The sequence below is a fragment of the Chryseobacterium sp. CS3K3.1 genome (genome assembly GCF_059515165.1).
On record NZ_JCAKRV010000014.1, the window covers coordinates 57672 to 115342 of the forward strand.

The window sequence follows — 57671 nt, forward strand, 5'->3', positions numbered from 1 at the left end:
GATATCCCCTGCTTTTTTAATAACAGCTTCTAAAGCCTTTTGTTTTTGTAGGTTAAAAGAATAGCAGTGTTAAGAGTTTTTCTTTCTTTAACTGCATAATTCACTTTTACATCTTACTTCAAATATGCTTCATTTTTATTTTATGTAATTGTAATGAAGTGTTTTATGTTCGGTAGTGTCTTTGATGTGATACTTTCTTTATTTGAACGCTTTAAATTTGTAAAAGTCAATTCGAACAACGAAAATATCCAGAACGACCGTTTTTCGAGTTACGAGGAAGCTGCCCTGGAAGTTCTGTTACGGTTATTTCTCTGAATTAACAAATCAATACAATTTTCAATCCCTTATTTTTTATGGTAACCTGTATTTATTTAAAACTATTGGAACTAATTTTTAGTTTGATAGATATACTGAAGATTTTTGGTCAATATTTTTTGAAGTCTGGATTTAAAATTTTTTAAGAAAACAAAAATGAATATAAAAAATATACACATAGGAGAAATGATTGAGGAGAGATGGAAGGATATGAATATTTCTATGGAGAGAACTTGTAATTTCTTTGGAAGAGATAGTTTAATTGTTTTAGAAATGTTTACCCAGAGAAGTATAGATTGTGAAGTCCTTTTAAAATGGTGCAAATTGTTGGAGTATGATTTCTTCAGGTTGTACAGCCAGCATCTTATTCTTTATTCACCTCCTAGTTCTGTAAATAATAAAAAGGAAGATAAGAAGACTACTTTACCTCAGTTTCGAAAAAATCTTTACACTAGACAGATCATAGATTTTGTGTTAGAGTTAATATCTACAGGAAGTAAAACCAAATCTCAGATCATTGAAGAATATAGAATTCCTAAAAGTACACTCTATAAATGGATAAATAAATATGGAAAATAATAATCAATAAAATTATCCAACTTTTTAACTCAGTTTAATATTATGATGTATTTTGAATATTATTTAGTCAGCTTTCGCTTTGAGTATCTTCCGGAGATATAGGTGATGCATTTTATGGAAAAATTTTAGTGAAATCTTAGCCGGATTGTTAAAATTAAACTATTTCTACTCAACTTCAAATCTACACCATTTTAAATTCAGTGCGTTGAAAATTAGAGTGTTATATAATGGAGTGTGTTTGAAGTGATAAGTATTTCTTTTAACATCAATACATTTGTCGGGAAGTAATTCTTTTTTCACTTTTTCATCATTGGGAAATGTTTGTGTTTAAAGGCAGGGAGAGGGATATTCCCTGCCTTTTTTAGTGAAAAACTTCCAAATCCTTACCCTGGTAACAGGTGTTTTCTTATCAACAATATCATTCACTTTGGCTTTTTGCATAATCTCTCTGTTTTTATGAATGTTTCTATGCTGAGCAATTTTTTCTTGTGGATGTTAGATTGTAATAAGGAATATTGAAAACAGATAATATAAACAGATAAGCAATTCTGAAATGATTTTCAGTAATCATAAAAAACAATACAAAATGGAAAAATTGACACCGGATTATAAAAAGATTTACACAGATCTTATTATTAAAAAATATCCAGATAAGTTGGGACTTTGCACTTCATTATTACAGAAAAATAATTTGACAATCTTGGATATTTTCAAACTGAATCAGATCATTTTAGAAGATGAAGATCAAAATTTGTGGCAGTGTAATCAGAAACACAAATCCTATAATAAGGAAACTGTGCTGGAAATATTAGAGTATCAAATCAAAAATAAACTTAACGATACCGAATTATCTGTTCATTTCCAACTAAGCCGTACAACTATCTCAAGATGGAAGAAAGTATTTGTTTGTGTATAAGAATAAAAAATGCTGAAATCAATAAAAAAATACAGCCAATTCTAGTATTAAGTATACTGTTATGCTTGAGTAAGAAAATATTTGCTCAGGCAAATGGTTCTCATCCACCTTCTGTTTTATGGAAATATCTGGAAAATGAACGGTTAAAAGTAATTTTTTCTCAGTGGGGCGGAGAACTGATTTTTGATATGAAACTATCTAATAATTATACTGTGGGGCTAGGTACAAGAAACTCAATATTATTAAATGATAATAATACATATGTGCCAGAGTTTTTTATAGCTGTGGATTTGTAAATACTAAAATTTAAAATAAAATTATGAACAGTAAAACAACTATTTCAAAAAAAATTGTCATCAATTTTTTACTTACAGGAGCAATTTTCTTTTTTCAAATAAATGATGTATCTGCTCAAAACCGATCTGAAAAGGAGCAAACTGCTATGATCAATTTTCCTAAGTTTTTGCCATTGTCATCAATGGGAAATTTCCATATGGATGTTTCCGGGCTTCATTTGAAGAAGGAATACTTAATGGATAATTTAAGTGAATGGCTTGGGGTAAATAATGAGCATACCTTCAGACTAATAAAAGAAGAGATAGACCCATTAGGAATAAAACATTCTGTATATCAGCATTATTATAATAATGTAAAAGTAATGGATGAATTGCTTTTGCTTCATGAAAAAGAAGGTTATCTTACCTATGTTAATGGAGAATTAACTGCTGATATCAATTTATCAATTGGAAATTCTTTAGCTGAAGCTGATGTCAAATCTATTATTTCAAAGAATCTGACAGCAGGATCAGGACCTTCGGATTTAAAATTTTCTGATTTTGAAACAGTAATTGCAAAAGTTGATAACGGAAGGACTGTCGTTACTTATCTTACTTCCAAAATAGAAGTTTTGGCAGCCAGGTCATTAAAAGCATATACTTATTATATTAATACTGAAGATAAAAAAATTGTTAAGAAAATTTCGAAAACATATCATGTTGATACACCTTCTTCAAGCACAACTCTGAATAAAGGCAATCAGCAGATTACTGTAGACTCTTACAATGGTGTGTTTCGTTTGAAGGATAATAGCAGGAATATTCATACTCTTGATGCAACTGATGCTGATGGAGGATTTGATCCGTTCACAGGATTGCTGACCGGAACTTCTGATTATATAAATCCTACAGCAAATTTTACATCAGATGTTACAAAAGCAGCTGTAGAAGTGCACTGGGGACTGGAAAAAACATATGACTACTACTTGACAAAGCATAACAGGGATAGCTATGACGGAAACAGCTCTCCGGTTAACAATTATTATAACGTCGATTTTAGTTTAGTTGATTCTTCACTTCCCATCGGTGCAGGAGATAATGCCATGGCAATTGACTTTGGAGGTTATGTTTTTATGGCATTTGGTAATGGGAACTTTAGTAGTGGAATTCCATATATGAATCCTTTGGTAACACTGGATGTAGCAGGACATGAATTTTCACACCTTGTCATATCAAGAAATGGATTAGGAGGGTTGAACTATGAAAAAGAGTCAGGAGCCCTTAATGAATCTATTGCTGATATGATGGGAACGGCAATAGAATTTTACTCTGGAATTACTCCGAACTGGACAATTGGAGAAGGGCTGATGCCATCACATTCTCCAGATTATTTGAGGGATATGGGCAATCCTAATTATGTTAATTCTGATAATCCTCAACAACCGGATACTTATCAGGGAACTTACTGGATGGATACCAACGTAACTCCAGATGAAACCAATGATTATGGAGGGGTTCATATCAATAGTGGCGTTGGAAATTTCTGGTTTTACTTACTATCACAAGGTGGTTCCGGAACTAATGATATTGGGAATATGTATACCGTAAACGGTCTCGGGATCGAGAAGGCTGAAAAAATAATTTACAGGGCACTTGTAAATTATTTGACCCCGAACAGTACTTATATCGATGCTTATAACGCTACGAAACAAGCTGCAATAGATCTGTATGGTGCAACAAGTAATGAGGCTCAACAAAATGTAAATGCATGGTATGCCGTAGGTATTGGAAATGGACAATTGGGCATAAATGAAGCGAAAACTAATGAAAATGATATTACAATATATCCAAACCCGGTAAAAGAAGGCTATTTTATTATAAATTCAAAACAAAGTGCTATGTATGAATTGTATGATATTTCTGGCAGGGTAATAATTCCTTCTCAAAAGTTAAATGCCGGGGTTAATAAGATATTTACAAACGGAGTTGTTTCTGGAAATTATATACTTAAAATTTCAAAAAACGGAAATTTTATTACTAAAAAGATTATTGTAGAATAAGTTACGCTCGTACCATGAGTTTGATTTTTAAAGATAAAGGCATTCCGTTACCTAACTTAAAATGATATCGTTAAAATCATAGTTCCTGGTGGTTTTTCTGATAGTTATAAGATTATTAGGGTAAAATATGATGGAGTGTATTAGAAGTAATACGTTTTTTTCGCATTTTCATCTGTAAAAGATGTTGATGTCTAATGACGAAATGAGCTTTGACAATAACAAATAATTATTTACTCTTTACTTTAAATATACTTCATTTGGATTGCAATGAGTATGTAATCAGCTGGTTAATGATTGAAGTTTCTTTGACGTATGGCTACTCATCTGTAATGTCGGTATATTTCGGAATGAAATAACTATTTTTTTTCATCCTTTATAGTTGTGTTGATAGAGCAGGGGTATTCATTATCTCTGCTCTTATTAAAGCAGCTTAGGTTTATTTAGCCTCGGTTGACTATTGTGAACTCACGTAAAGAGATATCCCTTCCGATACATTTGCATGATAGCACAATGAGAGATCCAAAAATCAAAAGAAACTGAAAATATTGCCTTACAAATGCCCGAAAAAAGAAAAAGCTTTATGGTATCTTATTGATATACAAAAAACTATGAAATACTTTTATAAATATGCTTTTCTTCAACATGTCCCTCAATTTTAGAATCAAGATCCTATTCTTAGTTTCCATTTTGTTTTTCTCATTGGTTAATGCACAGGATTATTCTTTTCTACCCGAACCTATGAAAAGCACATCTGAATATAAAAAGAGGGGAGATTTTGAGGGAGCTTTGAAATTTAATATGCACGTCCTTACTGACTATGAAAACAATGGAGATTCGAAAGGAGTCATTATGGTATATACCAATATTGGAAGTATTCTTTGCAGCTTCAGTAGGCATAAAGAAAGCCTGGAGTATCTGGACAAAGCCAAAAAAGAGCTTAGTAAAATTAAATCTCCAATTCTGACAGCAAATTTATACAATGAGTATGGTAGAAACTATACGAGGTTAGGGTTATATAGTCAATCCAATGATGCTTTTAACAAGGCAGAACAGTATATCAGGAAGATTTCAAATGAAAAACAAAGAAAGTTTCTTTTATTCTATAATTATTCCTGGAAACATACAAACTTTATGAGAAATAAGGATTTTGATTCTTTACAGCATATTGAGAAGAAAATGCTGGATGTGATGCCTGGTACATTAGCCTATACAAGGATAGCAGATGGTTTTATCGACAAAAGGTCCCATTTGGATTCTGCAGCATATTATATGGATAAGGCAGTTAGCAATTTCAATACGGCAAATATTTCTGAAAAAGGGATTGCACTTTTTAGTTATGGGGATCTTTATAATGTGAAAGGAAATAAAAGAAAAGCTTTGGAATATTACGAGAAGACCATTGATATTTTTGAGCAAACACAAAATAAGCCTGCCTTACTTACAGTATTCGATACGATCTCCAATGTGTACAAATCACTTCATGAAATTGAAAAATCAAACATGTATTTAAGACAGTACACAATTTTAAATGACAGTCTGAATAAAAATGAAAAAGAAGCTGTCAATCTTGCTGTCAATAAACTGGTTGAATTGAATCAGGAAGAAAAGAGACAGGAAAGAAAAGTATTCTATCTGATCGTTGCAATAATGCTGATGGGGTTTGGAGGATTGATATACTTGATGAGGAAAATTTATGATAAAAATGAATTAAAAAAAGACAAACTGCTTGAGAAGAAAGCATTGGAAACTGAAGCTCTTAAATTAAAAGTGAATGATTCCTTTGATGAAATCATACAGCTTATGGAAAGTCGGAGTCCTTTATTTCTAAAACGGTTTAAAGAAATATATTCAGAATTTTATGAAAAAGTGACGCAGCATACTGCTGAACTTACAGAGCATGATATTAAGATTATTGCTTACCTGCGATTAAACCTGACCAATAAAGACATCTGCCGATATGAAAATATTGGTTTGAGAGGTATTGAGACAAAAAGATATAGATTGAAGAAAAAATTGAAATTACCACAACATATAGAACTTCAAAAATGGATATTAGAACTCTGAGAGAAAAAGTACTTGTATCAGAACTCAGTAAAGTTTAATAATATTAATTGCTTGCTTGTTACCTATTTGTTTAGCTTACAATAACAACTAATCAGATCAGTAATATTTTGTTATTGATTTTAAAAATATACTTTGAAAATATGAATAATTCAGATACTGAAAATATAAAGCTGTATCTCTCTGGTTTTTCAGGAAAGACTTATTATTTTGTAATTTACCAAGGTGAAAATTGTATTACGATTAGCCAGGGTTCTATTCCTGAAAATGGAAGGATTATGATAGATGTCTCCCGAAAATGTAGTAACTACCAAGGAATGGGGCGTTTGTTTGTTTATGATCAAGCCTGTGTAGTTGTTGGCTTAGATGTGTATATATCCGGGAACAATTGTTCAATACATTGTAAATCCTTACAACCATCTAAAAATGACATTATATATAGAGATGCTAAAGAAAATGAAAGGCTAAATGAACTGTCACAAATTCATAGCAGCATTGTAAACCGGTATCTTGCAATGCAAATGGCTGTTTCTGCATTTTCAAAAGATGATAAAAATTATAGTATATTCAACACAGAACGTATAAGACAACAAAAAAAATATCAATCTTTTCAAATTCAATTAGAAAAAAATAATGATTATGTTAGTAAATTTCTGCAAATTGATAATGTTTCAAGAGAGCAGGGTACTCAATTACTTGAATGTGAAAATGACAAAGCTCGTAACAATGTAGCTTGTATTACAGATAATCTGGATTGGAATGTATTGTACACTTCTGGTCGCTGGATGGCAGTTATTGATTTATGGATCAGGCTTCATACAACTATATTGAAAGATCAAAAGCGTTTCAATAGTGATTACAAAAAGATAAGTCTGAAATTAGAATCAAAGCTGTATAATAGCTTTAGAAAAAGAACTCTTTATAACTTGAAAAATTATCAACTGGGAAATGAAAAATGGTATAAGGCACTTCCTAAGAATAAACCGAATAAATAATTGCTTTTGTACCAATATCAATTAAGGAGGTAAACTGTAATAGTTACCTCTTTTTTTATTTGCCATAAGCATCACATTTCAATATTTCTACGGCAATAATTTTATTGATTGAGAAGAATAAACTCTTCTCTTTTTTTCTTTTTGAAAGAGAATTTGTAAATGAATTGCATACTTTATACTTTAAAACTACTTCATTGGATTTTCAATCAATTCATAATTAATGGATTATGTATTGAAGTTTTTTTGACGTACGAATCCTGGATTAGAATATCAGTAAATTTGAAATGAAAGTTTTTTTCATCCTTGTAACGTTGGTTTGACAGAGCAGAGGTATTTTTAGTATCTCTGCTTTTATCAAAACTTAAATACTTTTAAATATAAATAATTTGCTTACCGGAGATAATAACTACTGTAATGGCCTGGATTCTTATAGTTCCAATAGCGATACTGTTTTTTCAGGGTTATCTTGCCAAAAATCAACTTTTGTAAAACATAAAAAATAAAATGAATTTTCCACATTTACATGGATTTCGTACATATAAATTAGATAGCGGAGACTTATGTACTAAGGGGCGGAATCTTTTTTTAATACCTCGGACCCTATTTTTATTTCTGTTATGTGCAATTGCTATTGTTGTCGTAATCTCTACACCTGAGCGTGAAATTGCTGGAAATTACAATAGATTTTTAATTTTAATGTTTATTGTGGTTTTAATATCGGTAGGAGGAATCATTTATTTCTTTTTCTATGCTTTGCTTGAAAGAGAAATAATCTTTTATAAGAATGGCGAAATAGAAATCAAAGATATAACTCTTTGTAACATTGTAATACCCGTCATCCCAAAAACTACCAGTGATTCAGTGGAGAGGATAACTGTGGAAATCCCTCTACAAACTCTTAATTGGTCAGTTCGATGTACTGCATGGGTTATGATGAAGAAGGGTGGTTGTGTAAGGATTGCCGATTTAGACCTTGTAATGTATGGTGATCAGGGTAGAAAGTTTTATTCTACTTTGAAAGAGTTTTTAACTGAAAATGGAAAAAAAGATACTATTTCTGAGTTAAATGATTTTTATAAACCCTTTATTAAGTAAAATAATATTCATAGTATGTTTTTAAAAATAAAAAATAAATTTGTGAAATTTGACCTTTTAGGAAAAACCAAAGAGGAGGTTCGTGTTTCTATGAAAGAGAAGCTTGTGCAGATAAACAGTAATTTATGGAGTTACGAACTCGATGGATCTCGTTTACTAAAGAAAACCGTAATGTACATTGAATTTGAGAATGATAAAGCCTGTCATCTCTCTTTAAGGATAGTGTATAAAAATCCGTTGAAAAAATTGATGTCATGGCGTAGTTAAGGTATCTTACACTTTTCATGCAAGACAACCATCAATTATTCATCTTTTCTTTTAATTCCCGCTTCAAAGTAGAAATCCGCTCATCTTTATCATGATGATGCCAGCCCGGAGCATTGAATATATAGCCCAATTTCGCTTTCCATGTCGGTGCATTCCGGACATCCTTTATCATTTTTCCAAACTCATCAAAGACGATATGAAAAACATTATAAGTATGAATATTATGATAAATTCCGTAATCCGTCGTTTTCTTTTCTTCCGCTTTGTACGTGCCGAAAAGATGATCCCAAATCATCAAAATGCCCCCATAATTATTATCTAAATCCTCAATTTTTCGGGAATGATGCACCCGATGATTGGAAGGAGAATTGAATACTTTGTCGAACCACCCCAATTTTCCAATAGCATTGGTATGCGGCCAAAATTGAAAAATCAGGTTAAATTGATGCATCATAGCAATCATAATAGGATGAAAACCAATCATGATAAAAGGGATATACCAAATGTCCAGATATATGATTTCAAACCATCCCTGACGCAATGCAATAGCAAGACTCAAATGAGTAGCCGAATGATGATTGACATGACCTGTCCAGAATAATCTGATTTTATGGCTCAACCGATGATGCCAGTAAAAGCCAAAGTCCTGAACAATCATAACCAGCAACCAAAGCCACCAGTGATCTGCATGCCATTGTAAAGTGAAGAATTTATTGAAATCTTTGATCCCGAAAATATCGGTTAGTCTAAAATGATTGTAAATCCAAAAAAAGTAGGATAGTGAAATAGCTTTCATCCCAAAGTCTAACATTACTGCCCCTATCCCCAATCCGATACTCGATACATTATCTTTGATGAGTCTTTTGGTGAATATTTTTTGAGGAATCTGATACAAAAATATTTTCCCTACTATCAACAAGATAAACACAGGGATAAAATAAGTAACAGGATCAGTAAAATCCAATGGACAGAATAGGCCAATACTATGAAAAAAACGGTTATCTATTCTTTTCATAAGTCTTGATTTTATCGGATAATTCTGTTCTTTTTTTCAAGACCAACCACTCCCAGCACCAACATCAACTGGGCTAAAACATAAGTAATCATTACAACAAGTTCTTTCCCGACACTACGCTGTACAAACAGATTAATGGCCAATACAGAATCTGATATTACAAACAAAACAGCTCCCAGGATTAATAATAAAGAATAAGTTCTGATACTGAAATACAGCATCGTAGCAATGGTAATTCCGTAAATCACCACGGGGATCTTCATTTCGTTTAAATAAGGAAATATATAGTAAATAAATGAGCCTAAATAAAGCAAAACAAAGGGGAGCCAACTCCAGGCATTTTTCTTTTTAACCCTTAAAAAATAAACGATGTAACAGATATGAGCCAACAAAAAACTACCCAAACCGGGCATAAATCCCCATCCAAATAACAAAAACACATCACCCAAAAAGCTCAGAATTAATCCAGATAAAAACCATTGGTTGATCCGACATCTATTTTGTTGAGAATAAGTAAAATAAAACCAGATAATAACAGGTAACAACAGTGGCTTGGTAAAAAACCGCCAGGAACTATGATCCATAGCAATAAATACTAAATCAAATGCAAAAACAATCGCAAGAAGGACTAATAACAATTTGATATTGGCAGATTTTATCATGGTATTATTTTATTCAAATCTTTTATTATCTTTTTTCTTATTACAATAGGGATATCCCAGGTTTGCACCAAATTATTCTATATTCGACACTTAGCTCGGATTGTTAAATTACAAATAAAATGAAGATAGAAATACTTTTGAAATGTAAAATACAATGCATTACACTTTAGTTTATTTTATATTGTAGAAATAGACTATTATTAGAAATATTGTTTAAGTTTATGCGGTTTAATAACATCTTTTCCAAAGTAATTTTCGAATTTTTTGGGAAATTCTTCCTCCTTGAACTTTGGGATTGTATGACTACTATTAAAAGTATTGAATACCCTAAGGATCAGTGTTTTGTGTCATAAATTCTGAAAAAATGACAGAAAACCGGAAAAAATTTCATTCGTACTCAAATGGTATTTTTTTTGTAAAATTTTATGTACAGCTGGCCAGCTGACGTGTTTTTAAATGATTGTTAAACTTAATTAAAAATGATTACAATGAATAATCTAATAAGAAGAAACGGAAACAGCAATTTGGGCTTTTCAAATGTCTTTGATGATTTTTTTGGTCGTGAACTTTTTAACTGGGGCAATAACAATTACTCATCTACCAGTACAACCGTACCATCGGTCAATATAAAGGAAAACGGAGAGGCTTATGAAGTTCAGGTTGCAGCACCAGGTATGGATAAAAACGATTTTCAGATCAGGCTGGATGGTAACCTGCTTACCATTTCATCAGCCAAGGAAGATCGTAAAGAGACAAAAGATGAAAACTTCACACGAAGAGAATTCAGTTACCAATCTTTCAAGAGAAGTTTTGAGCTTCCAAAAGATGTTGTGGATCAGGATAATATTAATGCAAAATATGAAAATGGCCTTTTAATGTTAACGATCCCAAAAAAAGAAGATGCGAAGCAGAAACCACCAAGAATGATTGAAATATCATAGAAATAATTACAAAATTGGCTACCAAAAGAGTAGCCAATTTTTTTATAATTTTTGAAAAAATGCAGATCAACTTAAATTTTTGAATCAAATGATTCAAGGCTTTTATTATTAATATTGCAGTATTGTATTCTCTTCTCTTACTCTACCCAGAAATGTCCGACAGAATATGTTTGGGCTTTCCCTGCCACAATTACCCTTTCTTTTTTGTTCTCACAATAGAGTTGTCCGCCTCTTTCAGAGATCTGACGGGCAAAAAGCTGATCTTTTCCTAATCTTGATGACCAGAAGGGAATCAGTGAACAGTGTGCAGAACCGGTAACCGGATCTTCAAGAATGGAGGACTGCGGGGTAAAATACCTTGAAACAAAATCACTGTCTGTCCCTTCCGATGTTACAATAACACCGCCCGGATCAAGATTAATAAGATCAAAAACGGATCTTTCAATCCTGATATTTTTTACCTCTTCTTCAGAATCGTATACCAGAACATAATCTCTTGCTTTGAAGACTTCTTTAGGCTGGATATTAAGTGATCTGGATATTGTATCCGGAAGAGTAGAGGCTTCAGGCATTCTGGACGGAAAATCCATATAATACATCCCATCTTTAACATCTACTGTCAGTTCGCCACTTTTGGTTTCAAAAATGATTCTATTGCGCTCATAATTTAAGATGGAAACAAGACAATGGGCAGTAGCCAGGGTAGCGTGGCCGCATAAATCCATCTCTATTTCAGGGGTAAACCATCTCAGGTGAATGGAATCACCGTTATCAATGAAAAAGGCGGTTTCTGCCACTGCATTTTCACAGGCTATTTTTAAAAGGATTTCATCGGGTAACCAGTTTTCTAATGGCACAACACATGCCGGATTTCCATGGAAAACAGATTCTGTAAAAGCATCTATCTGATATAATTCTAACTTCATTATTAATAAAAATTTCGTTCCCTATAAAGATAATCTATTTTTGAGATAAAGTCCTTATTTGTCCATAATTCCATACAACATTTAATGGTATCTGATTTATTTTCTTAGATAAATATTTATTTCTTCGTTCCCCGATTTGTAATAATTTCCCGTGGTAAATAAAATTAAGGCAGTGGAAATTATAAATTGAGTAAGAAGTAATATCCATAAAAAAGCATCACTATTTCGGTGATGCTTCTTATTTTGTAATGAGATTAATGATACCATTTCTTTTTCATAAATAAACTGGCTTTTACGAGAAGTATTAATACCGGAACCTCTACCAATGGACCAATCACCCCTACAAATGCCTGAGGCGAATGAATACCAAAGACTGAGATGGCCACAGCAATAGCCAGTTCAAAATTATTTCCGGTAGCAGTAAAGGCTATGGATGCATTTTTATCATAAGGAATTTTTAATGTTTTATTGATGATAAAACTTACAAAAAACATCAGAACAAAATAGATCACCAAAGGGACTGCTACCTTAATGACATCCATTGGCAATTCCAGTATTTTAGAGCCTTTCAAACTAAACATCAGTACGATGGTAAATAACAGAGCATACAATGTCACAGGAGAGATCTTAGGCACGAATTTTCTGTTGTACCAGTCTGCTCCTTTTGATTGAATCAGAAAATATCGGGTGAGAAAACCTGCAAGAAAAGGAATTCCAAGGTAGATCAGTACACTTTCCGTAATATCCTGCATAGAAACACTCACCTTAAAGCTTGCAAGACCTAACTGATCGGGAAGGACATTGATAAACAGCCATACCAGGAAGCTATAGGTGAATACCTGAAAGATACTGTTTAAAGCAACCAGCAATGCCGCATATTCTCTGTTTCCTTTAGCGAGGTCATTCCAGACAATCACCATAGCAATACATCTGGCAAGTCCAATAAGGATTAGTCCGGACATATAATCAGGTTCATGTCTTAAAAAAAGAATAGCGAGAACAAACATCAGAACCGGACCAATAATCCAGTTGAGCAATAAAGAAATGCCGATTACTTTTTTATCCTTGAAAGCCAATGGCAGGAGAGTATAATCAACCTTTGCCAGGGGCGGATACATCATCAGAATGAGACCGATGGCCAGAGGAATATTAGTGGTTCCAAGAGACTGTGAATTGATGATATCAGGAATAGCCGGGAAAAAATGCCCCAAAGCAATCCCTGTCCCCATTGCCAGAAAGATCCATAAGGTAAGATAACGGTCTAAAAATTTTAATCTGGGCTGCATGATTATCTTTTGATTTTAGAAAAAACATACAACATTTCTTCTGCAATTTGTAAGCTTCTTTCAGTGTATATTGCTGACTGTTCCGGTGTGTTATCTGAAATCTTTGGATCTTCAAAGGTGATCGGAATTCTTTTTTCCGCACCAGGGATAAAAGGACATCCGTCGTCTGCCTGCGAACAGGTCATAATTGCTGCAAAATCAGATACAGGGTTGAACGGACTGTCATATTTTTTAGAAAAGCCAATGATCGGAAGGCTGTTATCATCATATTTTAGAGCATATACCGGGTTGGTGGTATCAGCAATGCCGAAAACTGAAAAGCCCTGTTCTGCTAAAACTTCTGCAATCTTAGGAAATAATGCCGTTGTTTCCGTTCCTCCGGAATAGCAATGAACTTCCGGAACGGCAAAGAAAGAAGCCGCTGTCTGTGCCCAAACCTGTGCCAGATGGCTCCGTCGCGAATTATGAGTACAGATAAAATTCAGATTAATTTCTTTGCGGTCATCCACCTTTTGCTGGATAAAATGAATCAATGGTGCCAGAATCTCTTTTCTATGACTCTCTATATTTTCCCATTTAAGAGATTGAATCGTGTTTAATAATTCCTGATACATAAGATTTTAATAAATTAACAGCAGCCGGATCCCGGAGTGCAGGCCGATGTTGGGTTTACAGATAGTTCGGACAGATTTTTCTTTTGTTTTTCAGCAGGAATTCCGCAGGCTTCCCTGGCAAGACAGGCTGTTGTTTTATTTTTCAGCACGAAATTTTTTCCGTTAAATTCAAGGTCATATTTACCAATGGTGTCTCCCTGGTATTCAACTTCAATTTCAGAGTCTTCAATTCCAAGTTTTTCTTCGGAAAGCTGAATGATATGAAGTAATTTTCCAGGTTTCAGACGATGTTCATAATCATCAGCATCCCATAGCTGGAAATTAACTACTTTTTCATTTCTGATAACCCCGCCGCAGTCGATGAAATTTTTTGTGATCTGACCCACTTCTGTTACATGGAAATGTTCAGGAACAAAATTTCCGTTTTCTAATTGAAATTCAACATTTTCCAATGCCGGTAGAATTTCTTTGATTTCTGATAGTCTCATAGTAGATTAAAATTGAGTGTTATAATTTTATAATGATATATTGCAATATTACGATGTTTGTGTTCAAAAAAATGCCTTAACAGCATTGTTTTATAGTAACATCCTGATTAAAAAACAGGTTGAATTCATTCTGAAACTGTTTCCATGTACTTTCATTAATGCAGTAACATACAGACTTTCCTTCAATGGAACCTTTGATGATTCCAATATTCTTAAGCTCTTTTAAATGCTGGGAAATGGTGGCCTGTGCCAATCCAAGTTCTTCAACGAGATCATTACAGATACATGCTTTTTGATTAATGATGTACTGTAAAATTGCGATTCTTGCCGGATGTCCCAAAACTTTAAGCAGAGAAGCCAGCTTATTTTGCTCGTCAGTATAAATTTCTGTTTTAGTAACTCCCATTGTTGTATTTTATATTGCAATATTACGATGATAAATTAATTAGGCAATGAAAAAATTTCATAATTTTCATTATTGAAATTTAAACTACTGATTGTCATTGTTTTAAATTCAATAAATCATGTCTGAAATAAAAAAGATGAAGCCTGTTTTTGCCTCATCTTTTAATTTATTGTTAAGGTAAACTCATCTTTATGCCTTGTTCGGGGAAAATGTAATTTACTTTTAAAGGATTGTTTTTCAATAATTCCATTTTGATCAATTCAGGATTATCGCCTGTCGGCTTTCTGTGAGTAACCACAATATTAAGGCCTTCAAGGCTGCTCTGTCCGGTCTTTTCTTTAAGTTTACTCAATTCCTCAGTCAGCAGATTAGGAGTAAGGTGCCCAAACAGAAGATGTTCCGGCTGACTGTTAGGGAAGGAAACTTCAATTAATATTGTATTGAGCTGTTTTTTCTTAACAAGTGGAGCTGCCACGTTCCAAAGTTGGTCAAGACGGTCAGATTTTTCTATACGGTCAGCACCTGTATCTCCCAGATAAAGCAGATAATGATTCTCTCTTCTTACCAAAGCAGCACTGCTTTTATAAGGATTTACATGGCTTAGTTCATAGCCGGTTATAAAAAAAGGAGTTTTAGGTGCGGGAATTTCAGTTCCTGTCTGCAACTCATTATAATGGTATTTTCCAAGGATAGGTTTTTGCCCCTGATCAGCAAAATTGATCCAGGTATCCGTGATAAAGTAGTGATTCTGGAGAATCTGAATCACAGGAGCTATCGCAAAAATATCTTTCTTCGAATCGGCCGGAGAATTGATGATCAGCCCTGATAAATGATCCAGGTGGCCGTGAGATACAAAATATCCTTTGATCTGATCTTTTAAAACTGTTTCTGTAGGTCCTTCAAGGCTTTTCATTTCGATTGCTTTCCGGATTCCGGCATTTACCGTACCGGCATCAAGGCAGAGAAATGCATTGTCTTTCGGGGCGCCTACCAGATACGCTGATAAATTGTCTTCCTGTTCACCACCATATATTCCTAAGGGAATTACATCAAAATTCTGTGCCTGGCAAACCATATTCAGAAGAACCAATAAAGAAAGTGCTGTTTTTTTCATAATACGTATAATAGAAAACCACCTTTTTCGGGATGGACAGGGCAAATTTACGCTATTTTTTGACGATGGGCATTCTCTATTAGTAAAGCCTGCTGAAAATCAGCAGACTTTATTTTTAATATCATTTTTACTGAGGTTGTTGCTGTGTTACACAATGTACCATTCCGCCATTGGCAAATAAATTCCGGCAGTCTATACCAACCACCTGTTTGCCAGGATAAAGCTGTTGGATAATATTGTTGGCAACTGCATCGTTAGGGTCGTTATAATTAGGAACCAATACACGGTTATTCGCAATATAATAATTGATATACGAAGCACGCCCTACATTCTTTCCGTACGTTGTAATTACATCATTTCTTGTTAAAGGTACTTTTACAAAGTGATAGGCAGCTCCGGTTTTTGTGGTTGCATCATACAGTTTATCAATATCTCCGTCCGGTACCTGCCAGTAGGCCAGATCATCAGGACTCATTGTAATAATGGTGGAAGAATTGGCAAACCGGGCAAAACCATCAATGTGCATATCGGTAATATCAAGGCCGGCTTTTCCATTCAGCCAGATAAATTTGGTTACTCCGAGGTTTTTAGTAAATATAGCCTCTGCCTGTTGTTGCGTCATTCCCGGATTCCGGTTGTTATTCAGGATAGAACTTTTACAAGCCATCAACACTCCGTTTCCGTCAATTTCCACACTTCCGCCTTCATTGATCATCACTGAGTTAAGATTGATTTTTGGTATATTGGTATCGGCTGCTATTTTAGAAGGTATTACGTTACATTTGCTGTAATCGGCTTTGTTTCCCCAGCCGTTAAATCCCCAGTCCTGAATGAATAACTGCCCGTTCTGGTCTTTTACATAGATAGGACCATTGTCTCTTACCCAGAAGTCATCGGTTTGATAAAGCTTAAAATTGATATTGGTCAGGGGAATACCGGCACTGTTTAATAGTCCTGTAATCCGATTTTTTTCTGTCCCGTCATAGGCAATGATATGAACCTTTTCACTTTGTACAAGTTCTTTGGTCATCGCTACCCAGGTGGCATCCAGTCTGTTGCGGTAAGTCACTCCATACTGATACTGATGCGGCCATTGCAGCCAGGTTCCTTCATGTGGAGCTGATTCTTCAGGCATTTTGTAAATAGCTGTTTCCGGATTTGCAGTGCCCGGAATTTCTGATAGCTCTGCAGCAGAACATGAAAATAAAAGAAGAGGTAATAAAGGGAACATAATTTTCTTTTTTTGCATAACTGATCTATTTTTAACAGGGCAAAATTAGATCAGCAAATGTTTTGAAAGTTGTCCTAAATTGACAACTTACTTCAATGGTAATAAAATATAGGTCAACTGTTTTTCCTGGCCGTCTTCATTTTCAGCATGATTTTCATACTTTTCAATGATAGGAGAATGTGAGAATTCAAGATCTGAATTCAAAATCCAGCGGGAATAGATTTTCGTATACGTGTCGTCTATTGTTTCGTAGCTTCCATGATGGATAAAGCGGGCGTATTTACCTCCAAATATCATTTTTGAAGGAAGCTTTTTATTTCCGGATTGAACGGATGAACATGCATCATAGCGGCAGTTGATTTCTGTTTTTATTAATGGTTCATCGGCTATAACTCCAAAATATTCTATCCCGGAGTCAGGGAAATCATTTTCCATGAACTTTTCCCACAGCACTTCAATCTCTTCATTGTTATAACAGGTATTAATGCTCTGATAATATACCTGGACAGGTTTCAGATAAACAATTTCGGGTTCCACCAAGACCTCTGAGGTAACAGGAATGATGGCACCTTCACAAAGGAGTTGTTCTTTACTTTGTCTTGCCGCTTTAGGGGAAATCCCGAAATGTTGTTTAAAAGCTTTGGAAAAGGAAGCGATATTGGCAAAACCAACTTCAATGGCAATGGAGGTAAGATTTTCCTGGGTATAAAGAATGCGTTTATAGCCATTTTCTACTTTTAATCTTTGCTGGAAAGCACCTATTGTCTCCCCACAGCTGTACTTGAAAATGCGCTGGATATTCCGGTAAGAATAATGAGAAATGTCTTCCAGTTCCTTTACAGAAACAGGCTGGTCGTAATTCTTCTCCATGAAATTGATAACTCTGTAAATACAATTCAGGTTGTCTTCCATAAGCATTGAAATTTTTCCGAAACTGGTGATATGAAATAAATTACAAATAAAAGAAATAAAAAAATATCTTGACAATATTGTAATTTAGCTTTCGGTAAAAATAGATTTAAAAAAAATGAATTTTACCGCTCTAAAACGAAAAACCAAGAAATACTATTAAATATGGAAAAAGATTTGTCAGAATTAACGGATCAGGAGCTGATAGAGAAAAAAAGAACTATTGAAGCCAGAAATGTTGTGAATGCTATCATCCTGGGGGTATTGGCTGGAATTGCTATTTATAGTACCATAACCAAAGGGATCAGTTTCACTACTTTTTTACCGATACTTCTTGCTTTTTTTGTGGCCAACAGCTGGAATAAAGGTAAGAAAGGCTTGAAAAGGGAAATGGACTCCAGAAATGTGAAGTAATGCAGGAATTTAACAGAAAAACAGAAACTGGTGCTGTAGCCTATTTTCCGTATTGCATCAGAAAAGGAGATGTAAAAGGAGCATTAAGCTGTTTTCATCCTGAAGCAGTCTACATAGACCGAGATGGAAGAGAGTGGAGAGGGCTTGAGCAGATAGAAAAGGCAATGAATGAGATTTGCCGCTTACAACTGGATATTCAAGGTGAAACTCCACATATCACTGTTGTAAATGATCTGGCTATGTGGCAGGATCAGTGGGAAATAACGGGAACTGCTCCGGATGGGCATTCTATTCATATGACAGGCAACACTTCCTGTATCATGAAAAGAAATGAAGAAGGAGAGTGGCTGTGGCTGGTTGACAATCCTTTCGGTTCTGCTGTGCTTAAAAATGACAATCTGGTATAAAGTCTTTCAGAAACAAATAAAAAACCTTCAGATGAACTGAAGGTTTTACTTTTATATTATTTTACTGATTTTAGTTGCGTAAGAATTGGCCGATTCCGGGAGAATCGAAAGTGAATGCATTCTGATTTTCAGATTTATCAATTTTATTGCTGATGGTTAATGCCCATAATACAAGCTCTTTGCAGAAATTCTGATCTTCTCTGCTCAATTCAGAGGCATTTTCATCCACCACAGTTGTCAAAGGTTCTATCTTGTCAAGTTTAGCATAAAATTCTTCATCCGTATCATTGTAGTTAAGTTCTAAATGATTTTTGTTAAACCATCTGATCAGGTCAGTGTATGGAGTTTTGATTCCTTCTTTTTCCAGTTTTGAAATACGTGGGAACAGGCTTTCAAATTGGGTCATTACCGCTTTGTCAATTAAGATTTTGGCCACGTAATCTGCTCCTTCCTGTTCTCCTTCATAGACCAGCTCAATTTTACCTGTGATGGATGGAATGATCGACATAAAATCTAGCAGACGTACAGTGGTTCTCTCTGCTCCGGATTCAATTAAACGTAATTTGGCCGCTGCCACTAAATTTTCCATGGCACTGATGGTCAAACGGGCACTGACACCGCTTTTGGCATCCACATATTCGCTGATACGGGCTGCAAAAGCCACCTCTTCCAAAAGATCTTTCGCCAGATCAGGAATCAGGATCTGTTCTTTATCTTCAGCAGAAATCAATGCTTCCTGTTCTGTAATTTGTCTGGCAAGAGCAATAGTTTTTGGATAATGGGTGAAGATCTGAGATCCTATTCTGTCTTTCAGCGGCGTTACAATACTTCCTCTGTTGGTATAATCTTCCGGATTGGCGGTAAAGACAAACTGAATATCAAGTGGCATTCTCAGCTGGAATCCACGGATCTGAATATCTCCTTCCTGTAAAATATTAAACAAAGAAACCTGGATTCTTGCCTGCAGATCCGGTAATTCATTTAAAACAAAAATAGAACGGTTGGCACGCGGAATCATTCCATAATGGAGTACCCGTTCGTCGGAATAGGGAAGTTTCAGGGTTGCAGCTTTAATAGGATCAATGTCACCGATTAAGTCAGCCACATTTACATCGGGAGTAGCCAGTTTTTCATAGAAACGGTGAGAACGGTGTACCCATGAAATCGGAGTTTCATCTCCCAGTTCAGCAATCAGATCTTTGGCAAATTTTGAAATGGGCTGAAACGGGCTGTCATTGATTTCAGAACCTTTTACAATAGGCATATATTCATCAAGCAAATTAACCATGCTTCTTGCAATCCTGGTTTTTGCCTGTCCGCGCAGTCCCAGTAAATTGATGTGGTGTCCTGCAAGAATTGCCTTTTTCAGTTGGGGAACAACAGTGTCTTCATAGCCCCAAAGCCCTTCAAATACAGGTCCTTTAGATTTGATTCTGGCAATTAAGTTGGCCTGGATTTCCTCATTAATCGTTTTGTGAGTATAACCGGATTTTTTTAATTCTTTGAATGTAATATCGTTTTTCATTGTCTTGTAATACTATTTATCTGATGAGATTTTTATTTTTAAATAATGTAAAATCTGATCTTTATATTCTTCTTATTCTGTTTTTTTCGTAATCTTCAAAAATCATCTGCCCTAATCCTGAAAGTCCGGTCAGGAACGCCTTTCCTTTATTCTGGGCTGTAAACTCCTCCACGAACTGACGCAGATAAGGATCCTGGGCAATCATGAAAGTCGTGATAGGAATCTTCAGTTTTCTCGCCTGTGCTGCTCTGTTGAAACACTGGTTGACAATCTTTTCATCCAGCCCAAAGCTGTTCATATAAAACTCACCGCTGGGCAGCTGAATACAGCTGGGTTTTCCGTCGGTGATCATAAAAATCTGTTTGTTGGTATTTCTTTTTCTGCGAAGGATGTCCATGGCGAGTTCCAGACCTGCAACGGTATTGGTATGATAAGGACCGACTTTTAAATAGGGAAGGTCTTTGATCTTAATCGGCCATGCCTCGTTTCCAAAAACAATGATATCAATGGAATCTTTCGGATATTTCCGTTTGATCAATTCCACAAGTGCCATGGCCACTTTTTTGGCCGGAGTAATCCGGTCTTCACCATATAAGATCATAGAATGGCTGATATCAATCATCAGAGCAGTACTCATCTGTGCCTTATGTTTGGTTTCCTCTACGATCAGATCTTCCTCTGTGAGACGAAGGTCTGAGATTCCGTTGTTGATCTGTGCATTCTTTAAACTTTCGGTCATGTTCACAGCAGCAAGATCGTCTCCATATTGGAAAGAACGGTTTTCGCCATCACGTTCATCTCCGATTCCTGTTTTATGGGTACGGTGATTTCCGGCTCCGTTTTTCTTGAGTTTCCCAAAGATCTGATCCAGTGCATATTCACGAAGGGCAGCTTCCAGTTTCGGGGTTAATATATTTTTACCTTTTCCACCTCCAGTATTGCCTTCTTCAGGATCTTCTTCCCTGATATAACCTCGTTTTTTCAAATCCTCTTCAAAATCCTGAAGGGTATACTCATCACTGAAAATATCATATTCCTGATCAAGCATGTCCAGCCAGTCGAAGGCTTCTTCAATATCTCCGGAGGTATGGGTAAGCAGATCTTTGAAAACATCAAAGACACGGTCAAAATGTGATAACTCCTCCGGCACATGTTTGCTGAATATAAAGCCTTTTCCCGGATTAAAATTTTTATCTCTCATAAGATGATAAAGCGGTTTTTGCAGTTAATTGCTTTTGAATATTCAGAGAATTCGGTGAATGGTCTGAAGTATTCTTTAATTCCTTTCAAACTGAAAAGTTAGGAAAATATCACCTCATGATTCCCTTAGAAAAATAGAAAATACTAATGATTATGATATGGAATCGAAATATAATTCTGGGCTTTTTTTGCTTCCTGTGAATTTTACATCCTGAACTTTATCAAAGTTTTGTGAGTTTGTAATGTGTTTATTTTCACATGTTTGAATTGTTTTTTTGAATGAAATAAACAGAAAAAGAACATTTTGCCGCAAGCCCGCTTTTTTGCTATTGATCTAAAAAAATAGATTTACATACATAAAACTGAGTGTTGACAAGCCATTTTAATTGTAAAAAGAATTAAATTCTGTCTGTTTTATCAAATATTCATTATTAGTAAGAAGACAAAAATTACTTTAACTTTGCCAGTTAGATAATATATGGCTATTATGAAATTGCTGAAAATAATGCTATATTGTTGAAGACTAATATCTAATGGGCTTATCTGGTCAGGAAATTAATTTAACTGATAAACAAATATGAAAAATAAATTCTTAAATTTTAAATTGAGAAAACTTGTTCATTACTCATTGATCCTTTGTATTTTACTGATACAGGTGATTATTGCCATATTTTTCTACAACGAATTTGTCAACGGGAAAAAGCTGAAGTTTATAAAAGATCAGCTTGAAGAAAGCCGTGCCCTGGGAGGATTAACTGATAATTCCAGAAAAGATTTTATGGATGCACAGGATCATCTTCAGAAATATATGGCTACTCAGAATAACGATGATCTGCAGCTCTATTTCCAGTCGCTGAGAAAACTTAAAACTAATTTTGATAAGATTGGTGAGTATGAAAGTACAAGTCCAAGATTGAAAAAAAATCTGGCTCTTCATAGTCAGGATACCTTAAAGAATGCAAAACTGAAGACATTAATAGACTCAGTGTACCAAACCTCCCTCAATCCACCGGCAAAAATTGAGGACAAACAGTATGAACCTGCCAAGTATAAAAACGATTTTGAAGATTTCAATATTCAGACCCGTACATATGCGGATACCATTAAAAAGAAAGGCTTTTTCGGGCGTTTAAAAGATGCGGTAACAGGGAAAGTAGATGTTCAGAAGGAGAGTACTGTAATCACAATGACCAATAACAAGACTCTGGATATTTCTCAGGTAAAATCCAAAATGGACAATACCCTAAAATCTATGGACAAGCATTACGCTGCCGAAGTAAAAAAGGTTCAGCTGCTTGCGGCCATTAGTCAGAAGAATAATTTACAGTTTTACAGCAATTTCAGTAAGCTGCTGGTATATAGTAATAACTTAATAGAGGTTTACGAAAATGCCATCAAGGATTTTCAATCTGAACTGGAAAAAGAATACAACGACCAAAGTTCTAATAATAACAAGATAAGAACCTATCTGGTATTGGGGCTGATGGTTTTGATGTTTATTGTTTCTATTCTGATTATGTACTTTACAAGAATGGCGTTTATCTATGAACAGAAACTGGATGCTGCCAATAAAGAGATTAAAAAGAATCTTAATTTCAAAAACAGGATTCTGGGAATGTTAAGTCATGACCTGAGGTCTCCTTTGAAAATCATCAATATTTTCATTGACAAAATCCACAGAACTACCGAAGATGAAACGATAAAGGATTATCTTAAATCCATCAAGTTTACCAACAGTACCTTGCTTCTGCAGTCTAATCAGATTCTGGAATATACCAAAAATGAAAATGCTGAAAAAGAGCTTATACAGTCGGTTTTCAATCTTAAAGATGAAATCAGTTCTATTGTAAAGGTCATTACTCCATATCTGGAAACGAGAAACAACAGGTTTGTGGTGACAGACAGAATCCCTGAAAATCTGGTGGTCTATTCGGATAATATCAGAATCAATCAGATTTTTATGAATATTCTTGGTAATGCCAACAAGTTTACGGAAAACGGACAGATTGATCTTGTATTGGCTACAGAATCTCTTGGAGAAAATAAAATTTGCCTGATCACAACAGTAGCAGATACGGGAGTAGGAATATCAGAATCTGATCTTGGTAAAATTTTTGATCCTTATTATCAGGGTATGGTTTCTGATGAAGTAGATAATCTGGGAGCAGGACTTGGACTTAACCTCGTAAAAGAAATTGTAGAGCTTTTTGACGGCAATATATCGGTTGAAAGCAAATTACATAAAGGAACTAAAGTGACATTCAGGATCAATTTAAACAGTAATAATAATGGAAACACCAATACAAAGTAAAGAGATTATATTCCTTCTGGCAGACGATCATAGCATTGTACGCCAGGGAATGGAGATTGTTATCAGCGATATTGTTCCTAACGCCAAAGTTTATCAAACTTCATCCTTACATCAGGTATTGGAACTCATAGAATCGAAAGGAATCGAGATGGCTGTTATTGATGCCCATTTCCCGGATGGAAACAGTCTTCATATTTTACCACAGATGAAAAGCGTAAATCCTGATATTAAAATTTTGATTTTTACAGGACTTGAAGAAGAGCTGCACGGCCTTAAATTCATTAAAGCCGGTGCTGACGGCTACCTGAGTAAACTGAGTGAGGAGGAAGACGTAAGAAAAGCAATTACAACCTTCATCGAAAAGGGAGAGTACTTCTCTGATCTTCTGAGAAACCTGCTGGTACAGTTTGTTTACAATCCGGATCTGATAAGCCCGCTCAACAGTTTAACCAAAAGAGAAATGCAGATTGCAGAACTTTATGCTGAAGGATATGGAAACCTGGAAATTTCAAACAGTCTGAATATCAAACAAAATACAGTAAGCACAATCAAAAAAAATATCTTTGAAAAACTTAAGATTGAAAATATGGTTGAGCTTGTGGACCTTGTCAAAACCCACCATAAACTATAGTGTTTTTTAAGGTGATCTCCACTTCTTATTGTCAGGGTATTATATTTCATCGATAAATATCTATAAGTCGATCGACAAGTATCGATGGGGTTTATAGAAGATTTTATTTGGAAATGTTGTTCCTTTGTAATGTAAAATTTAAGTAATGAAAAACAACTGAGAAATGTTTTTTTAACTTCTTAAGTTTCACACGCAAAAAACAACAAATGATGTAGCTATTTTACAAATAGTAAATGGTAGTTATAGAAACACAAATGATGAAAAATTAATAAACACTGATGAAATTAAAGAAGTGTATGAATAACCTTAAACGGACTTCTTAAAAAAGCCAAATGATCAGAAAAAAACACAAACACATATAGTGAGGTTCAGTTAATAGGTTACAGTACAAACACAAAAAGGAGGCGCGCAGCCTCCTTTTGTGTTTTTTATCAAATGATAAACAAATGTGGCTCTCCATCTCTTATTTTTGTATCAAAAAAGATGTCAGAAGAAAAAGATTTGGCCCTACTGATTCAGAATATGGAACCAGTATTGAATACCGGCGAATATGTATTTTGTACTGTTGAAACTCTAGCAGCAATACCAGACCTCGAAAAGGTTCTGTTTTTTTTCCGGGAAAATGAAGCCGTTACCATTGTGGTAGAAAAAACAGTAGCAGATGAATGGAATATGAATTACAGCTATATTTCTTCATGGATTACTCTTACAATTCACTCTTCTCTGGAAGCCGTAGGGCTTACTGCAGCTTTTGCCAATGCCCTGAAAAAGGAAAATATCAGCTGTAATGTAGTTGCCGCTTACTTCCATGATCATATTTTTGTAGCCCGGAAAGATGCTGAAAAAGCGATGGATGCCCTGTATGCATTGAGATCAGCTCAGAAGCTGTAAATTATTTTCGAAGAAATTGTATTTCACCTTTTAAAATGTCTATTTGAGCTGCTAAAATGTCCTCTTGATAACGAAATTGAGTGTTCTGCCTGTTTTTGTGTTTTATGTTTGCACCATAATCATACAAAAATAAACAACAATGAAAACAATCAGAAAAATCTCAGCCTTAAGCTTATTATGTTTAACGCTTTTCACTGTAGTAACAGTCTCCTGTACTGAAGAAAATGAGCCTCCCACGACGCAGGAGATACAAAACAGAAAACACCAGACTGCCAAAACCCAATTCATAACCGTTAAAGGAAATGCCATCGCATACCGTGTTTTAGGAAAAGAAGACGGAATTCCTTTGGTTCTCCTTCCGGGATTAGGCGGCTCAATGGATGACTGGGATCCTGCAGTGACGGATGGACTGGCTAAAAACTATAAAGTCATTATATTTGATAACAAAGGAGTCTCTTCCTCAAAAGGAACCACTCCCAACACAGTTCAGGCGATGGCCGACGATGCGGTAGACTTTATTAAGGCTTTGAACCTGACCAAAGTGAATATCATGGGATTTTCTATGGGAGGATTTGTCGCACAGCGAATAGTGCTTACCAATCCCTCACTGATTAATAAAGTGATTTTAACAGGTACAGGCCCTCAGGGAGCCATAGGATTGTCTAATCTGCCCAATATTATTGCCGGAACCGCTGGCTTAAGTCCTGAAGCTTCATTCCTGAAATTTGGTTTTACAGAATCTGCTCAGAGTATTGCGGAAGGAAAAGCTTCTTTTGCAAGAGTTCAGCTTCGTACGACGGACAGAGACCTTCCTTTAAATGATGCTGCCTCCGGTGCTCAGTTTACTGCAGTATTAAGCTGGGCCCAGCCTGATGCTGATGCGCTTACGGAAATAGAGAAGATTAAAAATCCGGTACTGATTGTACATGGTGAAAATGATCTTCCGGTATCTGTTCAGAATGCTAAAAATATGGCTCAGCATTTAGACCATGCAGAGCTGGTGATTTTCCCGGATTCAGGACATGCTTCTTTTTATCAGTATCACGATATATTTGTTGCGAAAGCTACAGAATTCCTAGGAAAATAAATCTGTTCTTAAAAAATTATAACAAGAAGACCCGCTGATGAACAGTGGGTCTTTTTTTACTGATATTAGGATTAGCTGAATTTCTTCACAGCTTCTTCGCTTACCGGAGTAAAAAAGTTAATCATATTGCCATCCGGATCACAGAACAGGAGAGATCTGTTTCCCCAGGGCATCGTGGTCGGCTCCTGAATAATTCGGGAAGTCATACTTTTAATCCTTTCGTATTCTTCGTCAACATTTTTAACCATAAATTCAATAATGGTTGATTTTGTCCCTGCGAAATCTGTAAGACCTTCCGAAAACATCTGCATGGTCCGGGTACTTCCGATAGCGATTGTGATAGAATCAGCAGAGAGTTCTGCAAAATCTTCCGTATACCAGGTGGCAGTTATGTCTGTAACCTGTTCATAAAATGCTACTGTTGCTTTGATGTCTTTACTGATGAGTCTTAATGAGGTAAGTTTCATAAATACTATTTGTTTAAACTAATTTTAAACAAAGGTAACAGGTGTTTATGACAACAGCTTGTCAGTAGAAATCAAGCTCTTTAATCTCAAATATGATTAATAAAAATTAGCGATATGAATTAATCGCTTAATATCAGTAATCTGGATTTTCCTTCCTTCAGATCTGATCAGTTTTTCCTGCTTGAAATCATTGATGATACGGGCTAAGGTTTCTCTTGCAGTTCCCACCACATTGGCAAGATCCACACGGGAAAGGGTAATGAATACTTCATGGTCAGGTGTGTCATTTGATGTATACTTATCATGAAGAATCAGTAAGCTGAGAGCTGCTCTTTCACGGACTGTACGGTGGGATAAAACTGCAATAAGGTTCGCCATTACGCTGAATTCATGGCTTAAAGATTTCAGCAGCAGCCTCGAAAGCACTGATGACTGGCTCAGAATATCCAGAAAACTGTCTTTTGAAATAAATGAGATCACAGAATTTTCAAGGGTTGAGGTCGTATCTCCGTAAGATTCATTGCTCAGAATGGCAGAATATCCGAAAAATTCACCGGAACTGTAAATGTAAATAATCTGCTCCCTTCCGTCATTATCTACCTTGTATTTCTTTATTTTACCTTCGTTCAGGTAGTAAACGCCATTGGGTTTCGTTCCGTCAGTAAATATGGGTTCATTTTTACGATAGTTCCTGGTTTTCATAGCTCCTGTAAGAAGATTTTTATCATACTCAGGGAGTTCATCAAAAAGATACTGATTGTTAAAAATAAATTTTGAGATCATAATTTTTCTATACAGGATATTGGATGTACGTTCAGTTTTTAACTTAAATCACATTTTAAACCGATCTAAATCACAAGATTTTTTTCCTGAACGAATTACTTTTACAAAAGTAATGAAATTGATTCTGAAATAAGAAACAGAAGATCTCATAGAGGTCTGGAAGCGTTTTCAGAATCATCATTTATTACTAAAAAATAGGATTTTACGTTAAAGGGGAAATAGTAGATCTATAAAGAACACTGGATAAATATTTAAGCGGACATGTTTTTCACAGTTTGACGCTGACATTTCTAATTATTTTTTTTACTTATTTATTTTATCCGGTTGTTCTTTTCCTGAAGGAGAAGCTCTAATAGAAATTTAAAATGTTCAGACACAGAGGGAAAAACAGAACCTATTTTCACAATCTTAAGCTTGCATCAGTACTTTCATTTGTTGCAGGAATAGTGAATATTGCAGGTGTTTTATCTGTGAAAGTGCTTACTACGAATATAACCGGACATTTTGCCTTCTTTTCTGAAGAAATTCTTCTCGATCATTACAGCAAGGCACTCACTTATTTTATCTTTATTGTATGTTTTCTGGGAGGAGCATTTTCATCCAGTTTTATGGTTGAATTTTCGTCCGGACACAAAATGTTCCGTCCGCATCTCATTCCTTTGATCACCGAAATTCTGATTTTAGGTTTTGTAGGAATAACAGGTGACCAAACATTGAAAATCTCAATATCTCCTTATGCAATTGCCGGGCTTTTGCTTTTTGCAATGGGCGTTCAGAACTCACTGGTAACAAGAGTATCACAATCTGTGGTAAGAACCACTCATCTTACGGGCTTATTTACTGATCTGGGAATAGAGCTTTCAAAACTTTTTTTTAAGGAAAGGGAAAACGAAAAGAGGCAGCTTAAAAAGAATATCGCCCTGAAACTGGTGATTATCGCCTGCTTTTTTGCAGGATGTATGATTGGTGGTTTTGTGTACAGCATGATTCAGCTTAAAACACTGCTTGTAACTGCGGGATTGCTCTTTGGCGTAATCAGGTATGATAAGTTCCTGTACCGGTATTACGCTTTAAAAAGGAAATTCAGATAGAATACAATAAAAAAGGATATTCCGGTGTTGGGAATATCCTTTTTTAATTTATGGTGTTACAGGCTGGATCTCAAAAGTTTCCGTATCTGTTGTGTGGGCTGAAAAATAGCCTAATGCTCCGTTGCTGATATTACTCGGAGGATTAGCTGGAGTAGCAGTTCCGCCGTTGCCGCCCGAAATCTGAAGCAATGCACTGTAATAAGTAAACACATTGGTGTCGATAGACTGCATTTCCACATGAATTTTGTCTCCCGGCACTACTTCATGGTCGCGGCCCTTGTTATCGTCATTGGGAAGAATCAGAGGCTGTTGGTTCGGTAAGCCGTTATTGACATTGTCTGAAAAAGTATTCATGTATTTTTTTGGCAGATCATTAATCGTAAAACTGAAAAGATAACGGTTTCCTAATGGCATAGGGTCTGTAAAGAGTGGCAAAAGAGTGTAGGTGGTCTTATCACCAAATTTAAAAGAACTCTGTTCCAGTCCGTCAAAATATACTACCTCAGGCATTGTACTCTGAGCAGTATATTGTTTTCCTTCTGCCTGTATTTTTAATGTATACGTTCTGCCGGGCGTACCTACAAAAGTAGTGGTCTGATACATTCCGTTTCCTGTATAGTGAAGTGTTTCAGTCTGGCCTGTATCATCGCTTAAAACCACCTGGGCTCCGGTTACTGCAGGATACTGATTAGGTTCTGAAAATCCAACGGACTTTGTGATTTTTACAGTATAAGGTCCTGACTGATTGGTTACATTGCCTTCAATGACAATATTCCCGCTCTGATCGTTCAGATCCAGGTCTATTTCCTTTTCACAGGAGGTTAAGGCAAAGAGGGAAACTATGATATAAAAAGTATTTTTCATGAGTTAGAATTTGAAATTATAAGTGATATTAGGGACCCATCGGAATAAAGAGGTCTGCATGGCACGTGTTGTTCCCGGGCGGTCAGGATTGTCTTCGAAATTGATTGTATAAGCATTTTCTCTGCCGTACAGGTTGTAAATACCAAATGTCCATGAACCGCGGAACCGCTTATTGGAACTTGGTTCGTAAGTAGCACTCAGATCCATTCTGTGGTATGCAGGCATTCTGTCAGCATTTCTGTTGCTGTACTGGAAGACTGTTTGTCCGTTCAGCTCATATTTTCCGGTAGGGAAGGTAACTGCATTTCCGGTACTGTATACGAATAGCCCTGAAAAACTCCATTTCGGATTAAGCTGATACGTTGCAACGACGGATAAATCGTGGGTTTTATCCATTCTGGCGTTATACCATTCATTATTATTGATTCCGTTGATCTTTCTTTCTGTTTTAGAAAGGGTATAGGAGATCCATCCTGTCAGTTTTCCGCTTTTCTTTTTGGCAATGAGTTCCAGACCGTAGGCTCTCCCTTTTCCGAATAACAGTTCACTTTCTACGTCGGCTCCCGTGTCAAAGCCAATCTGAGCCCCGTTTTTAAAGTCGATCTGATTTTTCATGTCTTTGTAATAAACCTCAGCGTTCAATTCATAATTATTGTTGTTGAAGTTTCTGCTGTATCCTAAACTGATCTGATCTGCGATTTCCGGTTTTACCGTATAGCTGCTTCCTATCCACTGATCGGTAGGATTTCCACTGTTGCTGTTGCTTAAGAGGTGAAGATTCTGGGTGTTTCTGGAATAACCTCCTTTTACACTGCTCACTTCGTTGATGCGGTAGTTGGCGCTGATACGCGGTTCAATATTCACATAGGTCTTCCCGAATTTTCCTTTCTCTAAAAATTTACTGTCGGTTAGTACGCCATTCTCATAAGTATTGAATGTATCACCTCCCAGTACACTGAACATGGAAAGCCTTGCTCCATAATTGATGGTCAGCTTTTCCGTTGCTTTATAATCATCATTGATGTAAACAGCATTTTCCCACGAGTATCTGGGATTTCTGGCAAAGCTGCTCACCGTGGTACCGGAGGCACTGCTCGGAGTTAAGGTATGATAAATAGACTGCAGACCGAAACGTACAGAATGCTTATTTCCGGCAAACCAGGTAAAATCCTGCTTAAGATTCCAGTCACGGATTTTTGAATTTAAATCAAATACCGTATCATCATTTTTCAGACTGATTTTATAATCATAATTACTGTAAATAAATGAAGTGTTGGAGAATAGCTTACTGCTGATAATGCTGTTCCATCTCAAAGTGGCCGTTGTATTTCCCCAGTCTGTATTGAAAGTGTCTCCCAATCCCAGAACATCCCTTCCAAAATACCCGGACAGGTAAATACGGTTGTTTTCGTTGATCTGATAATTGGCTTTCAGATTCAGATCGTAAAAATATAATTTGTTGTCTTTATAATCTTTATTGGCTTTAAGAAAAAGATCCGCATACGTTCTTCTTCCCGAAACAATGAATGATGATTTTTCCTTTTGAATAGGCCCTTCCACACTCAGCCTGCTGCTGATAAGCCCGATTCCTCCGTTGACGTTATAATCTTTGTTGTTTCCGTCCTTCATTTTAACATCCAATACAGAAGAAAGACGTCCTCCGTATTGTGCGGGGCTGTTTCCTTTGATAATGCTGGCATCTTTCAGGGCATCACTGTTGAATGTACTGAAAAAACCAAGAAGGTGAGAAGCATTATAAACAGGAGCTTCATCCAGCAGGATCAGGTTTTGGTCGGTAGCACCTCCTCTTACACTGAACCCGCTGCTTCCTTCACCGTTACTTTTGATCCCGGGTAAAAGCTGTATGGTTTTCATGACATCTTTTTCACCAAAAAGTACAGGAAGTTTCTCTATATTTTTAATACTTAACGTTTCTGCTCCCATTTGAGCTGAGGTCAGGTTTTTATCCTTTTTGATACCCGTTATCACCACCTCATCAATGGCTTTTTCTACAGATTCTGATGGAAGCAGCGGAAGATCAAGTTTTATATTTTGATCCACATTGATCTTCTGCTCAAAATCCTGATATCCCGGGTAGGAAATAATCAGGGTATAATTTCCTTCAGGTAATGAAAGAGAATAAAATCCATATTCGTTGGCAACAACATTGATGCTGGGATCTTCGCTTACTTTTACAGAGACTCCGATGAGCAATTCCCCATTTTTTTTGTCTTTCACGGTTCCACTTACGGAATACGTTTGTTGGGCCATTGCCAGTGTACTGAAGCAGAGCGCAGCGGTGGCAGCGGTAATTTTTAGAAAGGATGTTTGCATTAGTTTATTTTAAAGTAGTAGATCTCTTGTCTATGAGTTAATGTTTTGATACTGTTCAATGAGTTGGATGAATAGGGGATTTGTTACAGGTAACAAATTAATTATGAAATAAATCCATGGGAAAAGCAGACTTCCGGAAATGATAATGACAAGGATAAAAGAGGACTGTCAGATAAAAAGCAGTGTTATACATTGTATATTAATTTATTGTTGTTTTTTAGTAGATTTTATTGAAAAACAAATTATTAACGACCGTTATTTAATTTTTATTATTATCCGGTATTAAAAAAGACACAAATGGGCTTTTATAAGACTGCAGGATGCTATCTGCTTCTGATCTGGCTTGGCAGGATATTGAATTTTCGTTTAAATGCTGATGAAAAATGTCTGGGATTTTTATAGCCGATATGGTCAGAAATTTCACTGATATTCAGGTCGCTGTCGAGAAGCATTTTTTTGGCCTGCTCCATTTTGAGATCATTCCAGAATCCGAAAACGGTAGTCCCGAAGAGCTCTTTGAATCCTTTCTTTAAAGTAAATTCGTTGGTTCCTACCAGATGGGCAAGATCATTCAGGGAACTATCTGCATTCAGGTTCTTTACAATATAATCCCTCACAGCGTACATTTTCTCTATATCTTTTTTCTGGAGAGAAGAAGATGAGGATTCATTGTCAACAAACTGTTCAAGCTGCAACAGAAGGAGTTCATTTACTTTAGCTTCAAGATAAATTCGTTTGAAAGTCCCTTTTCTGTTGCAGAGAATGATGTCGTTCAGAATCTGATACATATCATGGGTAATGCGGTTATGCCCGGCCTGTATGAGCGATGAATTCTGCTTATCAATCGAATTTCTGAATATTTCAAACAGTCCAGAATACTCAGGCAGAAATTTTTTAAAGAACTCAGGAGCAAGATTGATTTCGAATACATACATTTCCGGACCTTCGAATTCCATCCTGCCTTCCATATGATGCGCATAAATAATATTGTGCTGGTAGCTGTCAAACACTATTGTTTTTTGGAAGTTACCCGAAATGGCTTTGCTTTTTCCTTTCAGGGTAAAATGCATTTCTACCGAATCAAAATCACTCTCAAGGTACAATTGAAGCGGTTTATTCAATACAATATTCCCAAAACTGATGTGGACATGGGTAAAGCTTATTTCGTGATAAAAACCATTTCCATAAGGAGGAGTCAGCTGGGTAATGGATTCCTGGATGCCTCCATCATCTAAGAAATAAGAGGAAGGATAATCCCGCTCCATAAGTATGTTTCCAAAGTTTTCATCATATAGCCGTACTGTCATTTCCTTTTGTTTGTTTGAATTTCCTTTTTACGGACTTTTTATTCCGTTTTACAGACCCTTTCTGTTGAATGTTTAGACTAAGTTTGCACAAAGGTAATAATTATTTAGAATCATTCTTAATAATTAAATTGCTTTTAAATAAAAGAAAGAAATAATGAAACGATGTACATCTTATATACAATTAATTATTAAAAATTATGAAATATTCAGGTAAAATAAACTGGTCTTTTGCTGCAGCAATAGCAGTGTCACTATGTTGGATTATTGGTGATATTTATGTTGCCGGATTTGATCCGGATCCATCAGATTATCCTTTGTTTTCAAAAACCTATGCAGATCAGGTAAATCTGGAATTTGCAACTTTAATGCTGGAAGGTTCCACTCCAAGGCTGATGTTTGGAGCTTTGATTGGTGCTCTTACCGGGCCTTTACTGCTTCCTGCCACGTGGCTGGTGTATCAGTTTTTCAAAGACACTCAAAAATGGTATGCAGTCTTTGTGTATTGGATCCTACTGGCAGGGGCGGTTTTATCACCTTTAGGACATGCCGGATTTTTCTATGTGGGGGAGATTTATAAAGCAGTTTATCATACAGACTCAGCCTCTCACCCTTATCTTCTGGAGATGGGAAGAGGTTTCATGAAAATGCTGAACATTGCCTGGGGAGCAGCCATTGGTGTACTGGCAGTGGGATGGATTTCCTTTGCTGTTTGTATTTCTTTTCAATAAAACCCTGTTGCCGGGGTGGATGGCTCTGCTGACACCATTTGCGCTTACTTTGTTTATCATTCCTATAAAAAATCTTTTACCGCTTCCTTTTTCAGGATGGGTAGGAGGTGCCATATTCAATATTGCCTATCTGACATTTTTCAGTTCACTGCTTTTCTTTTTCAGAAAGAAATTGCTGAACAGGATTTAGCTATAAAAAATATAACCATGATCTAAACTTGAAATAAATGGAGAGGAAAGCCTTTAAATCTTAGAATTTAAAGGCTTTTTTACATTAAAAACTATCTTTTTGGGAATATTGATCGGAATATTAACCTTATTTGGCTGGGAATTAAGCGGAAGAATATGGAAAATCTGAAAATTTGGTTAAGAAAAAATGCTTCTACGGCAGTACTTACCGTATTGTTTATTATCGTTTTGGTGAATAAAGATGCAAAGGCATGGCTGATGAGGCAGGTGGCTTCCACCGGAATTCTCAATTCCAGCATATCAGAACCACAAAAAAAACAGAATAATGCAGCCAAAGTTTCCTATGCCGGATGGATGCTGAAAAATGAAGAAGGAAAAATTGTAGATACTTCTGCTTTACAGAACAAAGTGGTCTTTATTAACTTTTGGGCATCGTGGTGCCCTCCGTGCCGTGCCGAGTTTCCGTCTGTTCAGAAACTGTATGACCGGTACAAAAGCAATCCCGATATGGTATTTCTTACAGTGAACCTTGATGATACTCCTGCTCCTGGGAAATCTTATTTAAAGGAAAAAGGCTTTACAGTTCCTTTTCTTACACCGGCTGGAAATATACCTGATGTATTGTATAGCGGCTCTCTGCCCACAACGGTGGTACTGGATAAAAAAGGAGAAATACGCCTGCATCATAAAGGAGTGGCGGATTATAGTAAAGATTCATTTTATAAACAGATTGACGAATTGTTGAAAGAAAAGCCATAATTTTTAATAATGATGATTCCCTTTATACTGCCTGCTGTTACCGCAATAGAAACTGAAATTCTTAAAGAAAAAAGCGCCGTGCAGAACTTTCCAAAAGTTATAGCTTTTCCTTTTTCTGAAAACTATAAAAGGCTGGTTACTCAAATAAAAACAACAGAAATATCTTCTGAAACCATTCTGTACAATTCAGTGGATGCAGTCAATGAAAATAAAGAATTTAACTTGCCGGAGTACTGGTGTTTTGCTGGCAACGGACAAGGTGACCGATGGTTTCTGGACAGGGATCAGAAGGTTTTTTTCTATGATCATGATGATGACGGGAAGCTGAAGCCGATGCATATTGATTTTGAAGAATGGCTGCAAATGGCATTCATTATCCGTCAGCTGGATGGCTGTTTTGATCAATATGACCATATCCCGGAGCCGGTTCGTCAGGAGTTTTATAAAGCCCTGAATACCATTCATCCTACATTAAGTGATTTGTATCCGTTTACATTGTAACGGTGGTTTCTACCCATAATAATCTGAAGGTTTTTTCTTACATTTATCTATACCAATTACAACATCCAAAGATCTTATGAATATTCAACTCTTTTCAAAAAATGCTTTAGTAGGAGGGGCAACCCAGGGAATTGGTGCCGGAATTGCCATTGAATTGGCAAAATGCGGAGCCAATGTTACCGTTATGGCTCGTAATGAAGCCAAACTTAAAGACTTTGTTTCATCTCTGCCGGTCATCAATACTGATCAGAAACATGGATATCTGGTAGCAGATTTTTCAGATTTTGAAAGTTATAAGAAAATTATAGCAGAATTTTTTACTAATCATTCTGTAGATATTCTGGTGAATAATACCAACGGTCCGGAACCCGGCCTGGCAGCTGATAAAAACCCGGATGATTATCAGAAAGCATTTGATCTTCTTTTTAAAACCGTTTGTGAAACAACATTGCTGGCTTTGCCTCATATGATCCAACAGAAAAAAGGGCGTATTATTAATGTTTCTTCCCTTTCAGTAAAAGAACCGATCGGAAATCTGGCCTTGTCCAATTCTATCCGTTCAGCAGTAATTGCGTGGGCCAAAACGCTTTCCAACGAAATAGCACAGCATAATATCACGGTAAATAATGTCTTAACAGGATACTTCGATACTGAAAGAATTCAGAAATTCGTTGCTCATGAAGCGCAGCAAAGTGGCAATTCTGAAGAAGAAATAAAAAAGGCGAGGGAAAATAAAATTCCAATGAAAAGATTCGGACAGCCTGAGGAATATGGTCATCTTGTGGCTTTTCTGGCTTCGGAATATTCAAATTATCTTACCGGAACAAGTATTCCTTTGGATGGAGGATTGAATAATACCTATTAAAAATTTACCATTTAAGAAATATAAATTCTTTTAAACCGCAAAAGTCACAAAAGTTTTTGAATTTGTTTCTAAGCTTTCTATCTTGAGTGTTAAAGTACACTTAAGTTATTTGAAATCTTTGCTTTACTCCTTCTTATATGAACTTTTTGCAGCAATGTTTTTAAACTTAATAAGACTACGCCAAGATTTTTATGACTTTTGTGGTTTGAGAATAAAACAAGGTAAATGTAATAAACCCTTTGTTTCAGTTGTCATATACATATTGGAAAATATGATATGAAAAACTGGTCTTTTAAAAAATGGAACACCGTACTGGGATGGTTCCTTTTCGCTATTGCGCTTATTACTTATCTTTCAACGATAGAACATTCTTTGAGTTTCTGGGACTGCGGAGAATATATCTCTTCAGCTGTAAAGCTGGAGGTAACGCATGCCCCGGGAGCCGCTTTATTCCAGATTGTGGGAGCGGCAGCGAGTATTTTTGCATTGGGAAATACTGAAAATTATGCTGTGGTGATCAATGCCATGTCGGCGTTATTCAGTGCATTTACCATTCTGTTGCTGTTCTGGACGATCACCCATTTTTTAAGACGGCTTTTGCATAAAGACTTTGAAGAGATTACAAAACATCAGGAAATCTCTATCCTTTTTGCCGGAGCTATCGGGACCTTATGCTTTACCTTTTCAGATACCTTTTGGTTTTCGGCTGTAGAAGGTGAGGTGTACGCAATGGCTTCACTGTTTATTGCGTTGCTGGTATGGCTCATCACGAAATGGGAAAACGAATATAAAGCTATTGACAGTGAGAGATGGATCATCCTTATTTTCTTTATCACAGGGCTTTCCGTAGGAGTACATATGATGTGTATGCTGGCTGTTCCGGCCATATGCCTGGTGTATTACGCCCGTAATTATACCTTTTCCTGGAAAAGTTTTATCATAGCGAATCTTGTTACTTTGGGAATTCTTGCCTTCGTGTTCAAGATTATTTTCCCTTTGATTATGACCCTCTTTGGACAGCTTGAAATTTTCTTTGTGAACGGTTTAGGACTTCCTTTTCATTCAGGGACAATTGCGGCGTTTGTTTTTATGTCCTTAATAAGTTATCTCCTGATTCAATATGCCAGAAAAACCAAAAAGAAGGTATATCAGACTGTGGTTTTATCCCTTGTCTATATGATCATTGGTTTTTCCTGCTGGCTGGTGATTCCCATCAGAGCCAATGCGAATCCACCGATGAATCTTAATGATCCGGATACGGCGATCGGAATGAGAGATTATTACAACAGAGTTCAATATGGTGACTGGCCTACGATTTACGGAGAAAATTATACCACATTCCTTGATAAAAACGGGTTGGAAAAGGATGAAGACGGAAGTTACAAAAGAGACATCACCGGAGATATTTTTGAAAAAGATGAAAAAACCGGAACTTACAGAAAAACCGGAGAAAGATTCAACTATGTTTTTAATAAATCTCACATCAGCTTTATGCCAAGGATGTTTAATAAAGATAAAGAGGTGGTGGCAAATTACATTTCCTTGTATGGAGCTCCGGATTTTACCTTTAATTATGATAATGAAGATGTGGCAGACAATCCCGAAGCTCATCGTATTTTTGAGGAACTGAGAGCAAAATATGAAGGAGATTCTATTACGGCAGAAGACTATCTGAAAGTAAAACCATATGATCTGATTAAGGTACAGCGCCCTTCATTTGCTCAGAATATGGATTATTTTATTTCTTTCCAGAACGGATACTACTTCGTGCGATACCTTATGTGGAATTTTGTTGGAAGACAAAACGATCTTCAGGGACATATGGAAAATACCAATGGGAACTGGATCTCAGGGTTTTCCTTTATTGATAATGCTCTGTTGGGTGATCAGGATCATATGCCTGCCCGGTTTAAAAACGAAAGTACCGTAAAGTTTTTCTTTTTACCATTGATTCTGGGGTTGATTGGTTTCTTTTTCCAGTTAAACAGAGACTTTGGAAGATTTTATGCCATTCTTTCACTGTTTATTCTGACCAGTGTGGGAATTGTTTTCTATACCGGAGTAAAACCTTTTGAAGTGCGGGAAAGAGATTACGCTATGGTAGGTTCATTCTATGCCTTTGCCGTGTGGATCGGTTTGGGTGCGGGGGCCATCCTTTGGCTGATCCAGTCTAAGATTAAATCCAATGCAGCCAACATAATGCTGGGAGCTGTATTGCTGGGAATTCCTTTTATGATGGGATTCCAGAATTATACTTCCCATGACAGAAGCAAAAAAACGGCAGCCCGCGATTATGCCTATTCATTATTACGTTCACTGCCTAAAGATGACATCATTTTTATTTATGGTGATAATGATACTTTTCCGGTATGGGCTATTCAGGAAACAGAAAGATTCAGGGATGATGTGAAAACCGTCAATTTTACCCTTTTATCCACTCCATGGAATATTGATCAGGTGAAAAGAAGAACCTATAATGCTATGGGAATTCCGGGTGAATTAACGCATGAGGAATATAGAGATGGCGTCAATGATCAGGTCTATCTGATGAAAAAAGAAGATTGGGAAGGTCTTTTCCAAATGCTGAAAGAACAGGGAACGCCGGACACGGCTTTCAAGGAATACAGAAAATACCTGACTCAGGATTCAATGACCCTGAAGGATGCTATGAAATTCCTGAAACACCAATCTTCCGAAAAAGATGAACTGCTGAAAATATACTTTGGCGAAAAGCAGTATGAAAAATACAATATTATTCCTGTCAGTAAATTTATCCTTCCCGTCAATAAAGAAAATGCTGTAAAAGCAGGCATTATTAATCGGTCCGATCTTCCGGATGCTGTGGATCACATTATGATCAATTATGAAGCGAATACCCTTTACAAAGGCAATCTGATGATGTTGGATATGCTGGCCAATTTTGACTGGAAGCGCCCGGTTAGTTTCTCTTCAGGCGGAATGTACGACAGTGAAAATATTTTTTATCTGGATGAATATCTTCAGTTTGACGGTTTCAGCTACAGACTGGTTCCCATTCATACGCCTCAGGGGCCTGATGGAGACAAAGGAAGGGTAGATGCCCAATCTCTTTATCAGGTGGTGAAAAATTTCAGATGGGGAAATTTTAAAGATCTGAGTATTTATTATGATGAAACAGCTACATCAAATATTTTAGGCTACAGAATGTCGGTGAGCAGGGCTGTATCTGCACTTGTGGCAGGCGGGCAGAAAACGAAAGCTCTGGAACTGCTGGAGCTTGGCGAAAAAGAAATCCCTGCTGAAAAATATAATGATCCGCGTTCACTGAGTGCCATGGTTACCGGATATATTATTGCCGGACAGGAGCAGAAGGGGCTTCAGCTGGCAGAAAATCTCAAAAAAGGAATATTTGAAGAATATGATTATTATCAAAGTCTAGCTCCTTCATTTAAAGCAATGGCAAAAAGACAGATGATGTCAAAACCGATGGAATATGCATTGGTGGTCTCAGCTGTTACGGAAGGCTATAAAAAGCTTGGGCAAAATGAAAAAGCACATGCGTATCTTTTAAAAGCAATGGAGCCTATCGACAAAAAATTCAATATCTTCATAAAAGGTCTGCAGCAGATGGGTAAAGAAAAAGCAATAAAAGAGTCTGAAAATGTACGCCAGATTGCTCCCTTTTATCAGTATCTGTTTAATGTTATGGAACCTTTTGATTCCACCTATTCCAGAAAAAAAGAAATTGAAATTACGAATGCGATGATGAAAGTGACACAGTAAAACTTAAATAAAAGCCTTTAAATATTGAATTTAAAGGCTTTTTTAATGTAAATCAGAATGAATAGAATCTCATTTTATCAACGCAAAGCTTTTTGCAATAAAAATTAAAGTGATTAAAAGATAATCAAACCTCATCAATTCAAAAGTTAATGAGGTTTAAATAATCCTACTATCTTTTTTCTTTCAACGACCAGCCAAATTTTAAACCGATAATGAAAATGACTAAAAGCAGTTCACCAGCAGCCAACAAAATATCTCCCGGCACACGCATCCATCTCAGAAAATGCATCATGTCCGTCTGCATAAATTCCGTAGAACGTGCATACCAGTAACCTTCTTTTATAGAGGCAACAGACTGCATAATGCCTATGGGAAGAAGACTGATGGTTACCATCACCAATAATCCGATATTAATCATCCAGAAAGCCCAGCCAATTAATTTATCATTCCATTGGCGGTCTGGGTAAAGCCCTCTCAACACAAACATCATTAATCCGATTCCCAGAATGCCATAAACTCCGAACAAAGCGGCATGACCATGTACTGCAGTGGTATTCAGTCCCTGAATATAGTACAACGCAATAGGAGGATTGATGGCAAATCCAAATATTCCGGCACCAAGAAAATTCCAGAAACACATGGCAATGAAACAGTAGATAGGCCATTTGTAAGCCTGAATCCATGGGGTTGATTTACTCAGTTGATAATTCTGGTAGGCTTCATACCCTATCAGAACAAGCGGTACTATTTCAAGCGCACTGAAAGTAGCTCCTAAAGCAAGTACTGCGGTTGGAGTAGCACTGAAATATAAATGATGGAATGTCCCCAGAATTCCTCCGCCAAGAAAGATAATAGTAGAAAATAAAACAGCATTGGTGGCAGATTTCAGCCTTAATAATCCCAGCCTTGTAAATAAAAAGGCAGCGACTACCGTTGCGAAAACTTCAAAAAAACCTTCTACCCAAAGGTGAACGACCCACCATCTCCAATATTCGGCAATCGCCATATGAGTTTGTCTTCCATACATTAATCCTGCTCCATAAAATAAGGCAATGGCTACGGATGAAAGGGTAAATAAGGTCAGCAGATGTCGGTCTCCATCTTTACGTTTCAAAGCAGGAAGCAATGCTCTGACCATTAAAACCAACCAGAGAATAAGCCCGATAAGCAGTAAGATCTGCCATATTCTTCCCAGTTCTACATATTCATATCCCTGATGTCCCCAAAGAAAATTATCTACCAGGCCAAGCTTTTGCATCACACCAAGCCATTGTCCGGTTAATGATCCGAGCACAACAATCAATAAAGCTCCGAATAATATATTCACTCCCAGTTTCTGGTATTTCGGCTCATGTCCTGAAACTGCGGGCGCTATGTAAAGTCCTGTGGCCAGCCATGAGGTGGCGATCCAGAATATCGCAAGTTGTACGTGCCAGCTTCTGGAAACCGACTGTGATAAAAACTGGTCAAGGGGAATCCCATAAAATCCGCTTCCTTCCACACCGTAATGGGCGGTAACTACACCGGCAAGCATTTGAACAAGGATCAGCAGTGCAACTACCCAAATATATTTCAACGTGGCTTTCATAGAAGGGGTAGGTTTCATATTTCGAAGTGGATCTTCCAGCGGCAGAGCCTCACTGATTTCTTCCTCTTTGTTTCTGGCATGATAAAATACCAAAAGGCCTACCGAACCTAATAAAAGTAATATACTGAACCCTGACCATAAATGCAGTGAAGGAGGGGGAACGTTTCCTACCGATTCATCATGTGGCCAGTTATTGGTATAGGTCACATCATCTCCCGGTCTTTCTGTGATGCATACCCAGGTGCTCCATGCAAAGAAGGTATTCATTTTAGCCATTCTTCCGGTGTCTTTGATGGTATTCTCAGGAATAGCGTATTGATCCCGGAGTTTTGCCATGGAAGCATCAATCATGAATAATTTTGAATAATACTGTGCAAGCTGTTTCTGCACTTCTGCCCGTTCCGGAGAAAATATAATTTCATTTTTACTTTCATTAAAAGTATTGGTACGAAGTTCTTTTTTCAGCAATACCTGATATTTGGCCTGTTCTTCATCCGGAAGTTCTTTGTAAACTTTACCATCCTTTTTCGCCAGTTCATCAAGCAGCAGAACAGATTCCCGGTGAAGGTAATCAGCCGTCCAGTCCGGAGCAATATACGCACCATGTCCCCAGATACTTCCTACGGTTTGTCCACCAATAGACTGCCAGACGTTCTGTCCGTCTTTAATATCCTGTGCCGTAGCAATCACCGTTCCGTCGGTACTGACTACTTTGCCTGGGATGGGCGGGATTTTTCTGTAAATTTCAGTTCCGTAGAAGATAAGAACAGCAAACGAAGCAATCATTACTACAGCAAGCCCTATCCAAAGTTTTTTAGGTGTCATTCTGTATTAATTTTTAAGATTCAACGGCAAATTCTTTCTCCATTCGGATCGCTTTGGGGAAAAGGATATTGTTCTCAAGGTGGATGTGTTGATGCAGGTCATTTTCAAAATCCTGAAGCATGGCAAAAGCTACTTTATAGGTATTGCAGGCATCAGCAGGCGGAAGATATTCGTTGGTAATTTCTGCAATCCTTCTGAAACGGTCACCTTCTATGGTGTGATCATGTTCCATCATATGAACCGGATTCTCTACCGTTCCAAAATGAGGCTTTGGAAGAGAACCTCCGGATATTTTAGCCTTCACCATATTTTTAACAAACGGAAACAGAATAAGTTCTTCTTTTTTCATATGGGCAGCCAGATCGTGTGCTGATTCATTAAATAAAGAATTGATTTCAAACAGTTCTGGATGTCTTCCTCCATGCACTTTGCACAGTTTATCAAGAAATGCCTGCAAAACAGATGTTTTTTCTTCCACATAGCGGTGATGGGTTTTCTCAATATAATCTGTCAGAAGATCCAGAGGCCAGCTGTTGAAATCGACTGAATTACCTTCATTTTTTGGTAGCGCTTCCAGTTCTTCATAAATTTTTTCAGGAGCAAGTTTCTTACTACTGCATGCCTCTTCAATGGTTCTTCCGCCTTTACAGCAGAAATCAATACCGTGTCTTTTAAAAATTGCGGCTGTTCTGAAATCTTCAGCCACCATATTTCCTATAAAGTCTGTCCTTGTATTCATAATATAATACTTTTTTGTCTTTTATTATTTTAAAATTTTTTAATTACTTTTTAAGAGATAAAATATATTTTACCATCTGTCGGGCATTCTCTTTACTCAATCCTGTATGAGGAGTCATGGGGATTTCGCCCCAATTGCCTTTGCCACCGTCAATGATTTTCTGTGCCAGTATATCGAGATCTGCAACCGAATATTTTGCGGCAACTTCCTGATAAGAAGGACCGATTAATTTTGAATCTATTTTGTGACAGGTAAGGCAATCTGTTCCTTCAATTAACTTCAATCCTTCGTGCTTAGGCCCATCATTGGAAGCTGAAACTTCTGGAGCTGTTTCTATTGGCTGTGGTTGGACAATCTGTTGTTCAGAATAGGGTTCAGCTTGAGGAATGGGAGTTGTTTCTGGTTTGGAACAGCAAAATAATAATGTAGTTAAAATCAATGCAATAATGGTATTTTGAACGAGTGTTTTCATAAAGAGTAGTGTTATTATTGAACTGTATTTCTTTTAAATTGTAAAATGATTGCTGTGGTGAGCATTAATGCTTTCGCGGTTTCAGCATAAATAAAATAGTCGTGTAATGGAGTAGGAGGTAATGCTTTTCCTGATGAAAGTAAATCGACCCGGGAATCAAGTATTGGCAGCACCCAGAATTGTTCTATAGCAAGTATGGAAAATAGAATAATCAGGATTATAAAATCAATTTTTGTATAATTTTTCCGACTCACGGACATCAATATCAGTATTACAATAAGAAATCCCCATTGCATTTTTGAAGAGAGTCCAAACATGATTTTTCCTAAACCTAACGCTGTCGGAAGGGTAATACCCGGAACCTGAAACTTCATTGGTGTCTCCAGAAAACTGATGGTGATAAACATTCCGGTCATCAGACAGAGCAACATCAATACGAAAGGATTTTTGAGTTCTAGTTTCATTCTGATTTATTTAATATTAAAAGATCTTTTTATCTTTTATTTGGTTAAATTTTTTTTATGCCTTCAAATGAGTAAGCTGTAAGTCCAGATTATCAACAAACATTTGAATTTTTGAGGTTTCAAGCATGATTCGGAGATCCTGTCTGATGCTTTTGAACTGGTCATGAAGTGGGCAAGGATGCGTTTCCGAACACTGATCAAGGCCAAGTCCGCAACCGGTAAAAAGCTTGTCTCCGTCTATTTCTCTGACAATATCTGCAATGGAAGTATTCAGATTTTTATGATCCATATAGAAACCGCCATTCGGACCTTTGGCAGATTGTACGAATCCCTTTCTGCTCAGATCCTGCAAAATTTTAGCAATAAAATGCTCCGGAGAATGGATGCTTTTTGAAATGTCCTTAATTCCGACCCTGCTGTCATTTTTAGACTGCTGGGCAATATAAATTAAGGCTCTTAAAGCATATTCGCACGTTTTTGAAAACATTTCACTGAGTTTTATGGGACAAATATAGAAAGATATTTTTAATAAAAGATAAATTAGTCTTTTATTTTTTTGAAATCTTATGAAGATCATCTGTGAGCGGTTTATCCCATCATGTTTTGAGTTGCTTTATTGCTCTTTCTCAAATCTGACGGCCTCGATTGGGTAAATTCATGAAAAGTATCGCTAAAGGCGCTGATAGAGCTGTAGCCTACATCATCAGCAATTTCATTGATGGGTTTGTCTGTATTTAAAAGCAGTTCAATGGCTTTGATGATTCTTAATGTTTTTAAATACTGGAGAAAAGAAATATCCATATCTGCTTTGAACAGGCGCGACAAAGAGCGTTCACTCAACCCAAATCTGCTGCTGACATTAGCCAGAGTCAATTTTTCCCCGATATTCCATTCCAGATAAGATACGATTTTCATCATCTGTTTATTATGAGTGGCAGGGAGAATAATGGGTAATGGCTGTTGATGGGTCTTGGGAAGAATTTTTTTTAATGCTACCAGAAATTCAAAATTTTCATCTTTTGCCGTTACATGCTTTTCATCCCAGATTTCAGAATATTTGATCATCTGGATCAGAAGTTCCGAAGCCGGATAAATTCCCAGTCTGCTGTAGAAGGGATCTGAGACATCATCATGAGCATAGAAATAAAGAGAACGGAGAACTGTGGCTGTGTGTCCGATCTCTAAAATATGTTCCATTCCCTGCGGAATCCAGAAGAAATGTCTTGCCGGAACCACATAGGTCCTGTTGTCGATCGTAATATAGGCGATACCACCTTCTACATAGCTCAGCTGTCCCTTTGTATGCTTGTGAAAAGGAATCAGTTTTTCAGATTTTTCGTGCATGACAAATACACTTTTATCATCTTTATCAATGTCCGGAAGCGCAGCAATTAATCCCATAAAAATTTAAAATCCCAATAAGAATGCAAATATAATCATTTGGCCGGAATCATGTAAAAGTTGACTATTTTAGATAAATAAAATTTCCGGATTGCCAATAAATTTGCAGTGCAATAATTCAAAAATTCAAATGAAAATTTATGTCGCCGGATTGCTGATGTTTGGAGTTTTCTCCATCGTATCAGCGCAGACCGGCAGTCCAGCAAAGGATACCATACGACTCTCCCTGAAGGAAGCATGGCAGAAAGCGGAGGAAAACAGCCGCCATATCAGAATCAATACCGTCAACGTAGACATTGCCGAAGCCGAAGTAAAAGACGCTAAAAGAGAGCGCCTCCCGGAAATAGAAGTTAAAGGTTCTGCAGAAAAAGCTTCCAACATTCCTATCTATGAAAACGGAATCTTTTCCAAACCAACCCAGCATGAAGTTATCCATACGCTTTACAGAGCCGGAGCTGATTTTTACCTGAATATTTATAACGGAAATAAACTGAATCTTAAGATTAAGGAAAATCAAACGCTTCAGAAAATTAAGGATATCCAAAAAGAACAGTCCGTTTCTGATATTCATTACAAAACTGCAGCGCTTTATCTGGAATTACAGAAAACCTTAATCTTCAGGGACCTTATCAAGCAGGATATTGCTGATCAGAAAACACAATTGAAAGAAATACAGACTCTTTATAAAAACGGAGTGGTTTTAAAAAGTGATGTTTTAAGGATTGAACTTGAACTTTCAAAACGAAAAATGGCGCTGGTGACCATAGAAAATGATATCCTCATCGCCATGCAGAAACTGAATATCATTCTTGGGATTCCTGATGAACAGATTGTTATTCCTGAAGCACCGTTTAATCAGTGGAATGAGAATACAACCTACAACGAATACCTGAAACTGGCACTGGATCATTCCTTTGATTACCACGTTTCTGAACAGCAGACAGTGCTGAGTATCATCAAACTGAAAAAGGTAAAAGCGAATGTAAGGCCTAAAATAGGGATGTATGGCGAATTTTATTATGCCAATCCACAGATTTTTCTTTATCCGTACAATCCGTATTGGTATTCATTGGGGATTGTGGGAATTAAAGCTTCATTTTCCATCTCTTCCCTTTACCACAATACCCATAAGGTAAAGGCAGCCCAGCTGGAGTTTGAAAAAGAAGAGGAGGTGCACAGGGATATTGAAGATAAAGTAAGACAGCAGGTGAAAGAAGCTTATCTGCGTTACCAGGAAGCTTTGGAACAGATAAAAGTGGCAGAAGCCAATGTCGCTCAGGCAAAGGAAAATGCACGTATTATCAAAAATACTTACTTCAGCCAGACTTCCCTTATTACAGAACTGCTGGATGCAGATATACAGCTGCTTCAGACAAAATTTGAACTGGAAGCGGCTAAAATTATGGCACAGAACAATTATTATTTATTACAAAATATTACAGGCGTTTTATAAAACAATGAAAAAAAAATATACACCCACCGATAGAATGATCACGAAGATCACAGGATGGATTTCAGTTGTAATCGTTGCTGCCCTTGCAGTGTGGGGCGGGTTTACCTTAAAAAATTATTATGCCTATGAGCAGACCAATGATGCGCAGGTTCAGGAATATGTAAATCCTATTATTTCAAGAGCCGGAGGATTTATTGTTGCCGTAAAATTTGAGGAAAATCAGGAAGTAAAAAAGGGCGATACTCTTTTAATCATTGATAACCGTGAATATGTCCTTCAGGAAAAGCAGACTCAGGCAGCCCTTCAGAAAGCCCGTGCCCAACTGAGAGTATTGGAAAGTACTACAGGAACTACAGAAAAGGAAGCTGCCGCAGCGATGGCTCAGGTGGATGCCAATAAAGCAAAAGTCTGGAAACAGCAGCTTGATTATAACAGGTATAAAAAGCTGTATGATGAAGAATCTGCTACCAGACAGCGCCTTGAAGATGTGAAAGCAACACTGGATGTCAACGAAAGTGATTATAAATCTTCACAGGATAATTATGCAGCTTCTGTATCCAAGATTAATGATATACGGGCAGAAAAAGCCGTGGTTTTGGCAGAAATTGCAAGACTGGAAGCATTGCTGGACCGTCACAAACTGGATGTAAGTTATACAGCTGTCACTGCTGCTTATGATGGAAGAATGGGACGACGAACCGTAGAAGTAGGCCAGATGATTGATGCCGGAGAAACGCTGGCATTCATTGTCAATAATGAAACTGATAAATGGGTAGTGGCTAATTATAAAGAAACCCAGATCAGGGATATGCATATCGGCGATCATGTGAAAATTGTTGCAGATTCTTATCCGGACAAAGAATTCCAGGGAACAATTATTTCCCTTTCTCCTGCAACAGGTTCAAGTTTTTCATTGCTTCCACCGGATAACTCTACCGGAAATTACGTGAAAATTGTACAGCGTATTCCTGTAAGAATCAGAGTAGATGGACAAAGAAGTCAGATTGATGTTTTGAAAGTAGGAATGAACGTGAATGTATACGCTGATAAAAAGCATTCCAATGGCTAAAAGACAAATGCCTTATTTCAAAAAATGGGCTCCGGAATGGTTGGTGAAGATTATTCTTTTTTCAATGACACTTCCGGGAATCATTATCTTTTTTCTGCCATTGTCTAATGTGAATGCTGCAGCCGGATATTATGGATGTGAACCAGCGGATATCCAGTTTTCAGTAGCCTTGTTTTATGCAGGGTATGTAGGTTTTTATAGCCTGGAAAGACGGTTTTTCAGTTTTCTGGCTGCAAAAGAATATTTTCTTCTTTTTACCACACTGCAAATTCTGGCCTGCCTGGTATGCTATTCTACCCGTGAAATTTATATTCTGTTTCCGGTGCGTTTTATGCAGGGAATGTTGTTTGCCGGGAATGTAAACCTTTCACTAACCCTTATTTTCACCCGGCTGAGTAGTGAAAGAGCAAGGGAGATCAGCTTTTCAGTGTTTTTCGGGATCTTAATTTGTGCTTTACCATTTAATAACCTGATTACCGCCGACCTCATAGATTCGTATAATTTTAATATCGTCTATAAAACTGCCATCTTCTCCTATCTTCCGGGACTTATTTTCCTCACCTTGGCAATGAGTAACTACAGAACCCATGCAAGATTTCATCTCTATAAACTCGATTGGCAGAGTTTTGGACTGTTCAGTACGATGCTGGTGCTCATAGGATATATAAGCATTTTCGGGCAGGAATATTATTGGCTGGAAGACAGCCGTATTTTAGGAAGCGTCATTGGAATTATTGTCCTGGGTGGAATATCTGTATTCCGTCAGCAAGCCATTAAAAGGCCTTATATTGATCTGCGTGTTTTCAGATACCGGAATTTTAAAGTAGGTCTGCTGATTCTTTTTGTCATGTATATATGCAGGTTTGCTTCAGGAATTGTCAATAATTATTTTGCATCGGAGCTGAAGCTGGACCCATTCCATATATCCTATATTAATATTTTCAATCTTGCAGGATTGGTTATTGGAGTCATTATTGCCTGCTGTATGGTTTTGCAGAAGAAAAACATACGGTATATCTGGGGACCGGGGTTTTTAATGCTGCTCATTTTTCATGCGGTCATGTATTATTCTTTTGATGTTCAGGCTGATGAGTTTAATTACTATATCCCGTTATTTATTCAGGGATTGGGTGTGGGATTGATTATGGTTCCGACGATTATCTTTATTATTTCGTCAGTTCCTGCAGCCATTGGCCCTTCCGCTGCGGCAACAGCCTTAGCAATACGGTATCTCGGATTTTGTATCAGTATTGCCCTGATCAATTTTTTTGAACTGTTTGAGAAAAGCCGCCATTATAATGCTTTTCAGGATCATTTAAGTGCTGTAGATCCGGAAGTTAAAAGCTTTCTCCATCAGCAGACTGCTAAGCTTATTGCTCGAGGAATGCCGGAAGATAAGGCTGTTAAAGCTGCCAATAAGCTATTGATTGGCAGAATGAATGTTCAGGATCATGTCCGTTTTGCGATGGATTATTATGAAATGATGGTGTGGCTTCTTGCCGCCTCACTGTTATTGATTTTCCTTTTCCCATATCTTAACCGTACTGCTCTTTATTTAAAATCACGCAGATTATCTCCTGCGTAAAGAGAATTTTAATGTTAATCATCGAAAAAGTATAGCTTGTCAGCTAATTTTATAGTAGAGTGCTGAGACTGTCTGATAAGGCAGTCTCTTTTATTTTAATAAAGGATAATAATTACTTCTGGCTGGAATTGTATGTTTTTTGTCATTGCAGACAAAATCCTTTCTCTCTACATTTGTACTCATACAGAACGAGATATGAAGAAAGAAGGGCGAAAAACAGGAATTAAAAATATAGTGCTTTTAGCATTGCCAGAGGTACAGCTGCTTGATATTGCCGGACCATGGGATGTTTTTACATCAGCAAACCGTTTTTTAAATGATAAACAGGATTCCGGTTATCATGTGTATCTGGTATCAGGAACTTCGGAAAAAATAATATATTCAGGTTCAGGAATGTCTTTATCATGCAGCCATACTATTTATGATATTGATTTTCCTGTAGACACTTTACTGGTGGCAGGTACCACGTTGAGTGTGCTGGATGAGGTCAATCCGGACATTTATCACTACCTTCAAAATATAGCTCCCGACGTGAGACGAATGGGATCTGTCTGTGTAGGAGCGTTCATCCTTGCCAAAGCGGGTCTGCTGGATGGCAAACAGGTAACGACTCACTGGAAATTTGCAGATACTTTACAGAAATCTTACCCAAAATTGAATGTGAATATTAATCCTTTCTTTATCCGTGACAGGCCAATTTATACTTCAGGAGGTGTTTCTTCAGGGATGGATCTTGCATTGGCTCTATTGGAAGAAGACTTTGGAAAACCTTTGGCGGCCGAAGTTGCCGGTCATCTCGTCCTCTATCTAAAAAGATCCGGAGCACAGTCTCAGTTTGGAAATGCATTGCCGGAATATGAAATAATGTCTCCTTTTACAAAACAAATCCGCGATTTATTGAAAGATAAACTTGGAGAAGCTATTACGGTGGAGTATATGGCAGAGTTCCTGAACATGAGTGTCCGTAACTTTTCCAGGGTATTTGTAAAAGAGTCAGGAATGACTCCCGGCAGATTTCTCGAAAAAATGAGGCTGGATCAGGCTAAAAATATGCTTGAATATACTGATATGAGTATCGACATGATAGCGGATAAATGCGGATTTAGTAATGCTGTTTCTCTCAGCCGTTTATTTCTTAAAAACATTTCCCTCTCTCCGGCACAGTACAGGAAGGCATTCAAGACTACAGAATAATAGCTTTTTCTTATTGATTTTACATAAAACTGGCAATCATCAATTGTCAGCAGAGAAGACTTGTGCCATGATCTGAAAATAATAATCTTAAATAATAAAATTATGAATCACGTACAAAACAACAAGACAATGAATGTAGCATTTTTAATCTATGATCAGGTTGAAGCCCTTGATTTAAATGGTCCTTTAGATGTTTTTGTTAAAGCGAATGTCCTGCAGCCCGGAAGCTACAATTGCTTTACAGTTGGGAAAACAAAAGATCCGGTATATATGGAGGCGAACACAATGGCTCTTATTCCTATCTACGATATCCATACATGTCCTCAGCCGGATATGATTGTCGTTCCGGGAGCAAATCCTGAATACATTATGAAATATATTCAGGACAGGGATTTTCGGGAAACTGTCCTGAAATGGGTTGAAAATCATTATGATGCAGGAACAGTTGTATTTACGGTATGTACCGGAAGTATGCTTCTGTCAGGGACAGAAATGCTTGCTGATTATAATGTTACTACCCATCATATGCTGTTGGATGCCCTTGAACAGCATAATCCGGAAACTAATGTAATCAGGAATGTACGGTATATTGACCAGGGCAGCCTGATAACTACGGCAGGTATCACAGCCGGGATAGATGCCGCTCTTTATCTGGTTGGAAAACACATCGGACAGAAAACGGTGAACACTATTATAGAGATTTTTGAATATCAGAATGCAAAATCTGGAAACTTAGCGTAAAAGAGAATCTGTTGATTTGCAAATTTCGCCGATCGCAGATCGGCGAAATTTATATTTTAGATTGAAGGTCTACTGACGAAAACTGAGTACTTTAATACAAAGAGGAATGAAACCAATTGAAACCGCAATATAAACAGCAACCCGAATATAGTTAAGGGTTTTCCAAAGTGAAATTCTGGTTATGATTTCCTGTGAAACGGAAGGGGCGGATGCCAAGTTCTGAAACTGTATAATGTTTGGAGCAAAAAAAGCCAATGTCCAGGCTCTTACAGCTACGTGAATAATGAGTAAAATCAAAAGCCAGTTCCTTACCGGATCTATTTTCCAGCAAAAAGCAATCGCAAGGATAAAGGTTATTTCATGCAAAGAGTGAAGGATGATCCAGAAAAACTTCAGGCTTACTCCATTTCCGTCCTGAAGCAGCTTCAATGTATCGGGTGGGGAAGAAGCCCATTTGGGTACAAAGAGGAGCGTTTCGAAAATCTGTGCCCCGTTCATAAGAAAATAAAGTAATGTTGTAATGCAAAGCCAGATTTCTGCGCGGGTTATATAAGTAGCAGTTAAACTTTCCATGGTCTTGTATTGATTTATGGGGTATTTAAATGATCTGTTGTTTCTTTCATAAGAAGGGTAGCTTCCCTGAAATAACGTTCAATAGTTTCTATTTCCTTTTTAGAAAAAGTGGAAACGAGTTTCATGGTTTTTTGCTGCAGCTCTTCAAAAATAGGACCGAGTAATTTCATGCTCTTTTCTGTATTCGGGATGATCATTACTTTTCTGCGGTCTTCTTTGATGAACTGTCTTTTAAGAAGTTCTTTTTTTTCCAGACGGTCAATTAAACCTGTAACAGCGCCGGTTGTAAGACCTGTCAGCTTAGATATTTCACCCGCTGTTATGGATTCGTATTGCAGAATAAGTCCCAGATATTTATGATCAGTGCTGGAAAGCCCTGCTTTTCTGGCAATGGCCTCATGCATAAAGATTGAAGCGTCAGAATAGGCTCTGCTGGCTTCACGGAATTTTTGTATATTATTTTTAGTCATGAATTAAATTATTTTGTAATTATCTTAGTTGCTAAGATATTATTGTTTTTTGATTTATCAAAACAAATTTTTTACTCAAAAAATGATATTATCCGCCAGCTACTATTATTGCTGGGAATTTGAATTAAAAAAAATAACAACGTAATTAATTTATAAACAGGTGTTTGACTTTTTTGATGCAAATTTTATAATAAAAAAGCTTTGAAAAATTTGGATTTAAAGAGGGTTTTCCTATCTTTGCAGTCCCTTAAACAAAGGGATTTACTTAAAAAAGTAAGTGGCCGACTCGGTAGCTCAGCTGGTAGAGCAATACACTTTTAATGTATGGGTCCTGGGTTCGAATCCCAGCCGGGTCACAATCTTAAAGATGCAAAAATAAAGCATCAGAAAAATACAAAAAAAACCTGCAAATTATTTTTGCAGGTTTTTTTATTTATAGTGTTTGCTATAATGTTTCAAATGGCCGGTTATTATAAATTTGAATTAACTGATCCGTTTGATTGTTCTCGTTCTATTGCCATTGAAGTCAGCAATATCTTTACTCTTCATTTTTGGGTTTAAAGTTTCTCCCTACTCCCTGACGGAGAAATGTAATTTTTCCTTGTACTTTTTTTGCTTTTTCAAGGACCTCCAATGCTTTTGTTCTTTCGTTAACTTTGCCAGCGTGTGTTATATTGTCCTGACGTTCATTTTTTTTCATGTATCAATATAGTGAATTTATTTGACAAAAACAAATTATTGATAATAAGGATGTTTCAAATTTTAAAAAAATAAAATTGATTTACTGATCGGACCACGGGTAACAAAGGATTTACTGCAATTCTCAATTTTTTATTGAAGCTTTTGATTCGTTTTTGAGATTTATAGTAAGAACCTGCTCAGATAGGTGAAATTTTTGTGTCTGATATTGTAAAAGTTAGCGAAAGCACAGGCATAAAATGTCCGGGAAGTATTGTAAATAAAGAAAAAGTTTCTATCTTTGCAGTCCCTTACAGAAAGGGATTTACTTGAAAAAGTAAGTGGCCGACTCGGTAGCTCAGCTGGTAGAGCAATACACTTTTAATGTATGGGTCCTGGGTTCGAATCCCAGCCGGGTCACTTATGAGGACAAATCATTTTATTAATGGTTTGTCCTTTTTATTTTTCGTTATTTGTTGTCTGTCAAATGTATGTTGCAACCCGAAGCTATTCAATGATATTTTAATAAAAAAAGCATCCATAACGAACAGTATACAACCGATATAAATAGCAATTTTTGTTTTTATATCGGTTGTATATTGTAATGCTATTGTGGTCCAATATCTACTTTTTTACGTTGCCGGATCTTCCCTGCGTATTGTGCGCACTGTCTGAAACTGCTGCATTGATATTGCCTGTGCCGTTACCCGTATTATTATTGCTCGTTTTTCTTCCCCCAACGTGATTTTTTGTATTAATACTATCATTACCCGTTGTAATGTCTTGAGTATCCCTGACCGCAGATGCTGTTGTATCAGAATAATTTCTTTGCGTGTTGACTGAATCGGCAACGGGGGTGCTACTTGTTGTGTCCTTCTTTTTACAGGCCAGAATCATAAAACCGGCTGCTGCTATTGATAAAACTAATGTTTTCATAGGATTTTGTTTTGTGTATAGAGTGAAGCCAAATTTCGGTATTTAACCCTGACAGTGATATGAGCAGAATCATAATGGAGATTTAAAGGTGTATTAGTGAACTAATGTCGTTTTTTATTGCCGTTAAATGCTGGTCAAAATGTAAAAAGTTGAAATAAAAACAAAAAATAGTTTATTTATAAACTTATATAAGTATATTTGTGTACTAATTTGTTTGATATGAATTTTGAACTTATAAAATCAGTGGTGGAACTCGTTCAGCAATTTATGGAACAAAATGAAGGTAAGGCTCTATATAGCAATGATCTTCATGGTTTTACAGAATGGATCAATGCTGCTCATCAGCAGGATCTTGGAAATCCTGACTGGATAGGGAAGGAATCAGGAAGAAGTTCAGATAGTATTATTAATACTTTGCTGATCAGAATGAACAGATATGCAAAGTCATATTCAAGATCAGCAGTCGGAAGTTCAGTTTTTTCCAGTCAGGATGACTTCATCTATCTTATCAGTTTGAAGAGCATGGGAGCGATGTCAAAAATGGAACTGATAAAACATAATGTACATGAGAAATCTTCAGGTATACTTGTTATTAACCGGTTGCTCCATAATGGCTGGATTGAACAGGCAGTTTCTCCAAAAGATAAAAGAACAAAAAATATACAGATAACAGAGAAAGGGCTTGCAATACTGGATGAACATATGGAGGAAATCCGCAGGGCTTCCAGGGCTGTCGTAGGAAATCTTACACATGCTGAACAAATGCTTCTTATCGCAGTACTTTCCAAATTAGATGAATTTCATGATTCTTTTTACCGTATGAATCTGGAAACAAGGGATCTGCTGAACACCGTATATAAAAAGTTAAACTGATTGCGTAGTGAAAATGTCTTTAAACAACTGTTAAAAAAATGACGATGAGTAGTGAAAAATCAAGAAAAAGAATAGCGGTAATAGGTTCAGGGTTCTCCGGGCTCTCTGCGGCTGCTTATGCGGCAAAGGCCGGAAATGAAGTGCATGTTTTTGAAAAACATAATCAGCCGGGAGGACGTGCAAGGCAATTTAAAACGGAAGAAGGCTATGTGTTTGATATGGGGCCGAGCTGGTATTGGATGCCTGATATTATCGAAGGTTTTTTCAGCGATTTCAACTGTAAAGCAGCTGATTATTTTAAACTGGTATCCTTAGACCCTCAGTTTGAAATGGTTTTTTCAGAAGAAAAGATTTCAGTTCCTGAAAAAAATGAAGACATCCGTGAGTTATTTGAAAATACGGAGGCCGGATCGGGTAAAAAGTATGATCAATTTATGCAGTCTGCCCGGTTTAAATACGAGGTCGGGATGAAAGACTTTGTGACAAAGCCCTGTTACAGCTGGCTGGAATTTGCTTCATTAAAAATAGCGGGCAGTGCATTGAAGCTTGATCTTTTAAGTAATTTCAGGAAATACGTTTCAGGGTATTTTTCTGACCCGAAACTCAGATCTCTGATGGAATTTCCGGTTATATTTCTGGGTGCTTCGCCCCGTGATATTCCGGCACTTTACAGCCTTATGAATTATGGAGGATATGTGTTGGGAACAAAATACCCTATGGGAGGTTTTTATCAGCTTGTTATGGCCATGAAGGACGTAGCGGAAAAACAGGGAGTGACTTTTCATTTTAATCAGGATGTTCAGAAGCTGAATACAGAAAACGGGAAAGTAGTGTCAGTAACGGCTGGGGATAAAGACTATGAATTTGATGCAGTTATTGCCTCATCAGATTACCACCATACCGAAACACTAATTCCTAAATCTCTGAGGAACTATAATGATGCCTACTGGAAGACTAAAACCTTTGCTCCTTCATGCCTGATCTATTACCTCGGAATCAAAGGGAAAATCTCTGATTTAAAACATCATACCCTGTTCTTTGAAAATGAGCTTGATAATCATATAGACTGTATTTATGTCAATAAAAAATGGCCTTCGAAACCCCTTTTTTATGCGTGCTGTCCTTCAAAAACAGATCCCGGTGTAGCTCCGGAAGGCTGTGAAAATCTCTTTTTACTATTGCCTCTGTCACCAGGAATACACGATGAGGAAGCTGTAAGAGAAAAATACCTGAAGGAAATGCTTGAAAGAATCGAAAAGCATACAGGAGAAAATGATCTTATTTCCAGAATTGAATACAAAAGAAGCTATTGTGTAAGTGACTTTATTTCGGATTATAATGCTTATGAGGGGAATGCCTACGGACTGTCCAATACTTTATCGCAGACTGCTGTCCTGAAACCTAAAATAAGAAACAAAAAGATCAGTAATCTTTTTTATACCGGGCAGTTAACGGTTCCCGGGCCCGGAGTTCCTCCATCTGTTATCTCCGGGAAAATTGTTGCGCAAGAGGTTAATAAACTAAAATAAAATAATATGAAAAAGTTGTTTGATGAATTGTCTTACGAGGTCAGTAAGTGCACCACTCAAAAATACAGTACCAGTTTTTCATTAGGGATATTGGCTCTGAAGCCTTCTATAAGACCTGCTATTTATGCTGTTTATGGGTATGTACGCCTTGCGGATGAAATTGTTGATAGCTTTCATGGATATGATAAAGAAAAGCTGTTGAAAAGATTAAAAGCAGAAACGTACGATGCATTACAGCAGGGAATATCACTCAATCCTATCTTGCATTCGTTTCAGGAAACCGTGCGTCAGTATGATATCAATATTCAATTGATCGACCAGTTCCTGCACAGCATGGAGATGGATCTGCAAAAAATAGATTATAATTCAGATCTCTATAATGAATATATCTACGGCTCTGCTGAAGTAGTAGGACTTATGTGCCTGCAGATATTTACAGGAGGTGATAAACAGCAATTTGAAAAACTTAAACCATTTGCTATGAAACTGGGTTCCGCTTTTCAAAAGGTTAATTTTTTACGTGATCTGAAAGATGATTACCAGATTTTGGGCAGAACTTATTTTCCCTCATTGAATATGTCTGTCTTTGATAATACCGTTAAAGCTCAGATTGAAAAAGAAATTGAAGAAGAATTCAGAGAAGCATTGCAGGGAATCAAGAAGCTGCCAGGTTCTTCTCTTTTTGGAGTATATCTCGCATACAGGTACTATCTGTCATTATTTGAAAAAATAAAGAAAACAAGTTCCCAGCATATTTTGCAGCAAAGAATCAGGATTGCCAATTCGCAGAAATTATTGGTTGCATTTAAA

The 57671-nt window shown here is 36.7% G+C and carries 56 protein-coding genes and 2 tRNA genes (1 of these 58 only partly in view); 31 read left to right on the plus strand and 27 right to left on the minus strand.

The window, feature by feature from the left end:
- The first annotated feature begins 471 nt into the window (after positions 1 to 471).
- From AC5YGI_RS14310 to AC5YGI_RS14340, 7 genes are all read left to right on the plus strand, one after another.
- Positions 472 to 894, plus strand: a complete 423-nt coding sequence (locus AC5YGI_RS14310) for a transposase (protein ID WP_446106244.1) — start codon at positions 472 to 474, stop codon at positions 892 to 894.
- Between the two features lie 586 nt (positions 895 to 1480).
- Entirely contained in the window at positions 1481 to 1810 is a 330-nt protein-coding gene (locus AC5YGI_RS14315) for a helix-turn-helix domain-containing protein (RefSeq protein ID WP_454509810.1), read from the plus strand.
- Complete coding sequence (locus tag AC5YGI_RS14320; RefSeq protein ID WP_446106242.1) at positions 1783 to 2106, plus strand: hypothetical protein; 324 nt, start codon at positions 1783 to 1785, stop codon at positions 2104 to 2106. The genes AC5YGI_RS14315 and AC5YGI_RS14320 overlap by 28 nt, the downstream gene beginning before the upstream one ends.
- A gap of 23 nt (positions 2107 to 2129) precedes the next feature.
- Positions 2130 to 4145, plus strand: coding sequence for a M4 family metallopeptidase (locus AC5YGI_RS14325; RefSeq protein WP_496168726.1), 2016 nt, complete (start codon positions 2130 to 2132; stop codon positions 4143 to 4145).
- 738 nt (positions 4146 to 4883) lie between these two features.
- On the plus strand, positions 4884 to 6209 hold the full coding sequence (locus tag AC5YGI_RS14330) for a tetratricopeptide repeat protein (RefSeq protein WP_496168728.1): 1326 nt from the start codon (positions 4884 to 4886) through the stop codon (positions 6207 to 6209).
- Positions 6210 to 6349: 140 nt separating this feature from the next.
- Positions 6350 to 7201, plus strand: a complete 852-nt coding sequence (locus AC5YGI_RS14335) for an alkyl hydroperoxide reductase (RefSeq protein WP_496168730.1) — start codon at positions 6350 to 6352, stop codon at positions 7199 to 7201.
- 504 nt (positions 7202 to 7705) lie between these two features.
- Positions 7706 to 8296 (plus strand): hypothetical protein, encoded by a 591-nt coding sequence (locus tag AC5YGI_RS14340; RefSeq protein WP_496168731.1) that lies wholly within the window; start codon positions 7706 to 7708, stop codon positions 8294 to 8296.
- A gap of 298 nt (positions 8297 to 8594) precedes the next feature.
- Here the strand turns inward: AC5YGI_RS14340 and AC5YGI_RS14345 are convergent, their stop codons facing one another.
- On the minus strand, positions 8595 to 9578 hold the full coding sequence (locus AC5YGI_RS14345) for a sterol desaturase family protein (RefSeq protein ID WP_496168733.1): 984 nt from the start codon (positions 9576 to 9578) through the stop codon (positions 8595 to 8597).
- A gap of 11 nt (positions 9579 to 9589) precedes the next feature.
- Positions 9590 to 10240 (minus strand): lysoplasmalogenase, encoded by a 651-nt coding sequence (locus AC5YGI_RS14350; protein WP_496168735.1) that lies wholly within the window; start codon positions 10238 to 10240, stop codon positions 9590 to 9592.
- A gap of 488 nt (positions 10241 to 10728) precedes the next feature.
- On the opposite strand from AC5YGI_RS14350, the gene AC5YGI_RS14355 reads away from it, so the two are divergent.
- A complete protein-coding gene (locus AC5YGI_RS14355) occupies positions 10729 to 11181 on the plus strand; it encodes an Hsp20/alpha crystallin family protein (protein ID WP_110009804.1) in 453 nt (150 codons plus the stop codon).
- A 137-nt stretch (positions 11182 to 11318) separates the two neighbouring features.
- Here AC5YGI_RS14355 and AC5YGI_RS14360 read toward each other — a convergent pair whose 3' ends face one another.
- From AC5YGI_RS14360 to AC5YGI_RS14395, 8 genes are all read right to left on the minus strand, one after another.
- Entirely contained in the window at positions 11319 to 12107 is a 789-nt protein-coding gene (locus AC5YGI_RS14360; protein ID WP_496168738.1) for a PhzF family phenazine biosynthesis protein, read from the minus strand.
- 254 nt (positions 12108 to 12361) lie between these two features.
- A complete protein-coding gene (arsB, locus tag AC5YGI_RS14365; RefSeq protein WP_496168740.1) occupies positions 12362 to 13393 on the minus strand; it encodes an ACR3 family arsenite efflux transporter in 1032 nt (343 codons plus the stop codon).
- A gap of 2 nt (positions 13394 to 13395) precedes the next feature.
- Positions 13396 to 14007: an arsenate-mycothiol transferase ArsC gene (locus tag AC5YGI_RS14370; protein WP_496168742.1), complete on the minus strand. Its 612-nt coding sequence runs from the start codon at positions 14005 to 14007 to the stop codon at positions 13396 to 13398.
- 14 nt (positions 14008 to 14021) lie between these two features.
- Complete coding sequence (locus AC5YGI_RS14375) at positions 14022 to 14495, minus strand: DUF6428 family protein (RefSeq protein WP_227941639.1); 474 nt, start codon at positions 14493 to 14495, stop codon at positions 14022 to 14024.
- A 76-nt stretch (positions 14496 to 14571) separates the two neighbouring features.
- Positions 14572 to 14901: an ArsR/SmtB family transcription factor gene (locus AC5YGI_RS14380; RefSeq protein WP_137904257.1), complete on the minus strand. Its 330-nt coding sequence runs from the start codon at positions 14899 to 14901 to the stop codon at positions 14572 to 14574.
- A gap of 172 nt (positions 14902 to 15073) precedes the next feature.
- On the minus strand, positions 15074 to 16015 hold the full coding sequence (locus AC5YGI_RS14385; RefSeq protein WP_496168745.1) for a 3',5'-cyclic-nucleotide phosphodiesterase: 942 nt from the start codon (positions 16013 to 16015) through the stop codon (positions 15074 to 15076).
- Positions 16016 to 16142: 127 nt separating this feature from the next.
- Positions 16143 to 17246: an agmatine deiminase family protein gene (locus AC5YGI_RS14390; RefSeq protein WP_496168747.1), complete on the minus strand. Its 1104-nt coding sequence runs from the start codon at positions 17244 to 17246 to the stop codon at positions 16143 to 16145.
- 87 nt (positions 17247 to 17333) lie between these two features.
- Positions 17334 to 18158, minus strand: coding sequence for an AraC family transcriptional regulator (locus AC5YGI_RS14395; protein WP_496168749.1), 825 nt, complete (start codon positions 18156 to 18158; stop codon positions 17334 to 17336).
- A gap of 162 nt (positions 18159 to 18320) precedes the next feature.
- Between AC5YGI_RS14395 and AC5YGI_RS14400 the strand changes: the two genes are divergently transcribed.
- Both AC5YGI_RS14400 and AC5YGI_RS14405 read left to right on the plus strand, forming a co-directional pair.
- Complete coding sequence (locus AC5YGI_RS14400; RefSeq protein ID WP_110009680.1) at positions 18321 to 18569, plus strand: FUSC family protein; 249 nt, start codon at positions 18321 to 18323, stop codon at positions 18567 to 18569.
- Positions 18569 to 18976, plus strand: a complete 408-nt coding sequence (locus AC5YGI_RS14405; RefSeq protein WP_496168751.1) for a YybH family protein — start codon at positions 18569 to 18571, stop codon at positions 18974 to 18976. The genes AC5YGI_RS14400 and AC5YGI_RS14405 overlap by 1 nt, the downstream gene beginning before the upstream one ends.
- A 70-nt stretch (positions 18977 to 19046) precedes the next feature.
- Here the strand turns inward: AC5YGI_RS14405 and AC5YGI_RS14410 are convergent, their stop codons facing one another.
- Both AC5YGI_RS14410 and AC5YGI_RS14415 read right to left on the minus strand, forming a co-directional pair.
- Entirely contained in the window at positions 19047 to 20501 is a 1455-nt protein-coding gene (locus AC5YGI_RS14410) for a sigma 54-interacting transcriptional regulator (protein WP_496168753.1), read from the minus strand.
- Between the two features lie 61 nt (positions 20502 to 20562).
- Positions 20563 to 21702, minus strand: coding sequence for a vWA domain-containing protein (locus AC5YGI_RS14415; RefSeq protein WP_330745936.1), 1140 nt, complete (start codon positions 21700 to 21702; stop codon positions 20563 to 20565).
- Positions 21703 to 22278: 576 nt separating this feature from the next.
- Here AC5YGI_RS14415 and AC5YGI_RS14420 point away from each other — a divergent pair.
- The 4 genes from AC5YGI_RS14420 to AC5YGI_RS14435 all read left to right on the plus strand — a co-directional run bounded on the left by AC5YGI_RS14420 (position 22279) and on the right by AC5YGI_RS14435 (position 26621).
- Complete coding sequence (locus tag AC5YGI_RS14420; protein WP_330745937.1) at positions 22279 to 24012, plus strand: sensor histidine kinase; 1734 nt, start codon at positions 22279 to 22281, stop codon at positions 24010 to 24012.
- Positions 23990 to 24643, plus strand: coding sequence for a LuxR C-terminal-related transcriptional regulator (locus AC5YGI_RS14425; RefSeq protein WP_330745938.1), 654 nt, complete (start codon positions 23990 to 23992; stop codon positions 24641 to 24643). Before AC5YGI_RS14420 ends, AC5YGI_RS14425 begins: the two co-directional genes overlap by 23 nt.
- A gap of 483 nt (positions 24644 to 25126) precedes the next feature.
- Positions 25127 to 25534 (plus strand): ACT domain-containing protein, encoded by a 408-nt coding sequence (locus tag AC5YGI_RS14430; protein ID WP_496168756.1) that lies wholly within the window; start codon positions 25127 to 25129, stop codon positions 25532 to 25534.
- A 139-nt stretch (positions 25535 to 25673) separates the two neighbouring features.
- The gene (locus AC5YGI_RS14435) at positions 25674 to 26621 is read left to right on the plus strand and encodes an alpha/beta fold hydrolase (protein ID WP_496168758.1); all 948 of its coding nucleotides are present in this window, start codon (positions 25674 to 25676) and stop codon (positions 26619 to 26621) included.
- A gap of 71 nt (positions 26622 to 26692) precedes the next feature.
- Here AC5YGI_RS14435 and AC5YGI_RS14440 read toward each other — a convergent pair whose 3' ends face one another.
- Together AC5YGI_RS14440 and AC5YGI_RS14445 are read right to left on the minus strand one after the other, a co-directional pair.
- Positions 26693 to 27088 (minus strand): VOC family protein, encoded by a 396-nt coding sequence (locus AC5YGI_RS14440; RefSeq protein WP_330745941.1) that lies wholly within the window; start codon positions 27086 to 27088, stop codon positions 26693 to 26695.
- A 96-nt stretch (positions 27089 to 27184) separates the two neighbouring features.
- A complete protein-coding gene (locus tag AC5YGI_RS14445; protein WP_496168760.1) occupies positions 27185 to 27871 on the minus strand; it encodes a Crp/Fnr family transcriptional regulator in 687 nt (228 codons plus the stop codon).
- 365 nt (positions 27872 to 28236) lie between these two features.
- On the opposite strand from AC5YGI_RS14445, the gene AC5YGI_RS14450 reads away from it, so the two are divergent.
- Positions 28237 to 28962 carry a YoaK family protein gene (locus tag AC5YGI_RS14450; protein WP_496168762.1) on the plus strand — a complete coding sequence of 242 codons (726 nt, stop codon included), beginning with the start codon at positions 28237 to 28239 and terminating at the stop codon, positions 28960 to 28962.
- Positions 28963 to 29010: 48 nt separating this feature from the next.
- Here AC5YGI_RS14450 and AC5YGI_RS14455 read toward each other — a convergent pair whose 3' ends face one another.
- The 3 genes from AC5YGI_RS14455 to AC5YGI_RS14465 form a co-directional block, all read right to left on the minus strand.
- A complete protein-coding gene (locus AC5YGI_RS14455; protein WP_330745942.1) occupies positions 29011 to 29826 on the minus strand; it encodes a DUF4249 domain-containing protein in 816 nt (271 codons plus the stop codon).
- Between the two features lie 3 nt (positions 29827 to 29829).
- Complete coding sequence (locus AC5YGI_RS14460; RefSeq protein ID WP_496168764.1) at positions 29830 to 32160, minus strand: TonB-dependent receptor; 2331 nt, start codon at positions 32158 to 32160, stop codon at positions 29830 to 29832.
- A gap of 323 nt (positions 32161 to 32483) precedes the next feature.
- Positions 32484 to 33467, minus strand: coding sequence for a helix-turn-helix transcriptional regulator (locus tag AC5YGI_RS14465; protein WP_496168766.1), 984 nt, complete (start codon positions 33465 to 33467; stop codon positions 32484 to 32486).
- A gap of 197 nt (positions 33468 to 33664) precedes the next feature.
- Here AC5YGI_RS14465 and AC5YGI_RS14470 point away from each other — a divergent pair, with 197 nt between their 5' ends.
- From AC5YGI_RS14470 to AC5YGI_RS14495, 6 genes are all read left to right on the plus strand, one after another.
- Positions 33665 to 34195, plus strand: coding sequence for a DUF6796 family protein (locus tag AC5YGI_RS14470; protein WP_496168768.1), 531 nt, complete (start codon positions 33665 to 33667; stop codon positions 34193 to 34195).
- Positions 34196 to 34214: 19 nt separating this feature from the next.
- On the plus strand, positions 34215 to 34385 hold the full coding sequence (locus AC5YGI_RS14475) for a hypothetical protein (RefSeq protein WP_496168770.1): 171 nt from the start codon (positions 34215 to 34217) through the stop codon (positions 34383 to 34385).
- A gap of 155 nt (positions 34386 to 34540) precedes the next feature.
- Positions 34541 to 35143 (plus strand): TlpA family protein disulfide reductase, encoded by a 603-nt coding sequence (locus tag AC5YGI_RS14480; protein WP_330745946.1) that lies wholly within the window; start codon positions 34541 to 34543, stop codon positions 35141 to 35143.
- Positions 35144 to 35152: 9 nt separating this feature from the next.
- Positions 35153 to 35644: an SMI1/KNR4 family protein gene (locus tag AC5YGI_RS14485; protein WP_330745947.1), complete on the plus strand. Its 492-nt coding sequence runs from the start codon at positions 35153 to 35155 to the stop codon at positions 35642 to 35644.
- Positions 35645 to 35720: 76 nt separating this feature from the next.
- A complete protein-coding gene (locus AC5YGI_RS14490) occupies positions 35721 to 36509 on the plus strand; it encodes an SDR family oxidoreductase (protein ID WP_496168772.1) in 789 nt (262 codons plus the stop codon).
- Positions 36510 to 36785: 276 nt separating this feature from the next.
- A complete protein-coding gene (locus tag AC5YGI_RS14495) occupies positions 36786 to 40271 on the plus strand; it encodes a glycosyltransferase family 117 protein (protein WP_496168774.1) in 3486 nt (1161 codons plus the stop codon).
- Positions 40272 to 40440: 169 nt separating this feature from the next.
- Here the strand turns inward: AC5YGI_RS14495 and AC5YGI_RS14500 are convergent, their stop codons facing one another.
- From AC5YGI_RS14500 to AC5YGI_RS14525, 6 genes are all read right to left on the minus strand, one after another.
- Complete coding sequence (locus AC5YGI_RS14500) at positions 40441 to 42684, minus strand: nitric-oxide reductase large subunit (RefSeq protein ID WP_496168776.1); 2244 nt, start codon at positions 42682 to 42684, stop codon at positions 40441 to 40443.
- 13 nt (positions 42685 to 42697) lie between these two features.
- Positions 42698 to 43423 (minus strand): iron-sulfur cluster repair di-iron protein, encoded by a 726-nt coding sequence (gene ric, locus AC5YGI_RS14505; protein ID WP_496168777.1) that lies wholly within the window; start codon positions 43421 to 43423, stop codon positions 42698 to 42700.
- A gap of 43 nt (positions 43424 to 43466) precedes the next feature.
- Positions 43467 to 43895 carry a c-type cytochrome gene (locus AC5YGI_RS14510; protein ID WP_496168778.1) on the minus strand — a complete coding sequence of 143 codons (429 nt, stop codon included), beginning with the start codon at positions 43893 to 43895 and terminating at the stop codon, positions 43467 to 43469.
- Positions 43896 to 43909: 14 nt separating this feature from the next.
- On the minus strand, positions 43910 to 44359 hold the full coding sequence (locus AC5YGI_RS14515; RefSeq protein WP_496168779.1) for a hypothetical protein: 450 nt from the start codon (positions 44357 to 44359) through the stop codon (positions 43910 to 43912).
- Positions 44360 to 44414: 55 nt separating this feature from the next.
- A complete protein-coding gene (locus AC5YGI_RS14520) occupies positions 44415 to 44846 on the minus strand; it encodes an RrF2 family transcriptional regulator (RefSeq protein WP_076594385.1) in 432 nt (143 codons plus the stop codon).
- A gap of 101 nt (positions 44847 to 44947) precedes the next feature.
- Positions 44948 to 45760 carry an AraC family transcriptional regulator gene (locus AC5YGI_RS14525; RefSeq protein WP_496168781.1) on the minus strand — a complete coding sequence of 271 codons (813 nt, stop codon included), beginning with the start codon at positions 45758 to 45760 and terminating at the stop codon, positions 44948 to 44950.
- Between the two features lie 130 nt (positions 45761 to 45890).
- Between AC5YGI_RS14525 and AC5YGI_RS14530 the strand changes: the two genes are divergently transcribed.
- The 5 genes from AC5YGI_RS14530 (at position 45891) to AC5YGI_RS14550 (ending at position 51802) form a co-directional block, all read left to right on the plus strand.
- Entirely contained in the window at positions 45891 to 47213 is a 1323-nt protein-coding gene (locus AC5YGI_RS14530; RefSeq protein WP_496168782.1) for a TolC family protein, read from the plus strand.
- Between the two features lie 4 nt (positions 47214 to 47217).
- Positions 47218 to 48282: an HlyD family secretion protein gene (locus tag AC5YGI_RS14535; protein WP_446106207.1), complete on the plus strand. Its 1065-nt coding sequence runs from the start codon at positions 47218 to 47220 to the stop codon at positions 48280 to 48282.
- Positions 48275 to 49867 (plus strand): efflux MFS transporter permease, encoded by a 1593-nt coding sequence (locus AC5YGI_RS14540; protein WP_496168783.1) that lies wholly within the window; start codon positions 48275 to 48277, stop codon positions 49865 to 49867. Before AC5YGI_RS14535 ends, AC5YGI_RS14540 begins: the two co-directional genes overlap by 8 nt.
- A 195-nt stretch (positions 49868 to 50062) precedes the next feature.
- Positions 50063 to 51061, plus strand: coding sequence for a GlxA family transcriptional regulator (locus AC5YGI_RS14545; protein ID WP_496168784.1), 999 nt, complete (start codon positions 50063 to 50065; stop codon positions 51059 to 51061).
- A gap of 102 nt (positions 51062 to 51163) precedes the next feature.
- Positions 51164 to 51802 (plus strand): DJ-1/PfpI family protein, encoded by a 639-nt coding sequence (locus AC5YGI_RS14550; RefSeq protein ID WP_330745959.1) that lies wholly within the window; start codon positions 51164 to 51166, stop codon positions 51800 to 51802.
- 69 nt (positions 51803 to 51871) lie between these two features.
- On the opposite strand, the gene AC5YGI_RS14555 is transcribed toward AC5YGI_RS14550, so the two are convergent.
- Both AC5YGI_RS14555 and AC5YGI_RS14560 read right to left on the minus strand, forming a co-directional pair.
- Positions 51872 to 52375 (minus strand): transposase, encoded by a 504-nt coding sequence (locus AC5YGI_RS14555; protein ID WP_330745960.1) that lies wholly within the window; start codon positions 52373 to 52375, stop codon positions 51872 to 51874.
- A 14-nt stretch (positions 52376 to 52389) separates the two neighbouring features.
- A complete protein-coding gene (locus AC5YGI_RS14560; protein ID WP_330745961.1) occupies positions 52390 to 52845 on the minus strand; it encodes a MarR family winged helix-turn-helix transcriptional regulator in 456 nt (151 codons plus the stop codon).
- A 283-nt stretch (positions 52846 to 53128) separates the two neighbouring features.
- Here AC5YGI_RS14560 and AC5YGI_RS14565 point away from each other — a divergent pair.
- Positions 53129 to 53201 (plus strand) — tRNA-Lys (locus tag AC5YGI_RS14565).
- A gap of 182 nt (positions 53202 to 53383) precedes the next feature.
- On the opposite strand, the gene AC5YGI_RS14570 is transcribed toward AC5YGI_RS14565, so the two are convergent.
- Positions 53384 to 53545, minus strand: coding sequence for a hypothetical protein (locus AC5YGI_RS14570; protein ID WP_171006229.1), 162 nt, complete (start codon positions 53543 to 53545; stop codon positions 53384 to 53386).
- 325 nt (positions 53546 to 53870) lie between these two features.
- On the opposite strand from AC5YGI_RS14570, the gene AC5YGI_RS14575 reads away from it, so the two are divergent.
- Positions 53871 to 53943, plus strand: a tRNA-Lys gene (locus AC5YGI_RS14575).
- Positions 53944 to 54147: 204 nt separating this feature from the next.
- Here the strand turns inward: AC5YGI_RS14575 and AC5YGI_RS14580 are convergent.
- Positions 54148 to 54459, minus strand: a complete 312-nt coding sequence (locus tag AC5YGI_RS14580; RefSeq protein WP_330745962.1) for a hypothetical protein — start codon at positions 54457 to 54459, stop codon at positions 54148 to 54150.
- Positions 54460 to 54678: 219 nt separating this feature from the next.
- Between AC5YGI_RS14580 and AC5YGI_RS14585 the strand changes: the two genes are divergently transcribed.
- The 3 genes in view from AC5YGI_RS14585 to AC5YGI_RS14595 are tightly spaced (at most 44 nt apart) and all read left to right on the plus strand, a layout consistent with a single transcriptional unit that may run on beyond the window.
- Entirely contained in the window at positions 54679 to 55332 is a 654-nt protein-coding gene (locus tag AC5YGI_RS14585) for a MarR family winged helix-turn-helix transcriptional regulator (RefSeq protein ID WP_496168786.1), read from the plus strand.
- A 44-nt stretch (positions 55333 to 55376) separates the two neighbouring features.
- A complete protein-coding gene (crtID, locus tag AC5YGI_RS14590) occupies positions 55377 to 56861 on the plus strand; it encodes a bifunctional phytoene desaturase/3,4-desaturase (protein WP_496168787.1) in 1485 nt (494 codons plus the stop codon).
- Between the two features lie 6 nt (positions 56862 to 56867).
- Positions 56868 to 57671, plus strand: the 5' portion of a protein-coding gene (locus AC5YGI_RS14595; protein ID WP_330745965.1) for a phytoene/squalene synthase family protein. Its footprint extends 33 nt past the window's final position; 804 of the gene's 837 nt are visible here — the first part of the coding sequence; its start codon is at positions 56868 to 56870; the stop codon falls past the right edge of the window.

What these genes read in the sequence shown, in the direction of transcription:
- AC5YGI_RS14310 (WP_446106244.1), top strand. Translation starts at nt 472, where the DNA reads ATGAATATAAAAAATATACACATAGGAGAAATGATTGAGGAGAGATGG.
- AC5YGI_RS14315 (WP_454509810.1), top strand. Translation starts at nt 1,481, where the DNA reads ATGGAAAAATTGACACCGGATTATAAAAAGATTTACACAGATCTTATT.
- AC5YGI_RS14320 (WP_446106242.1), top strand. Translation starts at nt 1,783, where the DNA reads ATGGAAGAAAGTATTTGTTTGTGTATAAGAATAAAAAATGCTGAAATC.
- AC5YGI_RS14325 (WP_496168726.1), top strand. Translation starts at nt 2,130, where the DNA reads ATGAACAGTAAAACAACTATTTCAAAAAAAATTGTCATCAATTTTTTA.
- AC5YGI_RS14330 (WP_496168728.1), top strand. Translation starts at nt 4,884, where the DNA reads ATGAAAAGCACATCTGAATATAAAAAGAGGGGAGATTTTGAGGGAGCT.
- AC5YGI_RS14335 (WP_496168730.1), top strand. Translation starts at nt 6,350, where the DNA reads ATGAATAATTCAGATACTGAAAATATAAAGCTGTATCTCTCTGGTTTT.
- AC5YGI_RS14340 (WP_496168731.1), top strand. Translation starts at nt 7,706, where the DNA reads ATGAATTTTCCACATTTACATGGATTTCGTACATATAAATTAGATAGC.
- AC5YGI_RS14345 (WP_496168733.1), bottom strand. Translation starts at nt 9,578, where the DNA reads ATGAAAAGAATAGATAACCGTTTTTTTCATAGTATTGGCCTATTCTGT.
- AC5YGI_RS14350 (WP_496168735.1), bottom strand. Translation starts at nt 10,240, where the DNA reads ATGATAAAATCTGCCAATATCAAATTGTTATTAGTCCTTCTTGCGATT.
- AC5YGI_RS14355 (WP_110009804.1), top strand. Translation starts at nt 10,729, where the DNA reads ATGAATAATCTAATAAGAAGAAACGGAAACAGCAATTTGGGCTTTTCA.
- AC5YGI_RS14360 (WP_496168738.1), bottom strand. Translation starts at nt 12,107, where the DNA reads ATGAAGTTAGAATTATATCAGATAGATGCTTTTACAGAATCTGTTTTC.
- arsB (WP_496168740.1), bottom strand. Translation starts at nt 13,393, where the DNA reads ATGCAGCCCAGATTAAAATTTTTAGACCGTTATCTTACCTTATGGATC.
- AC5YGI_RS14370 (WP_496168742.1), bottom strand. Translation starts at nt 14,007, where the DNA reads ATGTATCAGGAATTATTAAACACGATTCAATCTCTTAAATGGGAAAAT.
- AC5YGI_RS14375 (WP_227941639.1), bottom strand. Translation starts at nt 14,495, where the DNA reads ATGAGACTATCAGAAATCAAAGAAATTCTACCGGCATTGGAAAATGTT.
- AC5YGI_RS14380 (WP_137904257.1), bottom strand. Translation starts at nt 14,901, where the DNA reads ATGGGAGTTACTAAAACAGAAATTTATACTGACGAGCAAAATAAGCTG.
- AC5YGI_RS14385 (WP_496168745.1), bottom strand. Translation starts at nt 16,015, where the DNA reads ATGAAAAAAACAGCACTTTCTTTATTGGTTCTTCTGAATATGGTTTGC.
- AC5YGI_RS14390 (WP_496168747.1), bottom strand. Translation starts at nt 17,246, where the DNA reads ATGTTCCCTTTATTACCTCTTCTTTTATTTTCATGTTCTGCTGCAGAG.
- AC5YGI_RS14395 (WP_496168749.1), bottom strand. Translation starts at nt 18,158, where the DNA reads ATGGAAGACAACCTGAATTGTATTTACAGAGTTATCAATTTCATGGAG.
- AC5YGI_RS14400 (WP_110009680.1), top strand. Translation starts at nt 18,321, where the DNA reads ATGGAAAAAGATTTGTCAGAATTAACGGATCAGGAGCTGATAGAGAAA.
- AC5YGI_RS14405 (WP_496168751.1), top strand. Translation starts at nt 18,569, where the DNA reads ATGCAGGAATTTAACAGAAAAACAGAAACTGGTGCTGTAGCCTATTTT.
- AC5YGI_RS14410 (WP_496168753.1), bottom strand. Translation starts at nt 20,501, where the DNA reads ATGAAAAACGATATTACATTCAAAGAATTAAAAAAATCCGGTTATACT.
- AC5YGI_RS14415 (WP_330745936.1), bottom strand. Translation starts at nt 21,702, where the DNA reads ATGAGAGATAAAAATTTTAATCCGGGAAAAGGCTTTATATTCAGCAAA.
- AC5YGI_RS14420 (WP_330745937.1), top strand. Translation starts at nt 22,279, where the DNA reads ATGAAAAATAAATTCTTAAATTTTAAATTGAGAAAACTTGTTCATTAC.
- AC5YGI_RS14425 (WP_330745938.1), top strand. Translation starts at nt 23,990, where the DNA reads ATGGAAACACCAATACAAAGTAAAGAGATTATATTCCTTCTGGCAGAC.
- AC5YGI_RS14430 (WP_496168756.1), top strand. Translation starts at nt 25,127, where the DNA reads ATGTCAGAAGAAAAAGATTTGGCCCTACTGATTCAGAATATGGAACCA.
- AC5YGI_RS14435 (WP_496168758.1), top strand. Translation starts at nt 25,674, where the DNA reads ATGAAAACAATCAGAAAAATCTCAGCCTTAAGCTTATTATGTTTAACG.
- AC5YGI_RS14440 (WP_330745941.1), bottom strand. Translation starts at nt 27,088, where the DNA reads ATGAAACTTACCTCATTAAGACTCATCAGTAAAGACATCAAAGCAACA.
- AC5YGI_RS14445 (WP_496168760.1), bottom strand. Translation starts at nt 27,871, where the DNA reads ATGATCTCAAAATTTATTTTTAACAATCAGTATCTTTTTGATGAACTC.
- AC5YGI_RS14450 (WP_496168762.1), top strand. Translation starts at nt 28,237, where the DNA reads ATGTTCAGACACAGAGGGAAAAACAGAACCTATTTTCACAATCTTAAG.
- AC5YGI_RS14455 (WP_330745942.1), bottom strand. Translation starts at nt 29,826, where the DNA reads ATGAAAAATACTTTTTATATCATAGTTTCCCTCTTTGCCTTAACCTCC.
- AC5YGI_RS14460 (WP_496168764.1), bottom strand. Translation starts at nt 32,160, where the DNA reads ATGCAAACATCCTTTCTAAAAATTACCGCTGCCACCGCTGCGCTCTGC.
- AC5YGI_RS14465 (WP_496168766.1), bottom strand. Translation starts at nt 33,467, where the DNA reads ATGACAGTACGGCTATATGATGAAAACTTTGGAAACATACTTATGGAG.
- AC5YGI_RS14470 (WP_496168768.1), top strand. Translation starts at nt 33,665, where the DNA reads ATGAAATATTCAGGTAAAATAAACTGGTCTTTTGCTGCAGCAATAGCA.
- AC5YGI_RS14475 (WP_496168770.1), top strand. Translation starts at nt 34,215, where the DNA reads ATGGCTCTGCTGACACCATTTGCGCTTACTTTGTTTATCATTCCTATA.
- AC5YGI_RS14480 (WP_330745946.1), top strand. Translation starts at nt 34,541, where the DNA reads ATGGAAAATCTGAAAATTTGGTTAAGAAAAAATGCTTCTACGGCAGTA.
- AC5YGI_RS14485 (WP_330745947.1), top strand. Translation starts at nt 35,153, where the DNA reads ATGATGATTCCCTTTATACTGCCTGCTGTTACCGCAATAGAAACTGAA.
- AC5YGI_RS14490 (WP_496168772.1), top strand. Translation starts at nt 35,721, where the DNA reads ATGAATATTCAACTCTTTTCAAAAAATGCTTTAGTAGGAGGGGCAACC.
- AC5YGI_RS14495 (WP_496168774.1), top strand. Translation starts at nt 36,786, where the DNA reads ATGAAAAACTGGTCTTTTAAAAAATGGAACACCGTACTGGGATGGTTC.
- AC5YGI_RS14500 (WP_496168776.1), bottom strand. Translation starts at nt 42,684, where the DNA reads ATGACACCTAAAAAACTTTGGATAGGGCTTGCTGTAGTAATGATTGCT.
- ric (WP_496168777.1), bottom strand. Translation starts at nt 43,423, where the DNA reads ATGAATACAAGGACAGACTTTATAGGAAATATGGTGGCTGAAGATTTC.
- AC5YGI_RS14510 (WP_496168778.1), bottom strand. Translation starts at nt 43,895, where the DNA reads ATGAAAACACTCGTTCAAAATACCATTATTGCATTGATTTTAACTACA.
- AC5YGI_RS14515 (WP_496168779.1), bottom strand. Translation starts at nt 44,359, where the DNA reads ATGAAACTAGAACTCAAAAATCCTTTCGTATTGATGTTGCTCTGTCTG.
- AC5YGI_RS14520 (WP_076594385.1), bottom strand. Translation starts at nt 44,846, where the DNA reads ATGTTTTCAAAAACGTGCGAATATGCTTTAAGAGCCTTAATTTATATT.
- AC5YGI_RS14525 (WP_496168781.1), bottom strand. Translation starts at nt 45,760, where the DNA reads ATGGGATTAATTGCTGCGCTTCCGGACATTGATAAAGATGATAAAAGT.
- AC5YGI_RS14530 (WP_496168782.1), top strand. Translation starts at nt 45,891, where the DNA reads ATGAAAATTTATGTCGCCGGATTGCTGATGTTTGGAGTTTTCTCCATC.
- AC5YGI_RS14535 (WP_446106207.1), top strand. Translation starts at nt 47,218, where the DNA reads ATGAAAAAAAAATATACACCCACCGATAGAATGATCACGAAGATCACA.
- AC5YGI_RS14540 (WP_496168783.1), top strand. Translation starts at nt 48,275, where the DNA reads ATGGCTAAAAGACAAATGCCTTATTTCAAAAAATGGGCTCCGGAATGG.
- AC5YGI_RS14545 (WP_496168784.1), top strand. Translation starts at nt 50,063, where the DNA reads ATGAAGAAAGAAGGGCGAAAAACAGGAATTAAAAATATAGTGCTTTTA.
- AC5YGI_RS14550 (WP_330745959.1), top strand. Translation starts at nt 51,164, where the DNA reads ATGAATCACGTACAAAACAACAAGACAATGAATGTAGCATTTTTAATC.
- AC5YGI_RS14555 (WP_330745960.1), bottom strand. Translation starts at nt 52,375, where the DNA reads ATGGAAAGTTTAACTGCTACTTATATAACCCGCGCAGAAATCTGGCTT.
- AC5YGI_RS14560 (WP_330745961.1), bottom strand. Translation starts at nt 52,845, where the DNA reads ATGACTAAAAATAATATACAAAAATTCCGTGAAGCCAGCAGAGCCTAT.
- AC5YGI_RS14570 (WP_171006229.1), bottom strand. Translation starts at nt 53,545, where the DNA reads ATGAAAAAAAATGAACGTCAGGACAATATAACACACGCTGGCAAAGTT.
- AC5YGI_RS14580 (WP_330745962.1), bottom strand. Translation starts at nt 54,459, where the DNA reads ATGAAAACATTAGTTTTATCAATAGCAGCAGCCGGTTTTATGATTCTG.
- AC5YGI_RS14585 (WP_496168786.1), top strand. Translation starts at nt 54,679, where the DNA reads ATGAATTTTGAACTTATAAAATCAGTGGTGGAACTCGTTCAGCAATTT.
- crtID (WP_496168787.1), top strand. Translation starts at nt 55,377, where the DNA reads ATGAGTAGTGAAAAATCAAGAAAAAGAATAGCGGTAATAGGTTCAGGG.